This is a genomic window from Streptomyces sp. NPDC045778 (assembly GCF_056431945.1).
This window is the reverse complement of the sequence record NZ_JBWKJZ010000033.1, coordinates 57,234-100,675: the sequence shown is the minus strand read 5'-3', so window position 1 is coordinate 100,675 and position 43,442 is coordinate 57,234. Positions and strand designations below refer to the sequence as shown.

The window sequence follows — 43,442 nt, the reverse complement described above, 5'->3', positions numbered from 1 at the left end:
GCGTGGCCTGCGTGACGGCCGGTCTCCTCGATCATGTGGGTCAGCGCCCAGCGGGCGGACGGTGCGGGCTTCTTCGGCCGGGACCGCGGGAGCGGGGGGGGGGGGGGGGGGGACCCCCCCCCCCCCCCCCCCCCCCCCCCCCCCCCCCCCCACCACCTCAGGCACGTGCTTTGCGGTACAGGACCGAGCCCGCCAGCAGCATGCCCGCGCCCATCGGCAGGGCGATGCCCGCCGACATGGGGCTGCCGGTCTGGGCGAGCTGGTCCTTACCCTCGGGCGGGGTCAGGACCTGGGCGTCCGGCAGGTCAGGGGTGCCCGCGGGGTGCGGGGTGCCGGGCTGAGCGGGAGCCTCCGCACCGGGCTGACCTGGCTTTTCAGGCTGTCCGGGCTGTCCGGGGTGGTTCGGCTTTCCGGGGTGGCCGGGCCGATCGGGCGTTCCCGGCTCTCCGGGGTGGCCGGGCTTACCGGGGTGCCCCGGCTTACCAGGCTGGCCAGCCTCACCCGGCTGGCCCGGCTTCCCTGGATGCCCCGGCTTCCCCGGCCCCCCGGGCTCCCCCGGCTTCCCGGGCGTGCCGGGCTGCGTGGGGTTACCGGGCTGCGTGGGGTTGCCAGGCTGCGTCGGGTTACCGGGCTGCGTCGGGTTACCGGGCTTCCCCGGACCGCCGCCCTCGTCGTTCGCGCAGTCATTGCCGGTGACGGCGTTGCCCGCGCCGCCGATGGTGACGCTGTTGCCGCAGACGTTCACCGGGGCGTGCACCGGCGCCTGCACGCTGTTGCCGGAGCCGATGCCGGCCGAGTCGTGCGTACCGCCGTGGGCGGACGAGCCGCCCGCCGAGGGCCGGTCCCCGTAGCCGTCACCGTAGCCGCCCCCGTGTCCTGGTGAGCCGGACGAATTCGTACAGCTGTTGCCGATCGCGGGATTCAGCGCCCCCACCACATTCACGGTGTTTCCGCACGCGTTCACCGGAGCGTGCAAGGGCGCCTGTACGGAATTGCCCGAAAGCACCCCGGGGGAGTTCGAACTGCCGCCATTCGCATTCGAGTCGGCGTGGGCGTAGCCGCTGGTGACCGCGAGTACGCCACCGGCGGCCGCCGCGGTGATCAGCCCCTTGCGCGTGACCTGTCGCATTGCTTTCCCTGCCTTAGCTTGCAGAAATGCGCACGGGCCTCGTTGCGTCGTGCGCTCAATGCCCGCGGCCCCGGAGTGCATGGCGCGCACTCCGGGGCCGATGGACTCAGACCCTCATTGGGGTGACGCCCCTCAAGGGGCGAGGCACAGCAACGTCACTTGTTGACGCAGTAGTTGCCGAAGGCAGGGTTGAGCACGCCGATCACCGAGATGGTGTTGCCGCAGGCGTTCACCGGCACGTGCACGGGGATCTGCACGACGTTGCCGGAGGCGACGCCCGGGGAGTGCACAGCGGCGCCCTGCGCGCCGGCGTCGGCAGCGGCGACGCCCGCGCCGGCGAGCACCAGGCCACCAGTCGCAACCGCGGCGGCGACAACCTTCTTGATCATTGTTCCTCCTAGTTGGCAATGCGGCCCCAGCCGCGGACCGCACCACCTGTAACGAGGAGGCCATAGGACGGCTACGAGCGCCGGACTGCTTTCACTCTTTTCAGTCCAATACGCACGCGCAGCCGATTGTTGGAGTTTCGTTTCGGCTTATTGACTGCATTATCGGTACGGTGTCGGCGCCGGTCACGAAGCGTCGATGAACCGGTCGAGCACGCGCACGCCGAACTTCAGGCCGTCCACCGGCACCCGCTCGTCCACGCCGTGGAACATGCCCGCGAAGTCCAGCTCCGGCGGCAGCTTGAGCGGCGCGAAGCCGAAGCCGCGGATGCCGAGGTCGTCGAAGGACTTGGCGTCCGTACCGGCCGAGAGCATGTACGGGACGGCGCGGGCGATGGGGTCCTCGGCCTGGAGTGCCGACTGCATGGCGTCCACGAGCGCGCCGTCGAAGGTGGTCTCCAGGGCCTTGTCCGCGTGGACGTCCTCGCGCCTGACGTTCGGCCCCAGGATCCGGTCGAGGTCGGCGAGGAACTCCTCCTCGTACCCCGGCAGGAACCGCCCGTCGACGTGCGCGGTGGCCTGCCCCGGGATCACGTTGACCTTGTATCCGGCACCCAGCTGCGTCGGGTTCGCGGTGTTCTGGAGCGAGGCGCCGATGAGCTTGGCGATGCCGCCGAGCTTGGCGAGGGTCTCGTCCATGTTCTCCGGGTCGAGTTCGGTGCCGAGGGCGTCGCCCAGCTCGTCGAGGAAGTGCCGCAGTGTCTTGGTGACGCGGATCGGGAACTTGTGCCGGCCGAGCCGCCCGACGGCCTCCGAAAGCTCCGTGATCGCGTTGTCCTTGTGGATCATCGAGCCGTGGCCGGCGGTGCCGTCCACGGTCAGCTTCATCCAGTGCATGCCCTTCTGGGCCGTCTCCACGAGATACAGCCGCAGATTCTCGTTGACGGTGAAGGAGAAGCCGCCGACCTCGCTGATCGCCTCGGTCACGCCCTCGAAGAGGTCCGGGTGGTTGTCCACCAGGTACCGCGCCCCGTACGTCCCGCCCGCCTCCTCGTCGGCGAGGAAGGCGAGCACGATGTCCCGCGGCGGCTTGCGGCCGCTGCGCAGCCGGTCGCGTACGACCGCGAGGGTCATCGCGTCCATGTCCTTCATGTCGACGGCGCCGCGGCCCCACAGGCAGCCGTCGGCGATCTCCCCGGAGAAGGGGTGGTGCGTCCAGTCCTGGGCGTTGGCGGGCACGACGTCGGTGTGGCCGTGGATGAGCAGCGCGGGCCGCGACGGGTCCTCGCCCTCGATGCGGGCCACCGTGGAGGCGCGCCCCGGGTGCGACTCGAAGATCCGCGGCTCAAGACCCACCTCCGCGAGCTTCTCCGCGACGTACTCGGCGGCCTTGCGCTCCCCCGGCCCCGAGTGGTCGCCGTAGTTGCTGGTGTCCATGCGGATCAGGTCCCGGCAGAGGTCGACGACCTCGTCCTGACCGGACACGGCCCCCGCCCCGTTCACCCTGCCGCCCGTGGTCGGCTCGCTCACGCTGTTCCTCCCGCTGTCGCACTCTCGGTCCCTTCCATCCTCCCGCGCCGACCGCCGCGACCCAAGGGCGGGCGCCTGCCGTCATACGCCGTTCACGCTCATGACCTGCGTGATCAGGGACCTCCGAATGTTTGCTATGGTTTTCCACGTCGCCGCGGGAAACCGCGACAGACCACCGGTCCGGGTGGCGGAATGGCAGACGCGCTAGCTTGAGGTGCTAGTGCCCTTTATCGGGCGTGGGGGTTCAAGTCCCCCCTCGGACACCAGCTGAGACCCCTGTTCACCAGGGGTTTTCTGCTTTTCTGGGGTGTGGCGTGACCAACCGCGTGACCACGCCCTCCGGCTGGTCCAAGTACATCGGAGAGTCGGAAGCGGCTGCCGTTCCTGCTGGGCTCCGTGCCGATGCTGGACGATGACCGCGTGAGCCTGCCGAAGGTAGACGGCTCCGGACCGGCCACGCTTACGTGTGGGCCTCCGCGTGCTCCGAGACGATCACGGACGGGATCTTGACGGCGGCGTTCACGCTCGTACGTCGGTCCGTCCCGAACTCCGTACGGATCAACAAGGGGAGCCGACGCCTCAAAGGTGGAACGGCAGCCGATACCGGCCCCCCCCCAGAGCGTGAGCAGAACCGCGCCACGGTCGTGCAGATGAACGCCTACCGCCCGCCCCCCAAGCAGGCCCCGGAGCCCGCGCCCGAACCCAAGCGCCCGGAACCGCTCGCCGCCAACCCCTACCGAGCACTCCTCTGATGGGCCGGGGCTCATTCGTTGCTCCGGCTCTACTCGGCCCGTTCCACCAGGGCCATCGATGTTCACAGGCGCCGGAACCGATCGTGCTGGGTCCGGCCGGTGTGGCTCATGCACTCCACATCCACGGCCGCACCATCCGACGAAGGCGCGGCCTCCCAATCGCACGTCAGGCACTTCGCCTCGAACGTCACCACTGTGTCCGGGCGCTGTGTGATCCGGTGCTTCGTGTACCGCAGGATTGAGCGGGTCATCGTGGCGTGCTCCCCCTCGTAAGGTGTCCGGTCATCGGGCAGGGAAGGTCCGGCATGGTGCGATTCGGGGAGCACGTCACCAGGGCCAGGGACAGGAACGAGGGCCGTTCGAGGTAGTAGCCGTGGGACACATCCCCGCCCCGACCGAGCTGTTGGGTGGTGAAGCGCAGCGGGTCCGCGCCGGGCCGCTTGCTGTCTCCCAGCACCCACACGTCGGGGCCGATCTCTGGCTCCACCAACGGGCAGTCTGCACAGGTCGGTTCCAGGCATGGACGTGCCTTCCTGTGAGCCAATGACAGGAAGGCAGGCTCAGAACTGGTACCGCTCCATCTTCGACACGAGCACAACCCCAGGGGCAAGAGCCGTCGCCGACTCCCGAAGCAACTCGCGCAGGGCCGACCGGGAGTTGCCTGTCATGGCGTCGGTCAGGTTGTCGGCCAGTAGAGCGGCCTCGGACGGGAGCAGAACCATTTCCGTGTCTGCCATATGGCGACCGTTCTTCGTCAGCCACGCAGGAATGCGAACGTACCCATCAACATCTCGGTACGCCGGACGGCTCGGGATCGGGCCCACCCGCCAACGCTGCGGGACCTTCTGGCTCTGGTTCTTCGGTTCGGTCGGCATGGGTCCATCTTCGGCCCGCCGACGCGGAACCTCTAGCGTTATTAGCGTTGTCGGGTAAAGATCCCAGACCATTCGTTCAGGAGTTCTCGACACTCGTCTCCGAACGCCGCGTACGACTCGTACCTGTCAAAGTACTCGCGGTACGCGTTCACGTCGCGATGGTCCCGCAGGAGCAATGCACCGGTGCCGGTCTCCACGGTGGCTAGTCGCCGGTCGTATACCGTGAAAGTGTTCAGCGGCATCTCTGTAATGTGGCCTGTCAAGGGGATGACTCCAAGCCGGACACCTGGAATCCGAGAGACCGAAGCAAGTCGGTCGAGCTGCATGGCCATGGCGAGAGGTGGCAGCAAGGGCCAGCGAACGGCTTGTTCCGTCAGCAGGAACGTGAATGACTTTGACGAATCGTAGAGGACGCTCTGGCGTTCCAGTTTCTTCGCAATGGTCTTGGACTGGTCTCCGGGAGTGTCCGCGATGCTGGCACGCACATACTCCGGCGTAGCGAGTAGCCCTGTGATCGCCGAGAGCAGGAAGAATCGGAACTCCGTTGTGACCGCTTCGATCCTGGCTAGCTCGTTCTGCTTCTTGTCCAGACCCCGACGCCGCGAAGACCAATGATCCTGCCACTCCGTATTCGCGGTGCGAACCAGTTCGAAGATCTGTGAGGCTGCCGGATCATCGGTCCCGAGCGCTTCAAGGATCAGCTCTACGTCGATCATGGCGGGAGTGAGTTTCCCGCTCTCCATGTTGCTGACCTTGGTTTGCGACATGTTGCAGCGGCGAGCGAGCCAGGTCTGAGTCCTCCCGGCTCGCTTCCGCAGGCTTCGCAGTGCTTCCGCCAGGTCCGACCTGGACTGACCTAGCCGTTCAGGCTCAAAGCTCAAGGCCCTTCACGAACTCCTCGAAGGGTACGGACTCAGCTACCGCGATTCGCTGGTATTCGATGAAGGGGGCCACGTCACCCTCGAATACCTCGCGGTTGATCTGCTTCCCGTCAGGCTCGTAGTTCATAAGCACGACTTCCGACCGGTCGAACATCCAGAAGTCCTGAACCCCTTCAAGGGGGTTGGTTCTGTCGGTCACGTCGAGGATGCGGATCTGCTCTCCGGCCAAGAGGTGCGGCCGGTAGTACTGGGAGAACTCGAACCGCAGATACTCAGACAGAGGTCGAGTAACGATGTGGACGCGCCCTTGAACGCGTCCCTCCGTGACCTGCCTGCGGAGCCGGTCTGTGTACTCGTTGTGGACCGTTGCCGGGTCGATGCGCACGCCGTCGCGGAACGCCTGAAGCTCCTCCGCTTCCTGCGCCATGAGGTACTGCGGCAGGGTCTCAAGACGCCAGGCTTCCCGCTGGAAACCCTCGAAGCGTGCGGCCCACTCTTCACCAGCCAAGAGCACGGACAGCCTCCCTCAGAACGGCCTCGGGGATCTCGACAAGCCCTTCCCCCTCCGAGGGTTGGAATGCCTTGGACACGTCGCCCTGGACGACGATGGAGCCGGACGCGGTGCGGTAGACGTTCGGACAGTCGTCCTTGCCGCATGGTCCCCCGTTGCCGTTACCGGTGAGTCGGGTCAGTTCCTCACGAGCCATGGTGAACCCTCTGTCCCCGCCCCCCGTGGGGCGGCTCCACGACCGTACGGAGGGCGTGCCGTCGCCGTCCATGCGATCACGCCAATATTTGCGTTGTCGCATAAAACTGTGGTGCTCGCTCCCGCCGGATGCGGCCTCGGGTATGGCGTGGGCAGGCTGGTCACGTAACCAACACATGAGGGCCATTCCTCGTGTCCGGGTGTGGGCTCACGGTCCGGGGGTGCGCCAAGGTGCCTCGTAGGGTTTGCGTCGGGGGCTGGCTGGAATGCGGCTGCCGTCGGAGGCTGTCGCGGATGAGACTTGCGGCCATGCCGAACGGAGCCCAGTCCCTCATCAGCGGCCTTGTGGAGGCCGGAGTCCAGGTGTGCTTCGCCAATCCCGGTACGTCCGAGCTGCACATCGTGACCGCGCTCGACGACGTGCCCCGGATGCGGCCGGTCCTGTGTCTCTTCGAAGGCGTCGCGACGGGTGCCGCCGACGGGTACGGCCGCATGACCGGCCGGCCCGCGAGCACGCTGTTGCACCTCGGCCCCGGCCTCGCGGGCGGCCTTGCGAACCTGCACAACGCGCGGCGGGCCGGTACGCCCGTCGTGAACGTCGTCGGCGACCACGCGCTGCGGCACAAGCGTCTGGACGCGCCCCTGGAGTCGGACATCACCGCGCTCGCCCGCACGGTGTCCGCGTGGACGCGACGGGCGTACGACGCCACGGATCTCGCGGGCGACGCCGCCGACGCGGTGGCGGCCGCGGCCGGGCCGCCCGGTGCCGTCGCCACGCTCGTCGTGCCCGCCGACGTGGCCTGGGCGGACGCGGAGAAGCCCGCCGCGCCGCGGCGCCGGGCCGCCGCCCCGCACGGGTTCGTGTCCGAGCGCGGCCTCGAGGAGGCCGTCACGGTCCTGCGCTCCGGTGAACCCGCCGCACTGCTGCTCGGCGGCGCCGCCACCCACGGGGCGGGGCTGCGGGCCGCCGCGCGGGTCGCGGGGGCCACGGGGGCGCGGCTGCTGTGCGAGACGTTTCCCGCGCGCCTGGAGCGGGGCGCCGGGCTTCCGCCCGTCGAGCGCCTCGGCTACCGCGCCGCCGACGCGGCGGCGCAGCTGTCCGGGGTACGCCATCTCGTGCTCGCCGGGGCGGCGGTGCCGGTGCCGTTCTTCGCGTACCCGGGGCAGAGCGCGGTCGTCGTACCCGACGGGTGCGAGGTCCGGGAGCTGGGCGGTGCGGGACAGGACGTGGCCGTGGCCCTGCGGGAGCTGGCCGCGGCCGTGGGCGGCGGCACGGCCGCTGCGGCGGCGCAGGAGCGGGGGCGGCCCCGGGTGCCCGGCGGGGACCTCACCGCGGAGAGCGCGGCCGCGGTGGTGGGGGCGCTGCTGCCGCAAGGGGCCGTCGTCGTGGACGAGTCCAACACGTCCGGGCTCTGGCTGCCCGGCGCCACGGCCGGGGCGCCGCCGCACGACTGGCTGACGCTCACCGGCGGGGCGCTCGGGCAGGGGCTTCCGCTCGCCGTGGGCGCGGCCGTGGCACGACCCGAGCGGCCGGTCGTCGCGCTCGTCGCCGACGGGGCGGCGATGTACACGCTGCCCGCGCTGTGGACGCAGGCGCGGGAGGGGCTCGACGTGACGACCGTGGTCTTCAGCAACCGCGCGTACGCGGTCCTCGGGCTGGAGCAGGCGATGATGGGCGCCCCCGTGGGGGCCGCGGCGCGGGAACTCTTCGATCTCGGGCGGCCCGATCTCGACTTCGTCTCGCTGGCCCGCGGGATGGGGGTCGCCGCGGGCCGGGCCACGACCGTGGAGGGGTTCGCCTCGCTCCTTGAGCGGGGGTTGGCGGAGCCGGGGCCGTTCCTGGTGGAGTGCGTGGTGCCGCCCATCGCGTAGGGCCTGCCCGGGGGCCTCAGCGCGTCGGGTGGGGCGGCACCTGGCGCCAGGGGGCGAAGGCCGTGGCGGTGCGCGGGAGGAGCGCGGCGAGTTCGGGGCAGTGGCGGAGGATGACGGACTTCATGCCGCCCTTCTGGACCCAGTCGATGCCGAGCGGGGTGTAGATCTCGGGGCGGAAGTCGACGGTCAGGAAGCGGTCGCTCTGCAACCGCCTGGTCGCCATGAGGATGAAGACGCGGAACGCCGTGTCGCTGAAGCCGAATCCGTGGGGCGGGTTCTCCGCGAACAGGCCGATCACGGTGTCGATCTCGTCGACCGAGGAGTAGACGTCCTTCAGGCGGGCCAGCGTCTCCGGGTTCTCGGTCAGGTCCTCGAAGCGGCGTACGCGCGGCTTGTGCAGGCCCGCGAGGAAGTCGTTGTAGCGCGGCACGCCCCGGCGTCGCGTACGGACGAGGTCGACGACGGACAGGTCGATGATCTCGCCCTCGCGCTCGAAGGCCTGGAGGGCGCGGGGGAAGTTGTGGAGCGTGATGGCGCCGGGGTGGGCGATGCCGAGGGAGTAGAGGGTGTTGGCGAGGCCCGTCTTGCGGAGGGCGCTCTCGGCGGCGACGCCGTTGATGTCGAGGAAGCCGACGGTTTCGATGCGCTGCCCGAAGTGGTGCTCGCGCAGCTCGAAGTCGTCGGGGATCAGCGGGTGCATGCGGTAGACGGTGACGAAGTCCTCGGTGAGGGAGTACGGCGTTCCGTGGTGGTCGGGCAGCGTGCCCGGGATGCCGGTGAGGGCGTGGGCGTCGAAGAGCCACAGGCCGAGCTTGGTGAGCCAGCTGTCCGGCGGGCCGTCCCAGTTGGTGTGCAGGCCGATGTCGAGGGCCTCGGTGGCGAGGATCGCGGGCGTCCACTCCACGGTGTGGATCTTGGCGATGAGGGCGGAGACGACGAGCCGGGCCGTGTGGTAGACGGACTCCTCGCTCATGGAGGGGTAGGCCTGCCGCAAGCCGTCGCAGACGGCGTTGTGCTCGCGCGCGAAGAGGGTGTGCATGACGCTGAGGCCGAGCCACCAGCTGTCGGTGAAGCCGCTGAGCGGGACGCCGTCGCGGCCGAGCGGGAGATGCCCTTGCTCCAGGCGCAGCTTGGCGCCGCCGTCGGGGGCCCGCAGGGAGCGCGCGGTCGTCTCGTCCTCGCCGTACACCTCGGAGCCGTCCCACCAGTGGGACGCGGTGTTGCCGAAGAGGATCGGCGGGCGGCCCTCGGGCACGGGCAGGCCCTCGTTCTCGGCGAAGCGCATCACGGTCTCGGCGGGGCCGCCGGGTGTGTTGCGCCAGGACATCCCGTCGGGCAGCGGCACCTCGACGGTCTTGGTGCCCGCGGGGTGGCGGCGGTGGTTGACCCAGTCGTGCACCTGGAACTGGATCCAGGCGGCGGCCAGGACGTTGAGCGAGGTCGCGGGCAGGAAGGTCTCGCGGTACAGGAGTTGCCGGCTGACGGTGACGGGGTTCGGCGTGTCGAAGAGGTCGGGGCGGTAGTCGGGGGTGAGGTTGCGCCCGAAGGCCGCGCCGACGGAGCCCATGGCGGGCGCCGACAGGTCGTTGTACGTGCCGTCGTAACTGCGTGCGGTACGCAGCCGCTCGTCGGGCGGACGCGGTACGGGCACGGCCCTGGGCGGCGCCTCGTACGTGTCGGTGTCGACGAGGTTGAAGCGGCGCAGCGCCTTGCGCAGGAAGACGAGGTTCAGCAGGCTCGCCCGCGTCGGCAGGCGGTGCCAGGGCACGAACCGGTTGAGGAGCCGGAAGGCGGCGCCCGCGGGGGCCGAGAGGAGCCGGTTGCGCAGCGGCTCCTCGGCGCGGAAGCGCAGGCCCCCGCGGTGGGCGGCGCTCGCTTCGTAGGCGGCCTTGCGGGCCCGGTTGAGGTTGCCGAGCGGCCGGAAGGCGTCGGTGGTGTACCAGGGGTTGAAGGCCAGGTCCTCCACGCGGCCCGCGGTGGCGCGGGCCTCGGCGGTGTCGAGGTCCTGGCTCGGGAGGGTGAGCCGGGCGATGGGCAGGGCGGGCGCGACGGCCTCGCGCCAGTCGGTGGCGCCGTCCTCGATGGGGGTGCGGCTCTCGTCGACGTACCGCTGGACGCACAGGTCGAAGGAGATGTCGGCGGTGGCGAGGCGGTGTTCGAGGTCGCGGCGCAGGTGGTTGGGGTCGCGCCGGTCGGAGCGCGGGCCCGGCGCGGCGCCGCCCGCCGGGCGCAGCAGGTAGCGGACGGGCCCCGCGTCGCCCCACAGGATCGCGCCGCGGCTCCAGTACGTCTCGCCCGCGAGGCTGGTGACGACGTGCCGGGTGGCGGCCCGCAGGGTGCGCCGCATGCGGGTGGCGGTGGCCGGGCCGACGGCGAGCGGGAGCTTGACGAAGAGGGCGAAGGCGGTCCGGAGCGGGGTGCGGGCGCCGGCCATCGCCGTGGCGAAGGCGACGAACTCGCGGGCGTCCCTGGCGTGCGACACGGGCCAGTTGGTGGCGAGCAGGTCGTGGCTCTCGTCGGCGGAGACGGCCACGCGCAAGGCGATGCCGCGCAGGTCGGGGGCGCCGTCGGCCTGCCGGACGCCGCTCGCGTTGGAGAGCCGTACGGTCACCGGGTAGTCGGCGCCGGGCTCGGCGAAGCCGTGGCGCAGCGCCTCGGGCAGGTCGTCGTGGAAGCGCAGGCGCGCGTTCTCCACGCCGAGCACGGCTTTGGCGTGCTGGGTGCGGGCGGGCGAACCGGCGCCCGCGGCGCGCTGGTTGGCGGCCTGGATTTTCACCAGCTCGCGGGCGAGCCGCTCGAAGAGGCGGCGCTCCGCTGCGGGGCCGCCGTCCAGATAGCGCTCGTACGGTGTCGCTTGGGCCATGGGGCGCTTCCCTTCGCACGAGGTCGCGGACACGGCGGGAGGCGTCGACGCTACTGGCGGTGCCGGACGGCTCGCAGCGCGCGATCCCGCCATGTGCGGGGGCCGCGCACGGGGTCGAACTGGCGGCCGGGCGGCGGCGTTCGGCCCCGTCAGCGGCGTGCGGCTGCCGCGTCGCCGGGGCGGCGCGCGTCCCTCGCGGGCCTCGGTTCCCACGCACCCCACCGTGCCGGGTGCGGCGGTGGCCGGGTCCCGACGGGGGCGGGTCCCGCGCGGGGTCAGTCGATGAAGTCGCCGTCCACGTAGACCCAGGCGCCGTCGACCCGCTCGAACCGGCTGCGCTCGTGCAGGGCGCCCGGGCGGCCGCCGTCGCGGTAGGCCGCGCGGAAGGTGACGGTGCCGGCGCTGTGGAAGGCGGTCCCTTCGGTGGTGCCCTCGATCTCCAGGCCGGTCCAGCGCAGGGCCGGGTCGAAGTCGATGCCCGGCGGGCGGGTGCGGGGGTGCCAGGTGCGCAGCAGATACGCCTCGTCGCACACGGCGAAGGCGCTGTAACGGGAGCGCATCAGCTCCTCCGGAGTGGCCGCGGCGGCCTCACCGCGGTGCAGCCGCCCGCAGCACGTGTCGTACGGCAGGGCGGCACCGCAGGGGCAGGTCTGGAGGCGAGGGGCGCGGGGGGCGCGGGGCGCGCGTGGGGACATGGGGGTCATTCTGCCGGGTGGGGGCGGGGCGCCGGGGCGCAGGGCGCGGGGCCGAGGGGCGAGGGGTGCGGGCCGAGGGGGGCCAGGCGTGAGGGGTGCTACGGGGCCAGGATGTCCAGTTCCTGGAGGGCGCCCTCGGCGATCTCCCGGGTCAGGGCCTCGGCCCGGGCCCCGTCCCCCTCCCGCACCGCCTCCGCGAGACGCACGTGCAGCGTCACGGCGGCCGGGTCGGGGTCCTCGAACATCACGTCGTGGTGCGTACGGCCGGTCAGGACCTCGGCGACGACATCGCCGAGGCGCGCGAACATCTCGTTGCCCGAGGCGTTCAGGACGGTGCGGTGGAAGGCGATGTCGTGCACCAGGTACGCCTCCAGCTGCTGGCCGCGCGAGGTGGCGACCATGCCGAGGGCGTACTCGGTCAGGGCCGCGCACTGCTCGGCCGTGGCGTGGCGCGCGGCGAGGCCCGCGGCGACCGGCTCGACCGCCGAGCGCAGGACGGTCAGGGAGCGCAGCTGGCGCGGGCGGTCGGCGCCGGCCAGGCGCCAGCGGATGACCTGCGGGTCGTAGACGTTCCACTCCTCGGCGGGCCGCACGGTGACCCCGACCCGGCGCCGGGACGCGACCAGGTGCATGGACTCCAGGACCCGCACCGCCTCACGCATGACGGAGCGGGAGACCTCGAAGCGCTGCGCCAGTTCGTCCGTGCGCAGGACACTGCCGGGCGGGTACTCGCCCCCGGTGATGCTGGGCCCGAGGCTGTCCAGTACGCGGGCGTGCAGCCCCGGGGCCTGTGCGGTCATGGGGTCAGCGTACGAGGAGAGGACCACGGCTAAAAAGTCAGACTTTTCTGTCACAGTCTCTTGAATTTGTCTGACCTAATGAGTTTCAGTGGCGTGAACAGAGCGGGCCCGTGTCCGAAACACCCGCCCCTCCCGGCTCTCCGTACGCGGACCGGGCGGCGGGCCCGACCGATGTCGACGAAGACAGCGAGGCAGCAGCGATGAGCACCCCCCACGTCGTCGTAGTGATGGGCGTCGCAGGAACGGGCAAGACCACGGTCGGCCCCCTGCTCGCCGCCCGGCTCGGCGTTCCCTACGCCGAGGGCGACGACTTCCACCCCCGGGCGAACATCGCCAAGATGTCGTCCGGGACCCCCCTGACCGACGACGACCGGTGGCCCTGGCTCGACGCCATCGGCGCCTGGGCGCACGGCCGCGCCGGGCACGGCGGCGTCGTCAGCTGCTCCGCCCTCAAGCGCGGCTACCGCGACCGGCTGCGGTCCGCCGCGCCCGGGCTCGTCTTCGTCCACCTCACCGGTGACCGGGCCCTCATCGAGGACCGGATGAGCCACCGCGAGGGTCACTTCATGCCGACCGCCCTCCTCGACTCCCAGTTCGCGACCCTTCAGCCGCTCGGCGCGGACGAGGCGGGCGTGGCCGTGGACGTCACGGGCACCCCGGAGGACATCGCGGAGCGGGCCGCGGAGGCCCTGGCCGCCCGGTAACGGCCCTCCGCTCCCCCACCCCTCCGGCCCCCTCACCCCTTCTCTCGTACGTACGTCCGCACGCCGGCGTACGCCCCAACCGCACAAGGAACCACCGTGACCAGTCTCAGCGTCGAGATGCTGGCAGCGGACCCCGTCGAACCGATCACCTCGGCGGGCCATGCCCAGCTCGGCATCGCCGTTCTCGCGGGCATCGCCGTCATCGTCCTGCTCATCACGAAGTTCAAGGTCCACGCCTTCCTGGCGCTGACCATCGGCTCGCTGGCCCTGGGCGCCTTCGCCGGGGCCCCGCTCGACAAGGCCATCGGCAGCTTCACCACCGGGCTCGGCAACACCGTGGCGGGCGTGGGCGTGCTCATCGCGCTCGGCGCGATCCTCGGCAAGCTGCTCGCGGACTCCGGCGGCGCCGACCAGATCGTCGACACGATCCTGGCCAAGGCCGGGGGTTCCGGCGGCCGGGCGATGCCGTGGGCCATGGTCCTCATCGCCTCGGTGATCGGGCTTCCGCTCTTCTTCGAGGTCGGCATCGTCCTGCTGATCCCGGTCGTCCTGATGGTCGCCAAGCGCGGCAACTACTCCCTGATGCGCATCGGCATTCCCGCGCTCGCCGGGCTCTCCGTCATGCACGGCCTCATCCCGCCGCACCCCGGTCCGCTCGTCGCGATCGACGCGGTCAAGGCCAACCTGGGCGTCACGCTCGCGCTCGGCGTGCTCGTCGCGATCCCCACGGTGATCGTGGCCGGGCCGCTGTTCTCGAAGGTCGCCGCGCGGTGGGTGGACGTCGCGCCGCCCGAGAAGATGATCCCGCAGCGGGCCACCGACGAGCTGGACAGGCGGCCGGGCTTCGGCGCGACCGTCGCCACGGTGCTCCTGCCCGTCGTCCTCATGCTCGCCAAGGCGCTCGTCGACATCGTCGTGGACGACCCCGCGGCCACCGTGCAGCGCGTCCTCGACGTCGTCGGGTCGCCGCTGATCGCCCTGCTCGCGGCGGTGCTCGTGGGCATGTTCACGCTGGGGCGGGCCGCGGGCTTCACCAAGGAGCGGCTCTCCACGACCGTGGAGAAGTCCCTCGCGCCCATCGCGGGCGTACTGATGATCGTCGGCGCCGGCGGCGGCTTCAAGCAGACGCTCATCGACGTCGGGGTGGGGCAGATGATCCTCGACTTCTCCGAGGACTGGTCGATCCCCGCGCTGCTGCTCGCCTGGCTGATCGCCGTCGCGATCCGGCTCGCGACGGGCTCGGCGACCGTGGCGACGATCTCGGCGGCGGGGCTCGTGGCGCCGCTGGCCGCGGACATGTCCACCTCGCACACGGCTCTGCTCGTCCTCGCGATCGGGGCGGGGTCGCTGTTCTTCAGCCATGTGAACGACGCCGGGTTCTGGCTGGTGAAGGAGTACTTCGGGCTCGACGTCGGGCAGACGATCAAGACCTGGTCGGTGATGGAGACCATCATCTCGGTGGTGGCGCTCGGCTTCGTGATGCTGCTGTCGCTCGTGCTGTAGCCGGGGCCCGCACGCACGCGCCCCTCCACCCCTGCCCGGGGGTGGAGGGGCGCGGCCTTCGGCGCGGGCCCCGGCTAGACGGCCGGAGGCGGTGTCGGCGCCGCCTTCCCGGTCGTCGCCGCCTTCTCCAGCTGGAAGGCCTCGTTGCCCAGGCCGATGCGGGCGTGCGCCTCGGGCCTGCGGGCACGCAGATACGCGCCGTGGGCCAGGCCGACCACCGCCGCCACCCCGATGACGCCGGGCAGGAGCCACGGCAGGGCCGAGCCGGGCCCCGCAGAGACGAGGATGTCGAAGTCCTTGACGGTGTAGCCCGCGATGATCAGCAGCGCCACGGCCGCGAGGCCGGAGGCGACGAGGCGCCACATCTGGGCGCGCGCGGCCCCGCGTCGGACGAAGAAGACGATGACCGCCACGGACGCGGTGGCCATGAGCAGCAGCACGCCGAGCGCGCCCACGTTGCCGCCCCAGGTGAACAGGCGCAGGACCGGCGCGGTGGGATCGCCCGCGGGCTTGTCGTCGGAGACGGCGAAGGCCACCACCACGACGGCGGCCACCACGGTCTGGAGGAGCGAGCCCGTGCCGGGCGCGCCGCTCGCGCTGCTGGTCCGGCCGAAGGCGGCCGGGAGCAGGCGCTCGCGGCCCATCGCGAACGCGTACCGCGCGACGACGTTGTGGAAGCTGAGAACCGCCGCGAACATGCCGGTCACGAAGAGGACGTGCAGGATGTCGGTGAAGGTGCCGCCGAGCCGGGACTCGGTGAGGCCGAAGAGCAGGCCCGCGCTCTGTTCGCGCGCGGCGGGCACGATGCCCGAAGGGCCCGCGGCGACCGTCAGCGCCCAGGAGCTGAGCGCGAAGAAGACGGCGACGAACCCGACGGCGAAGAACATCACGCGGGCCACGACGACCTGGGGCCTGCTGGTCTCCTCCGCGTACACGGGCGCCTGCTCGAAGCCGGTGAACGCGGCGATGCAGAAGCACAAGGAGGTGGCGACGCCCGCGCCGGAGAGCGTGTCGGGGTTGAAGGCGTGCAGCGACACGCCGTCGGCGCCGGGTTCGGCGAGGGCGGCGACGTCGAAGATGACGACGAGGGCGACCTCCACGAGCAGCAGCACGCCGAGCACGCGCGCGTTGAGGTCGATCTTCAGCCAGCCGAGCGCCGCGACCAGGGCCACGGTCACGAGCGCCGGTATCCACCAGGCGACGGTGACGTCCGCGTACTTGTCGAGGAGCCCTGACACCTCGAAGCCGAGCAGGCCGTACAGGCCCGCCTGGAGCGCGCTGTAGGCGACGAGCGCGACGGCGGACGCGCCCGCGCCCGCGGTGCCGCCGAGCCCGCGCGATATGTAGGCGTAGAAGGCCCCGGCGTTGTGGACGTGTCTGCTCATCTCCGCGTACCCGAAGCTGAACAGGGCGAGGACGACGCCGAGCGCGAGGAACAACAGGGGCTGGCCGACCACGCCCATCACGCCGTACGTGGTGGGCATGACGCCCGCGACCACCATCAGCGGGCCGGTGGCGGCGAGCACGGAGAGCAGCAGCCCGGCCGTGCCGAGGCGGCCCGCGCGCAGCGCGCGCTCCTGGCCCATGTAGGTGTTGATGCCCCCCTGGCCGGAAGCGGGCTTGCCGTGGGTCCCGGTCCCGGGGCCCACGGGGGTCCCCGCTCTGCCTGCACTCGCGTTCGAACTGCCCGTCGCCATGGCGCGGTGGTCCTTTCCGCTGTTCGTGGGTCGATCGGTCTGGTGTGGTGCCGGCCTGCGGGTCACGCGGTGCCGAGCGCGGCGGCGCGCGCGGCGGTGTAGGCCTCGTGCGGGTCCCGGTCGGGGTACGACCAGGGCGCCTCGGTCGCGTACCGGCCGATGCGGTGGAACAGTGCGGCCGCCTCGGCCGACCGGCCCTCGCAGAACGTGGCGTGGGCGAGGAAGTTGAGGTCGACGAAGGCACGCGGGTGGGCGGTGCCCGCGGGGGCTCCGCCCGGGGTCTCCCATTCGAGCCACCAGTCGAAGGAGGCCTTCATCACCTGCCGGGCGCGGCGGCTGGTCCAGTGCCCGGAGGCGACGGGGTCGTGGCTCTCGCTGCCCGCGGTGGCGAGCACCCGGTAGCGCTCGGCGTGCGCGACGACCGGGAGCACCGCGAGCGGCGAGTGGGCGGGCACCTGCTCGGCCGCCCAGGTCGCGAAGTCGTACACCTCGTGCAGCGGGTCCTGGCCTGCGCCGGGCCGCCGCTCGGCGAGTCGCGCGACCATCAGGTAGTGCGCGTGGTGGTGCTCGGGGTGGCGGTGCCTGATCTCGTCGAAGAGCCGTACGACGTCCTCCTCGTGGCCGAGCGAGCGCTCCAGGAGCAGCAGCGCGAGCCAGGGCGTCGGGTCGGCGGGGACGCGCGTCGCCGCCTCGCGGCAGGCGGTGCGGGCCTTCTCGGAGCGCTCCTTGCCGCGCAGCGCGCGGTGCACGGCGGCGTAGGCGAGCAGCACGGCGGCGTCGGCGCTCTCCGGTTCGGCGAGGCGCCAGTCGCGGATCCACGCGGTGGTGCTCGGCTCACGGGCGAGCACGTCGCAGCGGTGGCCGCGGCGGTCCCAGTCGTCGCCGGTGGCGGCGAGCAGCTCCCGCACCTCGCTCCAGCGGCCCTGCGCCAACGCGGCGCGCGCGGCGACGAGTTCGGCGTCGTCGAGGGCGGCGTCGAAGACGTGGCTCGCGCGTTTGCGGGAGCGACCGAGAGGTGGGGGTGGGGACACCGCGGGCGTCCTCCCAAGACGCGGTAGGCGGGCAGGCGATCACGCACAGCCAACCGGTAGGCGGCGCTCCACGTCAAGGCCCGGGCGCCCCAAGCATCTTGACACGTCTCCCACGCATCCTGCCGTACTCCTTCACGGCTTCCGGCGGTGCGTCGCTGCTCCCCAGGGGCGGCGGGCGTCCGTCACGGCGGCGCCGCCCCCGCCGCGTCAGCCGACGGCCTTTGCGGCCGCACGCCCCGCCGCGCGCCCCGAGAAGAGGCAGCCGCCGAGGAAGGTGCCCTCAAGGGAGCGGTAGCCGTGCACCCCGCCGCCGCCGAACCCCGCAGCCTCGCCCGCGGCGTACACACCCGGCAGCGGCTCGCCGCCCTCCCGCAGCACGCGCGAGGACAGGTCGGTCTCGATGCCGCCGAGCGTCTTGCGCGTGAGGATGTTCAGGCGTACGGCGATCAGCGGTCCGGCGCCGGGGTCGAGGAGGCGGTGCGGCGCGACGGAGCGGATCAGCCGGTCGCCGAGGAATTTGCGCGCGCCACGGACGGCCATGACCTGGAGGTCCTTGGTGAAGGGGTTGACGATCTCGCGGTCGCGGGCGGCGATCGTGCGGTGCAGTGCCGCCTCGTCGATGAGGGGTTCCTTGGTAAGCGCGTTCATGCCGCGCACCAGGGCGCCGAGGTCCTTCTCCACGACGAAGTCGGCGCCGTGGTCCATGAACGCCTTCACGGGACCGGGCACCTCCGCCCGCGCCCGGTCGATGACGCCGCGCACGGACTTGCCGGTCAGGTCCGGGTTCTGCTCGGAGCCCGACAAGGTGAACTCCTTGCCGATGACGCGCTGGTTGAGCACGAACCACGTGTAGTCGTAGCCGGTGTTCATGATGTGGCTGAGCGTGCCCAGGGTGTCGAAGCCGGGGAACAGCGGCACGGGCAGCCGGTCGCCGCGCGCGTCGAGCCACAGTGAGGACGGGCCGGGCAGGATGCGGATGCCGTGCCTGCTCCAGATGGGGTTCCAGTTCTCGATGCCCTCGGTGTAGTGCCACATGCGGTCGCGGTTGATCAGCCGCGCGCCCGCGCGTTCGGCGATGCCGAGCATCAGGCCGTCGACGTGCGCGGGCACCCCGGAGAGCATCCTCTCGGGCGGATTGCCGAGCCGCGCGGGCCAGTTGGCGCGGACGAGGTCGTGGTTGCCGCCGATGCCGCCGGAGGTGACGATCACCGCCTGGGCGCGGAACTCGAAGGTCCCGGCGACCTCGCGGCTGCTGGCCTTGCCGCGCTCGGCCCGCGACGGCTCCAGGACCTCGCCGCTCACGGTGTCGACCGCGCCCGCGCTGCCGCCGAGACCGGTGACCCGGTGCCGGAACCGCAGTTGCACGAGGCCGCGCTCGACGCCCTCCCGGACGCGGCGCACGAACGGGGCGAGGAGGCCGGGGCCCGTCCCCCAGGTGATGTGGAAGCGGGGCACGGAGTTGCCGTGTCCCTGGGCGTCGTAGCCGCCGCGCTCCGCCCAGCCGACGACCGGGAAGAACCGTACGCCGAGGCCGTGCAGCCAGGCCCGCTTCTCGCCGCACGCGAAGTCCACGTACGCCTTGGCCCACTCGCGCGGCCAGTGGTCCTCCTCGCGGTCGAAGGCGGCCGTGCCCAGCCAGTCCTGGAGGGCGAGTTCGCGGTGGTCCTTGATCCGCATGCGCCGCTGTTCGGGGGAGCCGACGAAGAAGAGCCCGCCGAAGGACCAGTGGGCCTGTCCGCCGAGGGACTGCTCCGGCTCCTGGTCGACCAGGATCACCCTGCGGCCCGCGTCGACGAGTTCGGCGGTGGCCGTGAGCCCGGCGAGCCCCGCGCCGATCACGATGACGTCCGCGTCGTAGGCCATGGCGGCTCCCTTCTCGACTTCCGGTTACCCGTGGGTCAGATCCTGGATAGCGCCGGGCCGGACGTCAACCGTCCGGTACGGGTTACCAGGGGCGGCCGCTCGGCCCGGGGAGGGTCGCCGCCGGGCCGCCGGGTGCCCGTGCGCAAACGGACGCCGCGGCCCCGGCGTGGGAGGCGGCGGGGCAGAGGTCTCTGCGCCGCGCTGACCTGTCAGGATGGCCGCATGAGCGCTGACGTCACGAATCCGGCGGACGAGATCCTGGCCATCGTCGACGAGCACGACCGCGTGATCGGCGAGGCCCCGCGCGGCGAGGCGTACGCCCGCGGACTGCGCCACCGCTGCGTCTTCATCGAGGCGCGCGACGCCGAGGGCCGGGTCTTCGTGCACCGCCGCACCGCCACGAAGCTCGTCTTCCCCTCCCTGTACGACATGTTCGTCGGCGGAGTGGTCGGCGCGGGCGAGTCCTATGACGACGCGGCCCTGCGCGAGGCCCAGGAGGAGCTGGGCGTCTCCGGGCTCCCCCGCCCCACCCCGCTGTTCAAGTTCCTGTACGACGACGGCGCGGGCCGCACCTGGTGGTCGTACCTCTACGAGGTCCGCTGCGCGGCCCCGGTGGACCCGCAGGTGGAGGAGGTCGCCTGGCACGACTTCCTGACGGACGCCGAACTCGCGCGGCGTGCCGAGGACTGGGAGTGGGTGCCGGACGGCTTGGACGCGTACCGGCGCCTGCGGGACTTCCGGGCGGCCCGATGACAGGGGGGCCAGAGGGGCCAGAGGGGACAGAGGGGCCAAGGGCGCCGGAGGGGCCGGACGGGGGCGGGGGGCTGCGGAGCGTCCGGCTGTGGTTCAGCCCCGCGCGGCTGCGGGCCGAGGGCGACACCCCGGACTACCGCTTCTCGCTGGCCAACGAGCGCACCTTCCTGGCCTGGCTGCGCACCGCGCTCGCGCTGGTCGGCGGCGGCTTCGCCGTGGACCAGTTCCTGCCCGACCTGCGCTGGGGCGCCCGCGTCGGGCTCGCCCTCGCGCTGCTGGCGGCCGGAGTGCTGTGCTCGCTGCGGGCGGTCAACCACTGGGTCCGGTGCGAGCGGGCCATGCGGCGCGGCGACGACCTCCCGGCCTCTCGCTTCCCCGCGCTGCTCAGCCTCGCGGTGGCGGTGGTGGCCCTCGCGATGGTGGCGGTCGTGCTGTTCGGGTGGGAGGGGTGACGGAGGGATCCGTCACGGCCCGGGACCCGGGCCTACAGCCCGAGCGCACCCGGCTCGCGTGGCGGCGTACGACGCTGACCGGCACGGTCGCCGCGGTGCTCGCGGCGCGCACGGCCCTGCGCCACGGCCCGTCGGCGGCGGGCCTCCTGGCGTGCGCGCTGTGCCTGCTGCTCTGGCTCGTCTTCCTCGCGGTGGCCCACCGCAGGATCACCCAGCTCGCCGCGGCGCGCCCGCGCACGCTGAGCGCGCGTGCGGTGACGACGGCGGCCCTGTGCACGGCGGCGCTCGCGCTGTGCGCGCTGGGGGTGGTGCTCTGAGGAGCCCCGGGTCAGGGCGCCTCCCCCTCCGCCGCCCAGTCCACCGTGACCACGATCTTCCCGCGCGTACGCCCCTCCTCGCTCAGGCGGTGTGCGTCCGCCGCCCGTTCCAGCGGGAACGTCGCGTCGACGTGGACGGTGAGCACGTCCTGCTCCACGAGTTCGGTCAGGCGCCGCAGGTCGTCCGCGTCGGGGCGGACGAAGCAGTACTGGCCGCCGAGGCCGATCACGGAGCCGTCCGCGACGGAGGCGAGGCGTCCGCCGGGCGCGAGCAGGTCCGCGGAGGTTTTCAACGTGTCGCCGCCGATGGTGTCGAAGGCGGCGTCGACGCCTTCCGGGGCGAGGGCGCGCACCCGCTCGGCGAGGCCTTCGCCGTAGGTGACGGGTTCGGCGCCCAGCTCGCGCAGATAGGCGTGGTTGCGCTCGCTCGCGGTGCCGATGACGCGGGCGCCCGCGTGCCGCGCGAGCTGGACGGCGAAGGAGCCGACGCCGCCCGCGGCCGCGTGCACCAGGACGACGTCGCCCTCGCCCACGTCGAGCGCCTTGCGCACCACCTGGTAGGCGGTGAGCCCGGCGAGCGGCAGGCCCGCGGCCTCCTCGAAGGTGAGGTTGCGGGGCTTGCGGGCCAGGGTGCGCACCGGCGCGGCCACGTACTCGGCGAACGTGCCCCGGGACAGGAAGTCCTCGCGCACGTAGCCGATGACCTCGTCGCCGACGGCGAACTCCGGGACGGCCACGCCCGGCTGGACCACCACGCCCGCCACGTCCCAGCCGGGGATCACCGGGAAGACCGGGTCGAGGACGCCGTCGAGGTACCCCTCGCGGCACTTGTGGTCGACCGGGTTGACGGCCGCGGCCCGCACCTTGATCAGGACGGTGTCCGGCCCGACCTTCGGGTCGCGCACGTCGCCGTACTCCAGGACCTCGGCACCGCCGTACGCGCGGTAGCTGATCGCTTTCATCGAGTCGCCTTACGCAGTCATGGCACTACGGAAACGCTGACACAACGGGAACAAAGGGGCATCGAGGACTAGCCTGAGAGGGTCATCCGACCCTTTTCGGGAGGCACCCCATGCCCACGGCCCACCAGGAGCACCCCGCCCACGACCACGCGCACGGCCCCGCCTGCGGCCACCCCGAGGTCCCGCACGGCGACCACGTCGACTACGCGCACGACGGCCATCTGCACCGCGCGCACGGCGGCCACTACGACGAGTGCGAAGCGGGCGGGCACGTCACGCACGACGGCCACGAGCACCAGCACGGCGCGGACTGCGGGCACGCCTCCGTGCCGCACGGCGACCACGTGGACTACCTGCACGACGGGCACCGGCACGCGGCCCACGACGGCCACTGGGACGACCACTGACCGCCTGACCGCCTGAGCGTCCGGCCGCCCCGGCCGCCCTCGTGACGACCGCCCCGACGGCGGCCCTCACGGCGGCGGCCGCGATCCTGATCACGTTCGAGCACCCCCTCTGGACGACATACCGACTGGTCGGCATCATGAACGCCACGCCGGTTCGGCGACCGTCCGTCCCCGCGTGCCCGTCCGCGAGTGCCCGTCCGCGAGTGCCCGTACACGATCAGGAGCGACCGCCCATGAGCGCAGACCATCCGCCCGGCCTCGACCTCGACCGGCTGCGCGGCCACCTCGACCGCGTACGCCCGGGACTGCTCGGCGGCGGACCGCTCACGGCCCGCCTCATCGAAGGCGGCCGGTCCAACCTCACGTACACCGTCACGGACGGCACCGCCCGCTGGGTGGTGCGTCGCCCGCCGCTCGGCCACGTCCTGGCCACCGCGCACGACATGCGGCGCGAGCACCGGGTGATCAGCGCGCTGGACACCACCGCCGTGCCGGTGCCGCGTGCCGTGCTGCTGTGCGAGGACGAGTCGGTCATCGGGGCGCCCTTCTACGTCATGGGGTTCGTGGAGGGCACGCCGTACCGCACGGCGGAGCAGCTCGTGCCGCTCGGGCCGGAGCGCACCCGGGCCGCGGTGCTCGGCCTCGTCGACACACTCGTGGACCTGCACGCCGTCGACCCGGAGGGCGTGGGGCTCGCCGACTTCGGGCGGCCCGGGGGGTTCCTCGACCGGCAGCTGCGGCGCTGGGGCAAGCAGCTCGCGGCCTCGCGCGGGCGCGAGCTGGCCGGCATCGACGAGCTGCACGCGGCGCTCGGCCGCACGCTGCCCGCGTCGCCCGCGCCCGCCGTCGTCCACGGCGACTACCGCCTGGACAACGTCCTGATCGATTCCTCCGGAGGGACGGACCGCATCGCGGCCGTCCTCGACTGGGAGATGTCGACGCTGGGCGACCCGCTGACGGACCTGGGCCTGCTGGTGATGTACAGCGTGCGCCTTGAGATGCCCGGCTCCCCCGTCAGCACCACGGCGGGCGCTCCGGGGCACCCGGACCCGGCCGAGCTGATCGAGCGGTACGCGGCACGCTCCGGGCGCGACGTGTCGGCGGTCTCGTGGTACACGGCGTTCGCCTGGTTCAAGCTCGCCGTGATCCTGGAGGGCATCCACTACCGCTACACCCTGGGCCAGACGGTCGGCGCGGGCTTCGACCGCATCGGCGGACTGGTGCCGCTGTTCATCGAACACGGCCTGACCACCCTCCAGGAAGGCTGATCCGCACCCATGGACTTCGCATTCGACGCCCGCACCGAAGAGCTGCGCGGCAGGCTGCTTGCCTTCATGGACGCGTACGTGTACCCGGCCGAGCAGGTCGCCGACGAGCAGCGCGCCCGTCTCGCCTCCCCCTGGGACACGCCCGCCGTGGTGGAGGCCCTGAAGGCGGAGGCCCGCCGTCAGGGCCTGTGGAACCTCTTCCTGCCGGACGCCGAGCACGGCGCGGGCCTGACGAACCTCCAGTACGCGCCGCTCGCGGAAATCACCGGCCGGAGCCCGCAGTTGGCGCCCACGGCCCTGAACTGCGCGGCACCGGACACCGGCAACATGGAAGTACTCGCCCAGTTCGGCACGGCGGAGCAGCGAAAGCGGTGGCTGGCGCCGCTGCTCGCGGGCGAGATCCGCTCGGCGTTCGCGATGACGGAGCCGGAGGTGGCCTCGTCCGACGCCACGAACATCACCACGCGCATCCGGCGCGACGGTGACGCGTACGTGATCACGGGCCGCAAGTGGTACATCTCCGGGGCGATGAACCCGAACTGCGGGATCTTCATCGTCATGGGCAAGACGGACCCGGACGGGCCGGACATCCGCCGCCAGCAGTCGATGGTCCTCGTGCCGCGCGACACCCCCGGCGTCGAGGTGCGCCGCGCCATGACGGTGTACGGGTACGAGGACCACTACCACGGAGGGCACGCCGAGGTCGTCTTCGACCACGCGCGCGTGCCCGTGACGAACCTCGTCGGCGAGGAGGGCGGCGGCTTCGCCATCGCCCAGGCGCGGCTCGGGCCCGGCCGCATCCACCACTGCATGCGGCTCATCGGCATGGCCGAGCGGGCGATCGAGCTGATGTGCCGCAGGGCGCTCGACCGCACCGCCTTCGGCAAGCCGCTGGCCCGGCAGGGCGTGGTGCAGCAGTGGATCGCCGACGCGCGGGTCACGGTGGAGCAGTTGAGGCTGCTCGTGCTCAAGACGGCGTGGCTCATGGACACCGTGGGCAACAAGGGGGCGCACACGGAGATCCAGGCCATCAAGATCGCTACGCCCCGGGCGGTCGTCGACATCCTGGACAGCGCCGTGCAGTTGCACGGCGCGGGCGGGGTGAGCCAGGACTTCCCGCTGGCCGAGCTGTGGGCCGCGGCACGGACGCTGCGCCTGGCCGACGGCCCTGACGAGGTGCACCAGCGGTCGCTGGCCCGGCGGGAGCTGAAGCGGTACGCCTAGCGGCGGGCCGGGCCCGGGGTGGCGCGCTGCTGTGCGGCGGCGCCTCGGGTCGTGTCCTCCCGTCCCGCCTGACGGGACGGGAGGACACGGCGAGAGGGCTACGGGCGCAGGGCCCTCAGGAGCAGGTCCGCCAAGTGGTCCGCCACCTGCTGCGGGGACAGCGGGCCGTCGGGGCGGTACCACGTGGACAGGTGGTGGACCGAGCCGAAGTGGTAGTCCACCACCAGGTCCGCCGGGGTCGCCGAGGAGAAGACGCCCGACTCCTGGCCCTCCTCGACCAGCGCGCGGAAGCGTTCGTGGTACCGGCGGCGCTCGGCCCGCACCTGCTTGTGCTTCTCGGGGCTGAGGTGGTGCATGGAGCGGAAGAAGATCGCCGCGTCGTCGAGGTTCGCGATGGTGGTGACCACGACGTCGGCCGCGGCGTCGCGCAGCCGCCGGTCCACGGGCGCGTCCGCGTCCGCGAAGGCGTCGAGCCGCTCCTGCTGGACCCGCAGCATGCGCGCGTACACCTCGTGCAGCAGGTCGTCCTTGGAGCCGAAGTAGTGGTACAGAGCGCCCTTGGTGACGCCGGCCGCCTCCACGATCTCCTGCACGGACGTGCGGTCGTAGCCGCGGTCGGCGAAGAGCCGGGTGGCGGCGGCGAGCAGCCGCTGGGGGACGGGCGTGCCGTCACCGTCCGTCGTCCTGGCCACTGCCGCCACCTGCCTTCCGTTTCCTGTGTCGCCCGCTGACGCGCGCGTGGGGCTGTGTTCGATCGTTCACACGGTCTCCGGTGACAACACGGTTCCCGCCCGAGGATCTTCCCACCGGCCGGCTACGGGAGCCGTGTCGCCTCCCACTTCTGCTGGATGTGGTTCATGCCGGTGAGCCACTTGTCGGGGCTGGACGCCCGGGCCCGGTAGTACTCCGCCACCTCGGGGTGCGGCAGGATCAGGAAGCGGTCGTCGGCCATCCCCGCGAACAGGGCGTCGGCGACGTCCTCCGGCTCGACGGCGGTGGGCACGAGCACGAGTTCGCCCGCGGACCCGGCGGCGGTGAGCATGTCGGTGCGCACGCCCTGCGGGCAGATCGCGTGCACCTTGACGCCCCGGTGGCGGTAGGTGAGGGACAGCCACTCCGCGAAGGCGTACGCGCCGTGCTTGGTGACGCTGTACGGGGCCGCGCCCACCATCGTGAGCAGCCCGGCGGCGGACACCGTGGACACGAACCGGCCCTCGCCGCGCTCCAGCCAGGCGGGCAGCAGCGCGTGCGCGGCCCGTACGTGCGCCATGACGTTCACGTCCCAGGCGCTCGCCCACACCTGCTCGTCGGCGGCTTCGGTGCCGGCGGACGCCAGGCCCGCGTTGGCGCAGTACACGTCGACGCGGCCGCCCAGGACGGCGAGCGCGTCGGGCACGATCCCGGAGGCGTCGCCCGGCACGGCGAGCCCGCCGATCTCCTCGGCGACGGCGGTGGCCTTGGCCGCGTCCAGGTCGTTGACGACGACGCGGGCCCCCGCGGCGGCGAAGCGGCGGGCCAGGGCGGCCCCTATCCCGCCTCCGGCGCCGGTGACGACGACTCCCTTGTCCCGCAAGCTCTCCACGGTCTCCCCTTCGGCCTCGATCGCACGGCTCGACTGACGCGCCGGGGCGCCAGACTAACCGGTCGGTATGTTCGGCGGAAGGGGAGGCCGGGCCGACCCCTACCGGTTTTCCGGTAGGCCTCAGGGTGGGCGGGCCCCCTCCCGGCCTGGGGGCCTCCCGGCTGGTGACGGGCCGCCGGACCCGGGATCGTGATCTGTGGCTCACGACGGGCGTACGGCAGGCGAGTTGAGGAGTGGTCGGCATGGTTCGGACGGCACGGCGCGCGGTCCCGCTGCTGATGGTGGTGGCCGCGCTCGGCGCGGGGGCGCTGATCGCCCCGCAGGGCGCCGCGGCGGCGACGCGCGGGGACGACCCGGTGCGGGCCCTGGAGCGCGTCGCGCACCCGCTGCGCGCCACCGGCCCGGGAGGCGCGGGAGGCGCGGGCGGCTCTACCAGGGACCTGCGGCCGCTGGACGCGATGGTGGGCGGCGCCACCGTGGTGGGCCTGGGCGAGGCCACGCACGGTTCGCACGAGTTCTTCACCATGAAGGACCGGGTCTTCCGCCACCTGGTCGAGGAGAAGGGCTTCACCACCTTCGCGCAGGAGGTCAGCTGGACGACCGGGCTGCGCTTCGACGCCTATGTGCGCGGCGGCGCGGGCGACGTGCGCGCGCTCGTCCACCGCGAGCTGGCCAAGACCCCCTGGGACACCGAGGAGTATGTGGAACTGCTCACGTGGATGCGCGGGTACAACGACAAGCACCCGCACCGGCAGCTCCGCTTCATGGGCAACGACCTCAACTACCCCCGGACGGGCAAGGAGCTGTACGACGGCGTGACGGAGTACGTGCGGCGGTTCGAGCCGGACCTGCTCCCCCGGATCACCGAGCTGTACGCGCCGTTGCGGCGCCTCATGGACGGCGACGCGCACATGGGCAGGCCGCAGGCGGAGCGCGAGCGCCTCGCGGAGAAGGCACGGACGGCGTACGGACTCCTGAAGGCGCGCCGGCCCGAGCACGACGGCAAGCGGTTCGCCCTGGCCCTGCACCACGCCCGGTCCGTCCAGCAGACCGCGACGATCTACGCCTTCAAGCTGAACACGCCTGACGGCGACCGCGCGGCCATGCTCTACCGCGACCGCATCATGGCGGAGAACACCGCCTGGTGGCAGCGGTTCACCGGCACGAAGGTCCTGCTCTCGGCGCACAACGCGCACGTGGCGTACGCGTCGCACGACCCGCGCTATCCGAAGATGCAAGGCGCCTTCCTGCGCGATCGCCTCGGCAAGAAGTATCTGAGCGTGGGCTTCACCTTCGAGCGGGGCGCGTTCCTGGCCCAGCCCCAGGGCGAGACGGCCTGGAAGTCCTTCTCCGTGGGCCCGGCCACACCGGGGATGAACGAGCACACGCTCGACAAGGTCCGCCACGACAACTACTACGTGGACCTGCGCACGGCCCCCGAGGCCGCCCGCGCCTGGCTCCGGACGGCCCGGACGACGTACAGCATCGGCGCGGGCTGGCCCGACGGTCCGTACAAGATCGCGCTGACCGCGTCGCACGACGTGCTCATACATCTGCACGAGGTCACGGCGGCCCACCGGCAGAGCCCGTGAGGAAGGCGGGGGCTCAGGGGTGCCGCCGCCCGCACCCGGGGGGGCGGACCCGGCCTCCGTGTCCTGTTCCCTCCCCCCGTCTCCCCATCGTGTGTCCCGTGATCACAGGAAACATCCGGTATGTCATGCCGTGGATCTGGCCAGCGGCGCCGCACGGCGGGACGATGGCGGTCGTGGAGCCCTACTGGGAGTTGACCTTCGACGCCGACGGGGACGTCGACGCCGCGCAGCGCGACCGGCTCCTGTCCGGCGCGGAGGACGAGCGCGTCACCGATCTGCTGGTGTTCGCGCACGGCTGGAACAACGACCAGCGGCGTGCCCGCGCGTTGTACCAGCGCTTCTTCACCCCCTTCGGCGCGCTGACGGACCCGGACGTACGCCTCGGCTATGTCGGGGTGCTGTGGCCGTCGGTGCGCTTCCCCGACGAGCGCATCCCGGACTTCGAGCCGAGCGCGGCCCTCGCCGGAGCCCCCGGTGCCGCCGCGCCGCCCACGCTGGACGAGCCGACGCGGCGGCTGCTCGCCCAAATGTTCCCGGGGCCCGGGCAGGCGGCGCGGCTCGACCGCCTGGCGCGGCTGCTCGACGAGCGCTCCGAGGTCCGTTCCCGCCTGGACGAGTTCGCGCGGCTGGTGCGCGACCTGGTGGCGGTGCGCGAGACCAGCCCCGCGCACGAGTTCGGCGACGACATCGGCGCGGGTGAGCCCGCGATGCTCACCGATGACGCGGTCGAGGTGTGCGAGGTCCTGGCCGCCGCCCTGGAGAGCGCGGGCCACCCCGAACTCCTCGGCGGGCTGCGTAAACGGCTGTGGCACGGCGCCCGCGAACTGCTGCGCCAGGGCTCGTACTACACGATGAAGCGTCGCGCGGGCGCCGTCGGCCAGCTGGGGCTCGGGCCCGCGCTCGGGCTGCTCGCCGCCGACGTGCCCCGCCTTCGGGTGCACCTGGTCGGCCACAGCTTCGGCGCCCGCCTGGTGTCGTACGCGCTGCGCGGCATGCCCGCGGGGGTGGGCTGTGTGAAGTCGGCGACGCTGCTGCAAGGGGCCTTCTCGCACTACGCGTTCAGCGAGCGGCTGCCGCACGACCGGTCGCGCGGCGGCGCCCTGCACGGGGTGCACCAGCGGATCGACGGCCCCCTCGTCGCCTGCTACTCGCGCCACGACGACGCGCTCGGCAGGATGTATCCGCTGGCCTCCAAGCTCGCCGGGGACTCGGCGAGCTTCCTCGCCCTGTGGGAGCGGTGGGGCGCCGTCGGGTTCGACGGAATCAAAGCCATGGACGGCGCCGGGCGCGTGCGGCTCGGCGCGCCCCTGCCCCGGCGGGGTTGCGTGAGTGTGGACGCCGCCGCGGTGGTGAGGCGGGGTGGTCCTCCCGGCGGGGCCCATAGCGACATCTGCCATGCGGAGTTGGCTCGGGTCGTGTGTGCGGCCGGGCGGCTGGAATCGAGCTGAGCGCCGTTGGAGTTCCGTGGGTGGGGAACCGCGCGTCCGTCGTGGCTGAGCGCGCCCACGCGGCGGAGCCGCACAGAGTCACCGCCCCGCGCCCCTTTCGGGGCGCGCCCCGGCGCGGCGTTCGTCAGCGGTGCCGGGGGAACTCCACCACTTGCTGGTACGTCGGGCGGTTCTGCCACTGGATCGGGCGGTGCGTGATGCCGCCGAGGGGCCGGTGGATCACCGCGTCCGCGCACCACTGGTCGCCCGCCTTGCAGGAGGCGTCGCCGGGGTAGACCTGTGAGGCGGGGACGGCGATGGCCTGCTTGAGGGTGGTGAGGAGCGTCTCGCGGCAGGCGTCCCGCGTGCCGCCGCCGCAGTAGGCGGTGCGGCTCCAGCCCTCGGCGGGCCGCCCGAGGACGGTCCGCAGGTCCTTGTCGACATAGCCCCACCAGCCGTACTGGAACGCGGACCCGGCGTGCGCGCCGGTCGGTCCGTGGCCGGCCGACGGGGCCTCGTCGACGCCGAGTTGCGCGGTCAGCGCGTCGTAGAGGCCCTTGCCGAGCCCGGGGGCGAAGGCGGCCTCGACGAGCCGTGGCCACCAGGCGTCCATGACGCGCACGGCGTCGGGATGGGCGTAGGTGTGCGAGCCGCGCGCGGTCTCCTTGCGCGGGGAGCCGGCCTTGCGCCAGTCGTCCAGTTGCCGCACGGCCCTGGCCAGGTCGGGGTCGTCGACGGCCTGGGTGCCGATGACCTCCAGCAGCTCCGGCAGGACCTGTTCGCCGCGCAGGTCGGTGACGGCCGCTTCGGCCATGGCCCGGGTGAGCGAGGCCCGGGTGACGCCGCCGCTCCGGACGAGCGCCTTGACCCGGTCGTCGAGCAGGTCGCCGCGGTGCACGGCGCTCATGCCGAAGCCGCCGGAGGTGTAGTCGGTGGCCTGCTTGTTGTTCCAGGAGATGTAGTAGTCCTGGTTGACGGACTGCGGGTGCGCGGCGGGCGGGGTCTGCGCGGAGGTGTTGTCCCGCGGGTCGAAGTCCCGCCACTCGTAGGCCTGCTGGGCGTGGACGGGGAAGTTCGGATCGACGCCGTCGGCGCGCTCGGGGTTGGCGCCGCTGTTGTAGTACGCGGTGTCGCGGGAGTCGGCGTAGAACCAGTTGAAGGCGTAGGAGATGTTCTCGGCGGCCTTCTTGAAGGACGCGGCGTCCTTGACGTGGCCGGGGTCGTTCAGCATCTGGAAGCCGATGATCGAGTCGGCCTCGTGGCGGTAGGTGGAGCGAAGGGAGACGTAGGCGACGGGCTTGCCGTCGATCGTGGCGCGGTGCGTGACGACGCCGTAGTGCGTGCGGAACACCTGCATCCGGTAGGAGCCGGCGGCCGTGGAGTCGGCGACGGTGGGCTTCCAGGCGTTCTTGCGCTCCAGCTTCTCCATGGGCGTGCAGGTGCCCCGGTAGCGGTAGTGCGCGGACTGCTTGGTGGGGCTGCCGCCGCCCGGTTCGCACAGCTCGACGGCGTAGGTGTCGGTGATGTCCTGGGTGGCGGAGGTCGCCGACCACGCGTAGTCCTGGCCGCGGCCGAGCTGGACGTACATGCCGACGCCGGCGAAGGACACGCCGCGCGCGCTGATGCCGGGCCCCTGGAGTTCCTGCTGCATGAGGAGTTGCGGGGCGAAGTAGCCGGTCTGCGGGCCGAAGACGGCGACGGGGTGGCCGCTCGCGGTGTGCTCGCCGGAGACGAGCAGGGCGTTCGACATGCCCTTGTGCCGCCCGGCCTTGCCGAACAGGTCGGCGGGCAGCACGCCGTCGTCGTACATGCCCTGGAGGGGCTTGAGCCGCTTCGGGGCGCGGACGGGATCCTTGGCCGGGGTGCGCGCGCCGCCCTCGCGGTCGAAGACGAGCTGTTCGCGCTGGACCGAGCCCGGGTCGGGCAGGGCGGTGCCGCGCGGCTTGTCGGGCTTGCCCGCGTAGGGGAAGCGGGAGCCGTCGTGGAGGGTCTGGACGGTCTCCGGGTCGTTGCGGGCGCGGAACTCCTCCCAGACCCGGGTGCCCTTCTCGACGCCGTACTTGTTCTGCGCGGCGAGCAGCGAGAGGGCGGACTCGACCTCCCCGCCGCCGCCGTTGCCGAACAGGCCACCGACCACGGACGCGAGCGCGATCATGTCAGTGATCTTGAAGGGCTCGATCTCGCCGGCGTTCGTGATCGCGTCGATCTTGCCGGTCAGGACGTACTCGCCGGGGAAGTAGCGGCCGTTCTTGGACTGCTCGCGATAGGCGTTGAGGCCGTCGACGTAGGCCTGCGCGTCCGCCATGGCCTGCCGGCCGCGCTCGCCCCGGGTGTCCCTGATGTACGCGACCTGGCGCTCCAGGTCCTGCTCGGTGTACGGGGCCTGCGGCCAGAACTGCTGCTCCAGGCCCTGGTTGGCGGGCGCGCCGCCCGCGAACGGGGTCAGCCGGCCGCGGCCGATGTGCCGGAACAGGTCGATGAGCCACAGGCGGTCCTGGCCCGCGGCGTAGCCCGCGCCGAACTCGGTGCCGTAGCGGGTGGTGCCCTGGATGTGCGGGACGCCGTACTTCTTGTCGCGGGTGATGGTCACGTCGTCGCGCGGCCTGGTGACGGAGGCGACCTGGTCGGGCTCGACGCCGAAGGAGGCGTCGCCGAAGAACTCGCCGAGCTTGTCGTCGGTCAGCGAGGGGTAGCCGGTGGCCAGCGCGTCGTACGGGCCGAGCTGGTCGTCGGCGTGCGCGGGCCGGGTGCCGAGGACGCGGTGGCTGAGGATCTCGGCGAGCGTGGCGTTGCCGTTGGCGCCGGGCGGCAGGATGTCGGCGCACTGGCGGCCGCAGAGGTCGGGGGCCGCGGGCGGCGGCTCGGCGGCGGCCGCGCCGGGGCCCGGCGCCAGCAGCAGGGAGGCGCCGAGGGCCAGGGCCGCCGAGGTGGTGAGGGTTCTGTGCCGTGCGCTGCGTCGTCGCATGGTTGCTCCTCCGGAGGGCCGTCGCGGCGGAGGTTACTGCCGGGTTGTCGAACCTGAAAGATGAACAACCGTCGCCTTTTCACGACCGCCACAAGCCGTCGCTCCCGCGGGGTCGCCCGTACGGTCCCCGGTGTGCGCGGGGGCTCGTCCCTGATCTGTGCGCTTCCTGTGCGCGGCCTGTGCGCTCCGGCCGCCACGGCACCTCCACATCCCACACGCATTGACGCTGACCTGCGGGGAACGCGCTGATGAGTAGCCATCGGAAATCGGATGGCACCAAATCGCGTGTCGATACGTCTACTCGATGTCCGCCGGGTCACTGGGGACGTCCGAGAAGTGTGACGGAGGTGCAGGGCGATGGCCGGATTCCGGAGTCTCGCGAGACAGGTGCGTGACCCGCACAGCGACTTGGCGCTGCGGCGGTACTCACTGCGCAAGTGTCTGGAGAGATTCGCCCCCTACGGCCACCGGGCGACCTGGGACCACCTGTGCGCCCGTGCGGGCTTCGGTCCCGAGGACCGGTCGCCCGATCCGGCGCGGCTCGTGGCCGCGCTCGACGAACTACAGGCGGCCCGCACGGTGTGGCTCGCCTATGAGGAGAGCTTCGCGCGCCGCCGCCGCCGGGAGAAGCACGACGGCCTGCGGCGGCCCGGCAGCGTCGACGACTGGCACCGCTGCACGTGGGGCGGGCACGGGATCGCCTGGTGCGACGACCCCGACGTGCACCCCACCGCGCCGCTCGCCGACGTGCTGCGCAGGCTCATCACCGCACTGGAGCGAGAGCCGGGCGCCGCCTGCCCCGTGTGCGGCGACACGGCCCTCGAATGGCGCTACGGCCTGGCGCACGTCCCGTCGGCAGGCCCCGTCTGCACCGGCTGCGGCATCGTGGTGCCCGCGCCGGTCCTGACCCCCGAGGCGGTGCGGCGCTCGCGTTCGCGGTCGCTGGTCTCCGTCTGAGGGACAGCCGAACCTAGGGCCTGACGACGTCCGTCTGGATGGCCAGCTTGAACTCGGCCAGCATGAGCGGCGCGGCGAGCTTCACGTCGCCGGGGCCGCGCGCGGATATCTTCAGGCCCACCGGTGTCCCCGGGTGCACGAACATCTGCCAGTGGTACGTACGGTACTGACCGCCTCGGGTGGGCACGAAGTCGGTGGTGGCGGTGGAGTCGTAGCCCGTCGACAGGTTCAGCGGGTCGCGCACGAAGCGCGCGCGGTACTCCGTCGGCCTGCTGTCGGGATCCCAGAAGACCATCGCCGACAGCGTGCCCCACCCGTCGTGGCTCGGCCATATCAGGCCCGAGCGCGGGTCGGGGAACTTCGACGGCTTGGTGGCGCCGTGCAGCGGGTCGTGCATGCGCCAGGGGTCGTACGCCTCCTCGTGCGCCTCGTACGGGAAGCGCACCAGGTGGTACCCGTCGCTGTCGTACGTGATCCGCTGCCGCCCCGAGCGGGCCGCTTCCCATTTCAACGAGCAGATGGCCACGCTCATCGGCTCTCCCCGTGTGTGTCGTCATGGCGTGGTGCCCGTGCGGCGGCCGATGCGGTCGCCGCCGGAGCGCGTGACGTACATGTACACCTCAGGGCGGCGCACGGAAAGGATCCGGACGCGCCGGGGCCCGGCGGCGGGGGCGTGGCCCCTGGGGATCAGCTCGTGGCGCGGCGTTCGTTGAGGAGGCGGGAGCCGACGAGGCGGTCGCCGAAGACGTCGTCGGGGTTGGACAGGACGCAGGTCTCCAGGGACAGGCAGCCGCAGCCGATGCAGTCCGTGAGGTGGTCGCGGAGGCGTCCCAACTGCTTGATGCGCTCGTCGAGTTCGGCCTGCCAGGTCTGGGAGAGCCGCGCCCAGTCCGCCCGCGTCGGCGTCCGCTCCTCCGGCAGCTCCGCGAGCGCGTCGCGAATCGTCGCCAGCGGGATGCCGACCCGCTGCGCGGCCCGGATGAAGGCGACGCGGCGCAGGGTGTCACGGCTGTAGCGGCGCTGGTTGCCCGAGGTGCGGCGGCTGCTGATGAGCCCTTTGGTCTCGTAGAAGTGCAGGGCGGACACGGCGGCGCCGCTGCGCGCGGCCACCTGGCCGACGGTGAGTTCGTGGATCTTCTCTGGGATCTGGGGCACTCCTCGAAGCCTACTGGTCCGTGCGTTGACACCGGTCGGCACACCCAGCATGCTGAGCAAGCGCTTAGTCTCACCCGTCCACGGAGGTCGCACATGGCAGAGCCGAGGGTCTTCACGTCAGCCGACGAGCTGCGCGCCGCGGTCGGCGAGCAGCTGGGGCACAGCGACTGGCTGGAGGTCGATCAGAAGCGGATCGATCTGTTCGCGGAGGCGACCGGTGACCACCAGTGGATCCACGTGGATCCGGAGCGGGCGGCCTCGGGCCCGTTCGGGGCGACGATCGCGCACGGGTATCTGACGCTGGCCCTGCTCCCCGCCCTCGTCCCGCAGGTGCTGCGCGTGGAGGGCGTGAAGATGGGCCTCAACTACGGCACGAACAAGGTGCGCTTCCCCTCCCCCGTGCCCGTCGGCTCCCGGCTGCGCGCGACCGCCGTGCTGACCGGGGTGGAGCCGACGAAGGACGGCGGGGTGCAGGTGACGGCGGCGGTCACGGTCGAGCGCGAGGACGGCGACAAGCCCGCGTGCGTGGCCGAGTCGGTGTCGCGCTACTACTTCTGAGCCGCTGCCTCAGAGCCGCTGCCCCTGAGCCGCTACTTCTGAGCCGCCCCCACCATCCGCAGCACGAGGTCGGCGTACAGCGCGCCGACCTCGTCCGGCGTCCTGCGCCCCGCGACGTTGAACCAGCGGGCCACGTCGATGCACAGAGAGAGCACGGCGAGGGTGGTGCCGGGAACGTCGGGGACGTCGAACTCGCCCGCGCGCACCCCGTCGTTGATGATCTCGCGCACGGCCGCGTCGGACTTGCGGCGCAGCGCCACGATCTCGGTGCGGTGCTCGGGGCCGAGCGCGTCGAGTTCGTACTGCACGACCCGTGCGGTCGTGTGGTGCCCGGCGTGCCAGCGGACGAAGGAGCGCACGGCGGCGGAGAGCCGCTCCGACGCGCTGCCCCCGCCGTCGGCGGCGGTGCGCAGGATGGCGAGGGCCTTGTCGTGGCCGAGCCTGCTGATGCGGTGGAGCAGCTCTTCCTTGGTCTTGTAGTGGATGTAGAGCGCGGCCGGGCTCATCCCGGCGCGGCCCGCGATGTCACGGGTGGTCGTGGCGTGGTAGCCGCGCTCGGCGAAGGCCTCGACCGCGGCGATCAGCAGCCGCCTCGCCGCGTCGGGACTGACCTCGGCCCACGGCTGCTCCTCGCCGAGGGTCTCCTTCGCCGCGCCCATGCGCACTCCTTCCGCCGTTCCGGACCGTCACCCTACCCTGAGGGTGAGCAAGCGCTTAGGCAAGTGCGCCGGGTGCGTCCGGAGGGCGGAGTGGCCGGTCAGAAGGCGGAGACCCCGGTCAGGGCGCGGCCGATCAGCAGCTTCTGGATCTGGCTCGTGCCCTCGTAAAGGGTCATCACGCGGGCGTCGCGCACGAGTTTGCCGACGGGGTACTCGTCGATGTAGCCGTAGCCTCCGAAGACCTGGAGCGCCTGGTTCGCGGCGCGCACGGCGGCCTCCGACGCGAACAGCTTGGCCTTGGACGACTCGGTGGCGAACGGCAGGCCCCGGTCGACGAGGTCGGCGACCCGCCAGGTGAGCAGCCGGGCCGCGTCCACGTCCACGGCGATGTCGCTGAGCAGCTCCTGGACGAGCTGGTGGTGGGCGATGCTCCTGCCGAACTGCTCGCGCTCGGTCGCGTACGCCACCGCCGCGTCGAGGGCGGCCTGGGCGATGCCCACGCACCCGGCCGCCACCGACATCCGCCCCTTGGCCAGGGCCGACATGGCCACCGAGAAGCCCTTGCCCTCCGGGCCGAGCAGCGCGTCCGCGGGGACCCGGACGTCCTGGAGGACCAGTTCGGCGGTGGCCTGGCCGCGCAGGCCGAGCTTGCCGTGCACGGCGCGGCGGGTCAGGCCGGGGGTGTCGGCGGGCACGAGGAAGGCGGAGACGCCCTTGTGCCCCGGGGCGTCGTTCGTCCGCGCGAACAGGAGCACGAGGTCGGCCCAGGTGCCGTTCGTGATGAACATCTTGGTGCCGTTGACGACGTACGTGCCGTCGGCGTCGAGGACGGCTCTGGTGGTGAGGTTCCCCGCGTCGGAGCCCGTGCCCGGCTCGGTGAGCCCGAAGCAGCCCACGGACGTGCCGGAGGTGAGCCCGGGCAGCCAGCGCCGCTTCTGCTCCTCGTCACCCCAGGCGGCGATCGACTTGGCGACGAGCCCGAGGGAGACCGAGACGATGCCGCGCACGGAGGAGTCGCCGCGGCCCAGCTCCTCGGTCACCAGGCAGTACGCGAGGTGGTCGCCGCCGCTGCCGCCGTACTCCTCGTCGATGGTGAGGCCGAGGAAGCCGATGTCGCCGAGCTTGCGCGCGAGGGCCGGGTCGATGCTCTCGGCCCGGTCCCAGGCGGCCGCGTGCGGGGCGATCTCGCGCTCGACGAAGTCCCTGGCGAGCCGCCTGACGGCGTCCTGCTCCTCGCTCAGCTCCAGATTCATCGAGGCCTCCCCGCCCGACAGCGTTTTAATTAGCACTGCTAGTTTCTGCTGGCAGCCCTACTATGTGCCGCATGGCCCGACCGCGCAAGCCCCTCCTCAGCCGCGACCGCATCGTCGACGCGGCGCGCTCCCTCGTGGACGCCGAGGGCCTCGCCGCGGTCTCCACCCGCCGGCTCGCCGCCGAACTGGGCGTCAGCGGGCCCTCCCTCTACAACCACTTCGCCACCAAGGACCAGATCCTGGAGGCGGTGGCGGACTCGGTCAGCGCGCAGGTCGACCTGTCGATGTTCGAGGACGGACGCGGCTGGCGCGCCGCGCTGCACGACTGGGCCGTCTCCTACCGCGCCGCGCTCACCCGGCATCCGAACATCGTCCCCGTGCTCGCCCGCGGCCCCGGCCGCCGCCCCGCGGGCCTGCGCCTCGCGGACGCGATGTTCGGCGCCATGGTCGACGCGGGGTGGCCCCCGGCGCAGGCCACGTCGATCGGGGCGCTGATGCGGTACTTCATCATGGGCTCGGCCCTCGGCTCCTTCGCCGGCGGCTTCGTCGACGACGAGACGGCGTACGACCCGGCCGACTACCCCCACCTCGGCCAGGCCCATCTGCTCGCGGAGCACCAGGAGCTGGTGGACGAGCGCGCCTTCGACGCGGGGCTCACGGCACTGCTCGACGGGCTGGCCCTGCAGTACGAGCGGGTGGCGCTGCGGGCGGGGTGACCGGGAGGCGGGCGGTCCGCCGGGGCGCCGGTGGTCTCAGAACACCACGAGGGCCCGGCCGCCCTTGCCCGCCTCCATGTTCGCGAAGGCCGTCGGGATGCCCTCCAGGGTGATCCGGTCCGTGACCAGGAGGCCGAGGTCGAGGCGGCCCGCGCGGACGTGCTCGGCGAGTACGGGGACGTCCCGTGCCGGGTCCGTGTTGCCGTAGACGCAGCCGGAGAGGGTGCGGCCCCAGTGGAAGATCTCCAGGGCGTTGAAGGTGACCTGCTGGTCCTTGCCGCCGATGCCGACGACCGTGGTGCGGCCGCCCCTGCGCGTCGACTCCCACGCGGCGCGGATGGTGACCGCGCGGCCCACGCACTCCACGGCCACGTCGACGCCGTGGCCGCCGGTGAGGTCGCGCAGGTCGCGGGCCGTCCTGTCGGAGGCGACGACGTAGTCCGTGGCCCCGGCCGCGCGGGCCAGGGCCTCCTTCCGCGCGGACACGTCGACCGCGAACACCCGTGCCGCGCCGGCGATCCGCGCCGCCTGGAGCGCGGCCAGGCCCACCCCGCCGACGCCGAGGACCGCGACCGTCTCGCCCTCGCGGACCCGCGCCGCGTGGCGCACCGCGCCGTAGCCGGTGAGGACGGCGCAGCCGAGGAGCGCCGCGTCGGTGAGGGGCACGCCATCGGGCGCGGGCAGGACGCACCCGGCGGCCACCACCGTCTCCTGCGCGAACGCGGCCACGTTCAGGCCGGGATGCAGGTCGGTGCCGTCGGCGCGGCGGGCGTACACGGCGCCCGCGCCGGTGAGCGCGTTGCCGCACAGCCAGACCTCGCCGAGCCCGCAGGCGTGGCAGTCGCCGCAGGACGGGGCCCAGTTGAGCACCACGCCGGCACCGGGCGCGACGTGGGTGACGCCCTCGCCCACGGCCACCACGGTGCCCGCGCCCTCGTGGCCGAGCACCGCCGGGACCGGTACGCGCATGGTGCCGTTCGTCAGGGACAGGTCGGAGTGGCAGACCCCGGCGGCGGCCAGGCGCACCCGCACCTGGCCGGGCCCGGGGTCCGGCAGCTCGATGTCGGTGATCTCCAACGGCGAACCGATGGCGGGCAGTACGGCGGCGCGGACCACGATGGCGAATCCTCCAAGGGGTGGGAAGGGCTTTCCGGAAAGGCAGCTGGAACGGGAGCGACCCCGGGGAGGCGCCTGGAACGGGAGCACCCCGGAGAGGCGGCTAGAACTGGAGCGACTTGGTCTGGAGGTACTCCGCGAGGCCGTGCCTGCCCAGTTCGCGGCCGACGCCCGACTGCTTGTAGCCGCCGAAGGGGGCGAGCGGGTTGAAGCCGCCGCCGTTGATGTCGACCTGGCCGGTGTCGAGGCGGCGCGCGAAGGCCGCCGCCTCCGCGTCGTCGGCCGCCCACACCGCGCCCGCGAGGCCGTACACGGTGCCGTTGGCGATCGCCTCGGCCTCGTCCTCGTCCTCGTAGCGGATGAGGGAGACGACCGGGCCGAAGATCTCCTCCTGGGCGATGGTCATCTCAGGGGTGACGTCGGCGAAGACCGTGGGGCTCACGTAGTAGCCGGGCTCGCGCGGCGCCTCGGGGCCGCCCGTGACCAGGCGGGCGCCCTCGGCCACGCCCCTCTCGATGTAGCCGCGCACGCGGTCGCGCTGCCGCTCGCTGACGACCGGGCCGATGCGCTCGCCGTACTTCTCCGCGGCCCGGGCGGCGAGCGCGACCGCCTCGTCGTACCGCGGGGCGTGGACGAGCATGCGGGTCCAAGCGCTGCACGTCTGGCCCGAGTTGGCCATGACGTTGGCGACGCCGACGTTCACCGCCTTGGCGAGGTCGGCGCTCGGCAGGATGACGTTGGCGGACTTGCCGCCGAGTTCCAGGGCGACGCGCTTGACGGCCGCGCCCGCGATGGCGCCGATCTTCCTGCCGACCGCCGTGGAGCCGGTGAACGAGACGAGGTCCACGCCCTCGTGCTCGGCGAGCGCCTGGCCCGCGACCGGGCCGAGCCCCGTGACCAGGTTGAACACCCCCGCGGGCAGGCCCGCCTCGTGCACGATCTCCGCGAAGAGGCGTGCCGTCAGCGGGGTGTCCTCGGCGGGCTTGAGCACGACGGTGCAGCCGGCGGCGAGAGCCGGGGCGACCTTGGCGACGATCTGGTGGAGGGGGTAGTTCCAGGGGGTGATCGCGCCGACGACGCCCACCGGTTCGAAGTGGACGGTGGAGTTGCCCACCTTCTCCTCGAAGGGGTGGGCCGCCGCGAGTTCCGCGTACGAGCCCGCCACGGCGATCGGCACCCCGGCGTGGACGGCCTCCGCGAACGGCAGCGGGGCGCCCAGTTCCGCGGCGACCGTCCCGGCGATCTCGGCCTTGCGGGCGACCAGGCCGTCGCGGATGGCGGCGAGGCGCGCGGCGCGCTCCGCGGGCGGGGTCGCCCGCCACCCGGGGAGCGCCTCGCGGGCGGCCAGGACCGCGGCCGCGACGTCCTCGGCGGTGCCCGTGGGGACGTGCGCGATGACCTGCTCGTCGGCCGGGTTCACCACCGGGGTGGTGTCCTGGGTGGTGGCGGGGCGCCACTGCCCCGCGATGTACATGCCGGTGTGGGGCTTCATGGGGTCAAACTAGCGCCGATAGTTTTTTGCCGCCAGAGGCCGCTTCCGACTGCTTCATCCCGGGCCCTGGCAGCCGGAGCGGAACAGCCCGCTCCCCCGCAGCACCGCCTTGACCTGGAGTTTTGCGCTTATTGCTCGCACGTCAACATCTTGTTAACGCTGGAAAGCGGGTCCTACGGTCATCCGAACCGCCAGACCTGGTGGCAGTTCGATGGTGAACGATAGGTAGCTCCCATGCTGACAATCCTCGGATTCGTCATGATCGCCACCTTCCTGGTGCTGATCATGATGAAGAAGATGTCGCCCATCGCGGCACTGGTGCTCATCCCCGCGCTGTTCTGCGTCTTCGTAGGCAAGGCCGCCCACTTCGGGGACTACGTCCTCGAAGGCGTGGGCAATCTCGCGCCCACGGCCGCGATGCTCATGTTCGCCATCGTGTACTTCGGCGTCATGATCGATGTCGGCCTCTTCGACCCGATCGTCCGGGGCATCCTGCGGTTCTGCAAGGCGGACCCGATGCGGATCGTCGTCGGCACCGCCGTGCTCGCCGCGATCGTCTCGCTGGACGGCGACGGCTCCACCACGTTCATGATCACCGTCTCGGCGATGTACCCGCTGTACAAGCGCCTGAAGATGAGCCTCGTCGTCATGACGGGCGTCGCGGCCACCGCCAACGGCGTGATGAACACGCTGCCTTGGGGCGGGCCCACGGCCCGCGCGGCCACCGCCCTCAAGGTCGACGCCAGCGATATCTTCGTGCCGATGATCCCCGCGCTCGCGGTCGGTCTCGTCGCCGTCTTCGTCCTCGCGTACGCCCTGGGCCTGCGCGAGCGCAAGCGCCTCGGGGTGCTCTCGCTCGACGAGGTCCTGGAGAGCGGGACGGTCGCGGGCGAGCCGGTGCTGGTGGGCGGGGGCGGCGCGGAGCGGGTCAGCTTCGTGAAGGGCGGCTCCTCCACCGGCGGCTCCGCGGGGGGCTCCTCGGGGGGCGGCTCCGCCGCGGAGGGCCTCGCTTCGGGCGGCTCCTCCACGGACGGCCTCGCCTCGGAGGGCCCCTCGACTGACGGCCCCGCCACGGACGACCCGGACGACGACGGCTTCCAGGGCCTGGACCCGAACCGCCCCACCCTGCGGCCCAAGCTCTACTGGTTCAACGCGGGCCTGACCGTCCTGCTGCTCACCGCCATGATCATGGAGTGGCTGCCGATCCCGGTCCTGTTCCTGCTCGGCGCGGCCCTGGCCCTCACCGTCAACTTCCCGCACATGCCCGACCAGAAGGCCCGTATCGCCGCGCACGCCGAGAACGTCCTGAACGTCACCGGCATGGTCTTCGCCGCCGCCGTCTTCACCGGCGTGCTCACCGGCACCGGCATGGTCGACCACATGGCCGACTGGCTCGTGAACGCCATCCCCGACGGCATGGGCGGCCAGATGGGCCTGGTCACCGGCCTGCTCTCGATCCCCCTCACGTACTTCATGTCCAACGACGGCTTCTACTTCGGCGTCCTGCCGGTCCTCGCCGAGGCGGGCAACGCGCACGGCGTCTCCACCATCGAGATCGCCCGCGCCTCCATCGCGGGCCAGGCCCTGCACATGTCGAGCCCGCTGGTGCCCGCCGTGTACGTCCTCGTCGGCATGGCCAAGGTCGAGTTCGGCGACCACACGCGGTTCACGGTGAAGTGGGCGGTCCTCACCTCGCTGGTGGTCCTCGGGTCCGGGATCCTGTTCGGCATCATCTGAGTGCCGATGCTGCGGATACGCCGTTCCCGCGCGGCCGGGGAGAAGGGCGCTCGGCGGCGCGGGGACAGGGGCTGGCTGCTGCGGCTCGTCATCGCCTTCGGCTGTGCGCAGAGCGCGGTGTCGATGGCACGGCCCGCAGTCTCCTACCGGGCCCTCGCCCTTGGCGCCGACGAGCGGGCCGTCGGGGTGATCGCGGGTGTGTACGCGCTGCTTCCGCTGTTCGCCGCGGTGCCGCTCGGCCGCCGTACCGACCACGGCCGCTGTGCGCCGCTGCTGCCCCTCGGCGTCGCGCTGATCGCGGGCGGCTGCGCGCTCGGCGGCACCGCGGGCTCGCTCGCCGCGCTCGCCGCGTGGAGCGGGGTGATGGGCCTCGGCCACCTCTGCTTCGTCATCGGCGCGCAGTCCCTCGTCGCCCGTCAGTCGGCGCCCGCCGAACAGGACCGGAACTTCGGCCACTTCACCATCGGCGCCTCCCTCGGCCAGCTGGTCGGACCGCTGGCGGCCGGCGCGCTGATCGGCCACGACACGGATGCCACCAGCGCCCTCGCCCTGGTGGTGGCGGCCGGGGTCGCGGCGCTCGCCTGTACGTCACTGTGGCGCGTGGAGCGGCCACGGTCCGCCCGGGCCGGGGGCGCGGCCGAGGCGCGCGCGGGGGCCCAGGCCGGGCCGGGGGCCGGGGACAAGGTTCCCGTGCTGCGCATCCTGGGTGCCCGTGGCGTGCCCGCCGGGATGTTCATCAGCCTCGCCGTGCTGTCCGCCACCGACATCCTCACCGCGTACCTGCCCGTCATCGGCGAGGACCGGGGCATCGCGCCCGCGACCGTCGGGGCCCTGCTCGGCCTGCGCGCGGGCGCGACCATCGCCTGCCGCCTCGTGATGACGCCCCTCGTCCGGCTGCTCGGGCGCCGCACGCTCATCGCCGGGACCTGCGGCGCCGCCGGACTCCTGTGTGCCGCGGTCGCGTTGCCGCTGCCCGTCTGGGCGCTCGGCGTGGTCCTCGCGCTGCTCGGGTTCTGCCTGGGCGTCGGCCAGCCCCTGTCGATGACGACCGTGGTCCAGGCGGCGCCCGCCGGAGCCCGCTCCACGGCCCTGGCCCTGCGGCTCACCGGCAACCGGCTCGGCCAGGTCGCCACGCCGGCCGGGGCGGGCCTCGTCGCGGGGGTGGCGGGAGCGGCGGCGCCCTTCGTCACGCTGGGACTCCTGCTGTGTGCGGCGGCGGGGGCCGCCGCACGGACGGAGTGACGCTCACGGGGAAGCCGTTGAGCACCGCCGTGCCGGACAGCGGGTCGAGGAGGCTGCCGTCGAGCAGTTGGTTGACGTTGGCCCCGGGGTCGGCGGCGGCGACGGCCAGGCGGGTGCCGGGGCGGTCGTGGCCCCAGCCGTGCGGCAGGCTCACCACTCCCGGGCGCACCGTGTCCGTCACCTCCACCAGGACCTCGATCTCGCCGCCGGCGGCCCTCACCCGCGCGGGGCGGCCGTCCTCGATGCCGAGCCGGGCCGCGTCCCCGGGGTGGACGTGCAGGGTGCAGCGGTTGGAGCCGCCGGTGAGGGCGGGGACGTTGT

41 protein-coding genes, 1 tRNA gene and 1 pseudogene (1 of these 43 only partly in view) are annotated in these 43,442 nt (G+C 72.5%); 17 read left to right on the top strand and 26 right to left on the bottom strand.

Annotation, left to right across the window (positions count from 1 at the left end; all coding sequences use genetic code 11):
- The 4 genes and pseudogenes from AC07GB_RS32390 to AC07GB_RS32375 all read right to left on the bottom strand — a co-directional run.
- A pseudogene (locus tag AC07GB_RS32390) lies at window positions 1-95 on the bottom strand (mycothiol transferase); the annotation flags it as partial.
- Window positions 96-157: 62 nt separating this feature from the next.
- Window positions 158-1,129 (bottom strand): chaplin family protein, encoded by a 972-nt coding sequence (locus AC07GB_RS32385; RefSeq protein WP_478851719.1) that lies wholly within the window; start codon window positions 1,127-1,129, stop codon window positions 158-160.
- 155 nt (window positions 1,130-1,284) lie between these two features.
- Window positions 1,285-1,518 (bottom strand): chaplin ChpH, encoded by a 234-nt coding sequence (chpH, locus tag AC07GB_RS32380; RefSeq protein WP_030686223.1) that lies wholly within the window; start codon window positions 1,516-1,518, stop codon window positions 1,285-1,287.
- 183 nt (window positions 1,519-1,701) lie between these two features.
- Entirely contained in the window at window positions 1,702-3,045 is a 1,344-nt protein-coding gene (locus AC07GB_RS32375) for a M20/M25/M40 family metallo-hydrolase (protein ID WP_478851717.1), read from the bottom strand.
- Window positions 3,046-3,223: 178 nt separating this feature from the next.
- On the opposite strand from AC07GB_RS32375, the gene AC07GB_RS32370 reads away from it, so the two are divergent.
- Window positions 3,224-3,311: transfer RNA gene (locus AC07GB_RS32370), tRNA-Leu, on the top strand.
- 548 nt (window positions 3,312-3,859) lie between these two features.
- Here AC07GB_RS32370 and AC07GB_RS32365 read toward each other — a convergent pair.
- The 5 genes from AC07GB_RS32365 to AC07GB_RS32345 all read right to left on the bottom strand — a co-directional run bounded on the left by AC07GB_RS32365 (window position 3,860) and on the right by AC07GB_RS32345 (window position 6,260).
- Window positions 3,860-4,048, bottom strand: a complete 189-nt coding sequence (locus AC07GB_RS32365) for a DUF7848 domain-containing protein (protein ID WP_478851715.1) — start codon at window positions 4,046-4,048, stop codon at window positions 3,860-3,862.
- Window positions 4,049-4,357: 309 nt separating this feature from the next.
- Window positions 4,358-4,672 (bottom strand): hypothetical protein, encoded by a 315-nt coding sequence (locus AC07GB_RS32360; RefSeq protein WP_478851713.1) that lies wholly within the window; start codon window positions 4,670-4,672, stop codon window positions 4,358-4,360.
- A 41-nt stretch (window positions 4,673-4,713) separates the two neighbouring features.
- The gene (locus AC07GB_RS32355) at window positions 4,714-5,553 is read right to left on the bottom strand and encodes a helix-turn-helix domain-containing protein (RefSeq protein ID WP_478851711.1); all 840 of its coding nucleotides are present in this window, start codon (window positions 5,551-5,553) and stop codon (window positions 4,714-4,716) included.
- Window positions 5,543-6,067 carry a DUF6879 family protein gene (locus AC07GB_RS32350; protein WP_478851709.1) on the bottom strand — a complete coding sequence of 175 codons (525 nt, stop codon included), beginning with the start codon at window positions 6,065-6,067 and terminating at the stop codon, window positions 5,543-5,545. Before AC07GB_RS32350 ends, AC07GB_RS32355 begins: the two co-directional genes overlap by 11 nt.
- On the bottom strand, window positions 6,051-6,260 hold the full coding sequence (locus tag AC07GB_RS32345; RefSeq protein ID WP_478851707.1) for a hypothetical protein: 210 nt from the start codon (window positions 6,258-6,260) through the stop codon (window positions 6,051-6,053). The genes AC07GB_RS32350 and AC07GB_RS32345 overlap by 17 nt, the downstream gene beginning before the upstream one ends.
- Window positions 6,261-6,568: 308 nt before the next feature.
- On the opposite strand from AC07GB_RS32345, the gene AC07GB_RS32340 reads away from it, so the two are divergent.
- Window positions 6,569-8,131, top strand: coding sequence for an acetolactate synthase large subunit (locus AC07GB_RS32340; RefSeq protein ID WP_478851705.1), 1,563 nt, complete (start codon window positions 6,569-6,571; stop codon window positions 8,129-8,131).
- Between the two features lie 16 nt (window positions 8,132-8,147).
- Here the strand turns inward: AC07GB_RS32340 and AC07GB_RS32335 are convergent, their stop codons facing one another.
- The 3 genes from AC07GB_RS32335 to AC07GB_RS32325 form a co-directional block, all read right to left on the bottom strand.
- Window positions 8,148-10,994, bottom strand: a complete 2,847-nt coding sequence (locus AC07GB_RS32335; RefSeq protein ID WP_478851703.1) for a peroxidase family protein — start codon at window positions 10,992-10,994, stop codon at window positions 8,148-8,150.
- A gap of 275 nt (window positions 10,995-11,269) precedes the next feature.
- The gene (locus tag AC07GB_RS32330; protein WP_478851701.1) at window positions 11,270-11,689 is read right to left on the bottom strand and encodes a YchJ family protein; all 420 of its coding nucleotides are present in this window, start codon (window positions 11,687-11,689) and stop codon (window positions 11,270-11,272) included.
- Between the two features lie 98 nt (window positions 11,690-11,787).
- Entirely contained in the window at window positions 11,788-12,489 is a 702-nt protein-coding gene (locus AC07GB_RS32325; protein ID WP_478851699.1) for a FadR/GntR family transcriptional regulator, read from the bottom strand.
- Between the two features lie 200 nt (window positions 12,490-12,689).
- On the opposite strand from AC07GB_RS32325, the gene AC07GB_RS32320 reads away from it, so the two are divergent.
- Together AC07GB_RS32320 and AC07GB_RS32315 are read left to right on the top strand one after the other, a co-directional pair.
- On the top strand, window positions 12,690-13,193 hold the full coding sequence (locus AC07GB_RS32320; RefSeq protein WP_478851697.1) for a gluconokinase: 504 nt from the start codon (window positions 12,690-12,692) through the stop codon (window positions 13,191-13,193).
- Between the two features lie 96 nt (window positions 13,194-13,289).
- Complete coding sequence (locus AC07GB_RS32315) at window positions 13,290-14,696, top strand: GntP family permease (RefSeq protein ID WP_478851695.1); 1,407 nt, start codon at window positions 13,290-13,292, stop codon at window positions 14,694-14,696.
- 74 nt (window positions 14,697-14,770) lie between these two features.
- Here AC07GB_RS32315 and AC07GB_RS32310 read toward each other — a convergent pair whose 3' ends face one another.
- The 3 genes from AC07GB_RS32310 to AC07GB_RS32300 all read right to left on the bottom strand — a co-directional run bounded on the left by AC07GB_RS32310 (window position 14,771) and on the right by AC07GB_RS32300 (window position 19,287).
- A complete protein-coding gene (locus tag AC07GB_RS32310) occupies window positions 14,771-16,282 on the bottom strand; it encodes an APC family permease (RefSeq protein WP_478851729.1) in 1,512 nt (503 codons plus the stop codon).
- 173 nt (window positions 16,283-16,455) lie between these two features.
- A complete protein-coding gene (locus AC07GB_RS32305) occupies window positions 16,456-17,424 on the bottom strand; it encodes a hypothetical protein (RefSeq protein WP_478851693.1) in 969 nt (322 codons plus the stop codon).
- A 207-nt stretch (window positions 17,425-17,631) separates the two neighbouring features.
- The gene (locus AC07GB_RS32300) at window positions 17,632-19,287 is read right to left on the bottom strand and encodes an FAD-binding dehydrogenase (protein ID WP_478851691.1); all 1,656 of its coding nucleotides are present in this window, start codon (window positions 19,285-19,287) and stop codon (window positions 17,632-17,634) included.
- Between the two features lie 222 nt (window positions 19,288-19,509).
- Between AC07GB_RS32300 and AC07GB_RS32295 the strand changes: the two genes are divergently transcribed.
- Genes AC07GB_RS32295 through AC07GB_RS32285 form a run of 3 tightly spaced genes read left to right on the top strand, consistent with a single transcriptional unit; the run spans window position 19,510 to window position 20,809 of the window.
- A complete protein-coding gene (locus AC07GB_RS32295) occupies window positions 19,510-20,040 on the top strand; it encodes an NUDIX hydrolase (protein ID WP_478851689.1) in 531 nt (176 codons plus the stop codon).
- On the top strand, window positions 20,037-20,492 hold the full coding sequence (locus tag AC07GB_RS32290; RefSeq protein WP_478851687.1) for a YidH family protein: 456 nt from the start codon (window positions 20,037-20,039) through the stop codon (window positions 20,490-20,492). Before AC07GB_RS32295 ends, AC07GB_RS32290 begins: the two co-directional genes overlap by 4 nt.
- The gene (locus AC07GB_RS32285) at window positions 20,489-20,809 is read left to right on the top strand and encodes a DUF202 domain-containing protein (protein WP_478851685.1); all 321 of its coding nucleotides are present in this window, start codon (window positions 20,489-20,491) and stop codon (window positions 20,807-20,809) included. Before AC07GB_RS32290 ends, AC07GB_RS32285 begins: the two co-directional genes overlap by 4 nt.
- Window positions 20,810-20,820: 11 nt before the next feature.
- Here the strand turns inward: AC07GB_RS32285 and AC07GB_RS32280 are convergent, their stop codons facing one another.
- A complete protein-coding gene (locus tag AC07GB_RS32280) occupies window positions 20,821-21,771 on the bottom strand; it encodes an NADP-dependent oxidoreductase (RefSeq protein WP_478851683.1) in 951 nt (316 codons plus the stop codon).
- Between the two features lie 110 nt (window positions 21,772-21,881).
- Between AC07GB_RS32280 and AC07GB_RS32275 the strand changes: the two genes are divergently transcribed.
- The 3 genes from AC07GB_RS32275 to AC07GB_RS32265 all read left to right on the top strand — a co-directional run bounded on the left by AC07GB_RS32275 (window position 21,882) and on the right by AC07GB_RS32265 (window position 24,670).
- Entirely contained in the window at window positions 21,882-22,178 is a 297-nt protein-coding gene (locus AC07GB_RS32275; protein WP_478851681.1) for a hypothetical protein, read from the top strand.
- A gap of 233 nt (window positions 22,179-22,411) precedes the next feature.
- Window positions 22,412-23,446: a phosphotransferase family protein gene (locus AC07GB_RS32270; protein WP_478851679.1), complete on the top strand. Its 1,035-nt coding sequence runs from the start codon at window positions 22,412-22,414 to the stop codon at window positions 23,444-23,446.
- A gap of 9 nt (window positions 23,447-23,455) precedes the next feature.
- Window positions 23,456-24,670, top strand: a complete 1,215-nt coding sequence (locus AC07GB_RS32265; RefSeq protein ID WP_478851678.1) for an acyl-CoA dehydrogenase family protein — start codon at window positions 23,456-23,458, stop codon at window positions 24,668-24,670.
- Window positions 24,671-24,768: 98 nt separating this feature from the next.
- Here the strand turns inward: AC07GB_RS32265 and AC07GB_RS32260 are convergent, their stop codons facing one another.
- Window positions 24,769-25,362: a TetR/AcrR family transcriptional regulator gene (locus tag AC07GB_RS32260; protein WP_478851677.1), complete on the bottom strand. Its 594-nt coding sequence runs from the start codon at window positions 25,360-25,362 to the stop codon at window positions 24,769-24,771.
- A gap of 122 nt (window positions 25,363-25,484) precedes the next feature.
- Complete coding sequence (locus AC07GB_RS32255) at window positions 25,485-26,243, bottom strand: SDR family oxidoreductase (RefSeq protein WP_478851727.1); 759 nt, start codon at window positions 26,241-26,243, stop codon at window positions 25,485-25,487.
- Window positions 26,244-26,494: 251 nt separating this feature from the next.
- Between AC07GB_RS32255 and AC07GB_RS32250 the strand changes: the two genes are divergently transcribed.
- Both AC07GB_RS32250 and AC07GB_RS32245 read left to right on the top strand, forming a co-directional pair.
- Window positions 26,495-27,844 carry an erythromycin esterase family protein gene (locus AC07GB_RS32250; RefSeq protein ID WP_478851676.1) on the top strand — a complete coding sequence of 450 codons (1,350 nt, stop codon included), beginning with the start codon at window positions 26,495-26,497 and terminating at the stop codon, window positions 27,842-27,844.
- Between the two features lie 98 nt (window positions 27,845-27,942).
- On the top strand, window positions 27,943-29,292 hold the full coding sequence (locus AC07GB_RS32245; protein ID WP_478851674.1) for a serine-threonine protein kinase: 1,350 nt from the start codon (window positions 27,943-27,945) through the stop codon (window positions 29,290-29,292).
- 124 nt (window positions 29,293-29,416) lie between these two features.
- Here the strand turns inward: AC07GB_RS32245 and AC07GB_RS32240 are convergent, their stop codons facing one another.
- Window positions 29,417-32,236: a penicillin acylase family protein gene (locus AC07GB_RS32240; protein ID WP_478851672.1), complete on the bottom strand. Its 2,820-nt coding sequence runs from the start codon at window positions 32,234-32,236 to the stop codon at window positions 29,417-29,419.
- A gap of 357 nt (window positions 32,237-32,593) precedes the next feature.
- On the opposite strand from AC07GB_RS32240, the gene AC07GB_RS32235 reads away from it, so the two are divergent.
- Window positions 32,594-33,193 carry a hypothetical protein gene (locus tag AC07GB_RS32235; RefSeq protein ID WP_478851670.1) on the top strand — a complete coding sequence of 200 codons (600 nt, stop codon included), beginning with the start codon at window positions 32,594-32,596 and terminating at the stop codon, window positions 33,191-33,193.
- A gap of 13 nt (window positions 33,194-33,206) precedes the next feature.
- Here the strand turns inward: AC07GB_RS32235 and AC07GB_RS32230 are convergent, their stop codons facing one another.
- Both AC07GB_RS32230 and soxR read right to left on the bottom strand, forming a co-directional pair.
- Window positions 33,207-33,725, bottom strand: coding sequence for a hypothetical protein (locus AC07GB_RS32230; protein WP_478851668.1), 519 nt, complete (start codon window positions 33,723-33,725; stop codon window positions 33,207-33,209).
- A gap of 155 nt (window positions 33,726-33,880) precedes the next feature.
- Window positions 33,881-34,348 carry a redox-sensitive transcriptional activator SoxR gene (gene soxR / locus AC07GB_RS32225; protein ID WP_478851666.1) on the bottom strand — a complete coding sequence of 156 codons (468 nt, stop codon included), beginning with the start codon at window positions 34,346-34,348 and terminating at the stop codon, window positions 33,881-33,883.
- 93 nt (window positions 34,349-34,441) lie between these two features.
- On the opposite strand from soxR, the gene AC07GB_RS32220 reads away from it, so the two are divergent.
- On the top strand, window positions 34,442-34,906 hold the full coding sequence (locus AC07GB_RS32220) for a MaoC family dehydratase (RefSeq protein ID WP_478851664.1): 465 nt from the start codon (window positions 34,442-34,444) through the stop codon (window positions 34,904-34,906).
- A 32-nt stretch (window positions 34,907-34,938) separates the two neighbouring features.
- Here AC07GB_RS32220 and AC07GB_RS32215 read toward each other — a convergent pair whose 3' ends face one another.
- Window positions 34,939-35,565, bottom strand: coding sequence for a TetR/AcrR family transcriptional regulator (locus AC07GB_RS32215; protein WP_478851662.1), 627 nt, complete (start codon window positions 35,563-35,565; stop codon window positions 34,939-34,941).
- Window positions 35,566-35,663: 98 nt separating this feature from the next.
- On the bottom strand, window positions 35,664-36,818 hold the full coding sequence (locus tag AC07GB_RS32210) for an acyl-CoA dehydrogenase family protein (RefSeq protein ID WP_478851660.1): 1,155 nt from the start codon (window positions 36,816-36,818) through the stop codon (window positions 35,664-35,666).
- 71 nt (window positions 36,819-36,889) lie between these two features.
- Here AC07GB_RS32210 and AC07GB_RS32205 point away from each other — a divergent pair, with 71 nt between their 5' ends.
- A complete protein-coding gene (locus tag AC07GB_RS32205; protein ID WP_478851658.1) occupies window positions 36,890-37,534 on the top strand; it encodes a TetR/AcrR family transcriptional regulator in 645 nt (214 codons plus the stop codon).
- 36 nt (window positions 37,535-37,570) lie between these two features.
- On the opposite strand, the gene AC07GB_RS32200 is transcribed toward AC07GB_RS32205, so the two are convergent.
- Both AC07GB_RS32200 and AC07GB_RS32195 read right to left on the bottom strand, forming a co-directional pair.
- Window positions 37,571-38,653, bottom strand: coding sequence for a zinc-binding dehydrogenase (locus AC07GB_RS32200; RefSeq protein WP_478851725.1), 1,083 nt, complete (start codon window positions 38,651-38,653; stop codon window positions 37,571-37,573).
- Between the two features lie 100 nt (window positions 38,654-38,753).
- Window positions 38,754-40,142: an aldehyde dehydrogenase family protein gene (locus AC07GB_RS32195; RefSeq protein ID WP_478851656.1), complete on the bottom strand. Its 1,389-nt coding sequence runs from the start codon at window positions 40,140-40,142 to the stop codon at window positions 38,754-38,756.
- Between the two features lie 234 nt (window positions 40,143-40,376).
- Here AC07GB_RS32195 and AC07GB_RS32190 point away from each other — a divergent pair, with 234 nt between their 5' ends.
- Window positions 40,377-41,879: a CitMHS family transporter gene (locus tag AC07GB_RS32190; RefSeq protein ID WP_478851654.1), complete on the top strand. Its 1,503-nt coding sequence runs from the start codon at window positions 40,377-40,379 to the stop codon at window positions 41,877-41,879.
- A gap of 6 nt (window positions 41,880-41,885) precedes the next feature.
- The gene (locus AC07GB_RS32185; protein WP_478851652.1) at window positions 41,886-43,121 is read left to right on the top strand and encodes an MFS transporter; all 1,236 of its coding nucleotides are present in this window, start codon (window positions 41,886-41,888) and stop codon (window positions 43,119-43,121) included.
- On the opposite strand, the gene AC07GB_RS32180 is transcribed toward AC07GB_RS32185, so the two are convergent.
- Window positions 43,066-43,442 carry the final stretch of a molybdopterin-dependent oxidoreductase gene (locus AC07GB_RS32180; protein ID WP_478851650.1) on the bottom strand. The gene runs 1,912 nt beyond the window's last position, so the window shows 377 of its 2,289 coding nt (coding positions 1,913-2,289); its start codon lies beyond the right edge, outside the window — the gene reads right to left on this strand; the stop codon is at window positions 43,066-43,068. The two genes, AC07GB_RS32185 and AC07GB_RS32180, sit on opposite strands and share 56 nt — an antisense overlap.

Bases quoted from the DNA above. Each gene is read 5' to 3' on its own strand.
- AC07GB_RS32385 (WP_478851719.1), bottom strand. From the start codon at position 1,129: ATGCGACAGGTCACGCGCAAGGGGCTGATCACCGCGGCGGCCGCCGGT.
- chpH (WP_030686223.1), bottom strand. From the start codon at position 1,518: ATGATCAAGAAGGTTGTCGCCGCCGCGGTTGCGACTGGTGGCCTGGTG.
- AC07GB_RS32365 (WP_478851715.1), bottom strand. From the start codon at position 4,048: ATGACCCGCTCAATCCTGCGGTACACGAAGCACCGGATCACACAGCGC.
- AC07GB_RS32360 (WP_478851713.1), bottom strand. From the start codon at position 4,672: ATGCCGACCGAACCGAAGAACCAGAGCCAGAAGGTCCCGCAGCGTTGG.
- AC07GB_RS32345 (WP_478851707.1), bottom strand. From the start codon at position 6,260: ATGGCTCGTGAGGAACTGACCCGACTCACCGGTAACGGCAACGGGGGA.
- AC07GB_RS32340 (WP_478851705.1), top strand. From the start codon at position 6,569: ATGCCGAACGGAGCCCAGTCCCTCATCAGCGGCCTTGTGGAGGCCGGA.
- AC07GB_RS32335 (WP_478851703.1), bottom strand. From the start codon at position 10,994: ATGGCCCAAGCGACACCGTACGAGCGCTATCTGGACGGCGGCCCCGCA.
- AC07GB_RS32330 (WP_478851701.1), bottom strand. From the start codon at position 11,689: ATGTCCCCACGCGCGCCCCGCGCCCCCCGCGCCCCTCGCCTCCAGACC.
- AC07GB_RS32325 (WP_478851699.1), bottom strand. From the start codon at position 12,489: ATGACCGCACAGGCCCCGGGGCTGCACGCCCGCGTACTGGACAGCCTC.
- AC07GB_RS32320 (WP_478851697.1), top strand. From the start codon at position 12,690: ATGAGCACCCCCCACGTCGTCGTAGTGATGGGCGTCGCAGGAACGGGC.
- AC07GB_RS32310 (WP_478851729.1), bottom strand. From the start codon at position 16,282: ATGGGCCAGGAGCGCGCGCTGCGCGCGGGCCGCCTCGGCACGGCCGGG.
- AC07GB_RS32300 (WP_478851691.1), bottom strand. From the start codon at position 19,287: ATGGCCTACGACGCGGACGTCATCGTGATCGGCGCGGGGCTCGCCGGG.
- AC07GB_RS32295 (WP_478851689.1), top strand. From the start codon at position 19,510: ATGAGCGCTGACGTCACGAATCCGGCGGACGAGATCCTGGCCATCGTC.
- AC07GB_RS32290 (WP_478851687.1), top strand. From the start codon at position 20,037: ATGACAGGGGGGCCAGAGGGGCCAGAGGGGACAGAGGGGCCAAGGGCG.
- AC07GB_RS32280 (WP_478851683.1), bottom strand. From the start codon at position 21,771: ATGAAAGCGATCAGCTACCGCGCGTACGGCGGTGCCGAGGTCCTGGAG.
- AC07GB_RS32275 (WP_478851681.1), top strand. From the start codon at position 21,882: ATGCCCACGGCCCACCAGGAGCACCCCGCCCACGACCACGCGCACGGC.
- AC07GB_RS32270 (WP_478851679.1), top strand. From the start codon at position 22,412: ATGAGCGCAGACCATCCGCCCGGCCTCGACCTCGACCGGCTGCGCGGC.
- AC07GB_RS32265 (WP_478851678.1), top strand. From the start codon at position 23,456: ATGGACTTCGCATTCGACGCCCGCACCGAAGAGCTGCGCGGCAGGCTG.
- AC07GB_RS32250 (WP_478851676.1), top strand. From the start codon at position 26,495: ATGGTTCGGACGGCACGGCGCGCGGTCCCGCTGCTGATGGTGGTGGCC.
- AC07GB_RS32240 (WP_478851672.1), bottom strand. From the start codon at position 32,236: ATGCGACGACGCAGCGCACGGCACAGAACCCTCACCACCTCGGCGGCC.
- AC07GB_RS32235 (WP_478851670.1), top strand. From the start codon at position 32,594: ATGGCCGGATTCCGGAGTCTCGCGAGACAGGTGCGTGACCCGCACAGC.
- AC07GB_RS32230 (WP_478851668.1), bottom strand. From the start codon at position 33,725: ATGAGCGTGGCCATCTGCTCGTTGAAATGGGAAGCGGCCCGCTCGGGG.
- AC07GB_RS32220 (WP_478851664.1), top strand. From the start codon at position 34,442: ATGGCAGAGCCGAGGGTCTTCACGTCAGCCGACGAGCTGCGCGCCGCG.
- AC07GB_RS32215 (WP_478851662.1), bottom strand. From the start codon at position 35,565: ATGGGCGCGGCGAAGGAGACCCTCGGCGAGGAGCAGCCGTGGGCCGAG.
- AC07GB_RS32210 (WP_478851660.1), bottom strand. From the start codon at position 36,818: ATGAATCTGGAGCTGAGCGAGGAGCAGGACGCCGTCAGGCGGCTCGCC.
- AC07GB_RS32205 (WP_478851658.1), top strand. From the start codon at position 36,890: ATGGCCCGACCGCGCAAGCCCCTCCTCAGCCGCGACCGCATCGTCGAC.
- AC07GB_RS32195 (WP_478851656.1), bottom strand. From the start codon at position 40,142: ATGAAGCCCCACACCGGCATGTACATCGCGGGGCAGTGGCGCCCCGCC.
- AC07GB_RS32190 (WP_478851654.1), top strand. From the start codon at position 40,377: ATGCTGACAATCCTCGGATTCGTCATGATCGCCACCTTCCTGGTGCTG.
- AC07GB_RS32185 (WP_478851652.1), top strand. From the start codon at position 41,886: ATGCTGCGGATACGCCGTTCCCGCGCGGCCGGGGAGAAGGGCGCTCGG.